45 protein-coding genes and 4 pseudogenes are annotated in these 46,444 nt (G+C 68.9%); 22 read left to right on the top strand and 27 right to left on the bottom strand.

The window, feature by feature from the left end:
• Nucleotides 1–183 precede the first annotated feature (183 nt).
• Nucleotides 184–408, top strand: a pseudogene (locus tag MYF83_RS37855) (hypothetical protein); the annotation flags it as partial.
• A 334-nt stretch (nt 409–742) separates the two neighbouring features.
• Here the strand turns inward: MYF83_RS37855 and MYF83_RS37850 are convergent.
• The gene (locus MYF83_RS37850) at nt 743–1,693 is read right to left on the bottom strand and encodes a M56 family metallopeptidase (RefSeq protein ID WP_248965630.1); all 951 of its coding nucleotides are present in this window, start codon (nt 1,691–1,693) and stop codon (nt 743–745) included.
• Nucleotides 1,690–2,064, bottom strand: a complete 375-nt coding sequence (locus tag MYF83_RS37845) for a BlaI/MecI/CopY family transcriptional regulator (protein ID WP_248965629.1) — start codon at nt 2,062–2,064, stop codon at nt 1,690–1,692. The genes MYF83_RS37850 and MYF83_RS37845 overlap by 4 nt, the downstream gene beginning before the upstream one ends.
• A gap of 263 nt (nt 2,065–2,327) precedes the next feature.
• Here MYF83_RS37845 and MYF83_RS37840 point away from each other — a divergent pair, with 263 nt between their 5' ends.
• Complete coding sequence (locus tag MYF83_RS37840) at nt 2,328–3,302, top strand: C40 family peptidase (RefSeq protein WP_248965628.1); 975 nt, start codon at nt 2,328–2,330, stop codon at nt 3,300–3,302.
• 28 nt (nt 3,303–3,330) lie between these two features.
• On the opposite strand, the gene MYF83_RS37835 is transcribed toward MYF83_RS37840, so the two are convergent.
• The gene (locus MYF83_RS37835) at nt 3,331–4,338 is read right to left on the bottom strand and encodes a M56 family metallopeptidase (protein WP_248965631.1); all 1,008 of its coding nucleotides are present in this window, start codon (nt 4,336–4,338) and stop codon (nt 3,331–3,333) included.
• A 1-nt stretch (nt 4,339) separates the two neighbouring features.
• Entirely contained in the window at nt 4,340–4,717 is a 378-nt protein-coding gene (locus MYF83_RS37830) for a BlaI/MecI/CopY family transcriptional regulator (RefSeq protein WP_248965627.1), read from the bottom strand.
• Nucleotides 4,718–4,816: 99 nt separating this feature from the next.
• On the opposite strand from MYF83_RS37830, the gene MYF83_RS37825 reads away from it, so the two are divergent.
• Entirely contained in the window at nt 4,817–5,266 is a 450-nt protein-coding gene (locus tag MYF83_RS37825) for a hypothetical protein (protein ID WP_248965626.1), read from the top strand.
• On the top strand, nt 5,263–6,432 hold the full coding sequence (locus tag MYF83_RS37820; protein ID WP_248965625.1) for a glycosyltransferase family 4 protein: 1,170 nt from the start codon (nt 5,263–5,265) through the stop codon (nt 6,430–6,432). Before MYF83_RS37825 ends, MYF83_RS37820 begins: the two co-directional genes overlap by 4 nt.
• Nucleotides 6,433–6,670: 238 nt before the next feature.
• Here MYF83_RS37820 and MYF83_RS37815 read toward each other — a convergent pair whose 3' ends face one another.
• The 3 genes from MYF83_RS37815 to MYF83_RS37810 all read right to left on the bottom strand — a co-directional run bounded on the left by MYF83_RS37815 (nt 6,671) and on the right by MYF83_RS37810 (nt 8,695).
• Nucleotides 6,671–7,312 carry a DUF305 domain-containing protein gene (locus MYF83_RS37815; RefSeq protein WP_248965624.1) on the bottom strand — a complete coding sequence of 214 codons (642 nt, stop codon included), beginning with the start codon at nt 7,310–7,312 and terminating at the stop codon, nt 6,671–6,673.
• Between the two features lie 66 nt (nt 7,313–7,378).
• Nucleotides 7,379–7,762 carry a DUF6153 family protein gene (locus MYF83_RS44630; RefSeq protein WP_372500360.1) on the bottom strand — a complete coding sequence of 128 codons (384 nt, stop codon included), beginning with the start codon at nt 7,760–7,762 and terminating at the stop codon, nt 7,379–7,381.
• 306 nt (nt 7,763–8,068) lie between these two features.
• A complete protein-coding gene (locus tag MYF83_RS37810) occupies nt 8,069–8,695 on the bottom strand; it encodes a TetR/AcrR family transcriptional regulator (protein ID WP_248965623.1) in 627 nt (208 codons plus the stop codon).
• 134 nt (nt 8,696–8,829) lie between these two features.
• On the opposite strand from MYF83_RS37810, the gene MYF83_RS37805 reads away from it, so the two are divergent.
• Nucleotides 8,830–9,504, top strand: a complete 675-nt coding sequence (locus MYF83_RS37805; protein ID WP_279340610.1) for a DUF2218 domain-containing protein — start codon at nt 8,830–8,832, stop codon at nt 9,502–9,504.
• A 157-nt stretch (nt 9,505–9,661) separates the two neighbouring features.
• On the opposite strand, the gene MYF83_RS37800 is transcribed toward MYF83_RS37805, so the two are convergent.
• Nucleotides 9,662–9,955, bottom strand: a complete 294-nt coding sequence (locus MYF83_RS37800; protein ID WP_248965621.1) for a CGNR zinc finger domain-containing protein — start codon at nt 9,953–9,955, stop codon at nt 9,662–9,664.
• Between the two features lie 229 nt (nt 9,956–10,184).
• Here MYF83_RS37800 and MYF83_RS37795 point away from each other — a divergent pair, with 229 nt between their 5' ends.
• Nucleotides 10,185–10,928 (top strand): phytanoyl-CoA dioxygenase family protein, encoded by a 744-nt coding sequence (locus MYF83_RS37795; RefSeq protein ID WP_248965620.1) that lies wholly within the window; start codon nt 10,185–10,187, stop codon nt 10,926–10,928.
• An 87-nt stretch (nt 10,929–11,015) separates the two neighbouring features.
• Here the strand turns inward: MYF83_RS37795 and MYF83_RS43380 are convergent, their stop codons facing one another.
• Together MYF83_RS43380 and MYF83_RS37790 are read right to left on the bottom strand one after the other, a co-directional pair.
• A complete protein-coding gene (locus tag MYF83_RS43380) occupies nt 11,016–11,201 on the bottom strand; it encodes a hypothetical protein (RefSeq protein WP_279340616.1) in 186 nt (61 codons plus the stop codon).
• A 207-nt stretch (nt 11,202–11,408) separates the two neighbouring features.
• Nucleotides 11,409–12,347, bottom strand: a pseudogene (locus MYF83_RS37790) (class II fumarate hydratase); the annotation flags it as partial.
• 304 nt (nt 12,348–12,651) lie between these two features.
• On the opposite strand from MYF83_RS37790, the gene MYF83_RS37785 reads away from it, so the two are divergent.
• Nucleotides 12,652–14,217: a phytoene desaturase family protein gene (locus MYF83_RS37785; RefSeq protein ID WP_248965618.1), complete on the top strand. Its 1,566-nt coding sequence runs from the start codon at nt 12,652–12,654 to the stop codon at nt 14,215–14,217.
• A gap of 241 nt (nt 14,218–14,458) precedes the next feature.
• Here the strand turns inward: MYF83_RS37785 and MYF83_RS37780 are convergent, their stop codons facing one another.
• The 3 genes from MYF83_RS37780 to MYF83_RS37770 form a co-directional block, all read right to left on the bottom strand.
• Nucleotides 14,459–14,809 (bottom strand): hypothetical protein, encoded by a 351-nt coding sequence (locus tag MYF83_RS37780; RefSeq protein WP_248965617.1) that lies wholly within the window; start codon nt 14,807–14,809, stop codon nt 14,459–14,461.
• A gap of 283 nt (nt 14,810–15,092) precedes the next feature.
• Nucleotides 15,093–16,028 carry an AraC family transcriptional regulator gene (locus MYF83_RS37775; RefSeq protein WP_248965616.1) on the bottom strand — a complete coding sequence of 312 codons (936 nt, stop codon included), beginning with the start codon at nt 16,026–16,028 and terminating at the stop codon, nt 15,093–15,095.
• 170 nt (nt 16,029–16,198) lie between these two features.
• Nucleotides 16,199–17,164: an aminoglycoside phosphotransferase family protein gene (locus tag MYF83_RS37770; protein WP_248965615.1), complete on the bottom strand. Its 966-nt coding sequence runs from the start codon at nt 17,162–17,164 to the stop codon at nt 16,199–16,201.
• 221 nt (nt 17,165–17,385) lie between these two features.
• Between MYF83_RS37770 and MYF83_RS37765 the strand changes: the two are divergent.
• Nucleotides 17,386–17,487, top strand: a pseudogene (locus tag MYF83_RS37765) (SDR family oxidoreductase); the annotation flags it as partial.
• A 45-nt stretch (nt 17,488–17,532) separates the two neighbouring features.
• Here the strand turns inward: MYF83_RS37765 and MYF83_RS37760 are convergent.
• Nucleotides 17,533–18,366, bottom strand: coding sequence for a helix-turn-helix transcriptional regulator (locus MYF83_RS37760; protein ID WP_248965614.1), 834 nt, complete (start codon nt 18,364–18,366; stop codon nt 17,533–17,535).
• 102 nt (nt 18,367–18,468) lie between these two features.
• On the opposite strand from MYF83_RS37760, the gene MYF83_RS37755 reads away from it, so the two are divergent.
• Nucleotides 18,469–19,179 (top strand): SDR family NAD(P)-dependent oxidoreductase, encoded by a 711-nt coding sequence (locus tag MYF83_RS37755; protein WP_248965613.1) that lies wholly within the window; start codon nt 18,469–18,471, stop codon nt 19,177–19,179.
• A 114-nt stretch (nt 19,180–19,293) separates the two neighbouring features.
• Here the strand turns inward: MYF83_RS37755 and MYF83_RS37750 are convergent, their stop codons facing one another.
• Complete coding sequence (locus tag MYF83_RS37750) at nt 19,294–20,442, bottom strand: FAD-dependent monooxygenase (RefSeq protein ID WP_248965612.1); 1,149 nt, start codon at nt 20,440–20,442, stop codon at nt 19,294–19,296.
• A 74-nt stretch (nt 20,443–20,516) separates the two neighbouring features.
• On the opposite strand from MYF83_RS37750, the gene MYF83_RS37745 reads away from it, so the two are divergent.
• Nucleotides 20,517–21,149 carry a TetR/AcrR family transcriptional regulator gene (locus MYF83_RS37745; protein WP_248965611.1) on the top strand — a complete coding sequence of 211 codons (633 nt, stop codon included), beginning with the start codon at nt 20,517–20,519 and terminating at the stop codon, nt 21,147–21,149.
• A 21-nt stretch (nt 21,150–21,170) separates the two neighbouring features.
• Here the strand turns inward: MYF83_RS37745 and yjfF are convergent, their stop codons facing one another.
• From yjfF to MYF83_RS37700, 9 genes are all read right to left on the bottom strand, one after another.
• Nucleotides 21,171–22,175 (bottom strand): galactofuranose ABC transporter, permease protein YjfF, encoded by a 1,005-nt coding sequence (gene yjfF, locus MYF83_RS37740; protein ID WP_248965610.1) that lies wholly within the window; start codon nt 22,173–22,175, stop codon nt 21,171–21,173.
• Complete coding sequence (locus tag MYF83_RS37735; protein ID WP_248965609.1) at nt 22,172–23,224, bottom strand: ABC transporter permease; 1,053 nt, start codon at nt 23,222–23,224, stop codon at nt 22,172–22,174. Before MYF83_RS37735 ends, yjfF begins: the two co-directional genes overlap by 4 nt.
• Nucleotides 23,221–24,729, bottom strand: a complete 1,509-nt coding sequence (locus tag MYF83_RS37730) for a sugar ABC transporter ATP-binding protein (protein WP_248965608.1) — start codon at nt 24,727–24,729, stop codon at nt 23,221–23,223. Before MYF83_RS37730 ends, MYF83_RS37735 begins: the two co-directional genes overlap by 4 nt.
• Nucleotides 24,730–24,772: 43 nt before the next feature.
• Nucleotides 24,773–25,759 carry an ABC transporter substrate-binding protein gene (locus MYF83_RS37725; protein WP_248965607.1) on the bottom strand — a complete coding sequence of 329 codons (987 nt, stop codon included), beginning with the start codon at nt 25,757–25,759 and terminating at the stop codon, nt 24,773–24,775.
• A 559-nt stretch (nt 25,760–26,318) separates the two neighbouring features.
• Complete coding sequence (locus MYF83_RS37720; protein ID WP_248965606.1) at nt 26,319–26,516, bottom strand: HAD family hydrolase; 198 nt, start codon at nt 26,514–26,516, stop codon at nt 26,319–26,321.
• Between the two features lie 232 nt (nt 26,517–26,748).
• On the bottom strand, nt 26,749–29,532 hold the full coding sequence (locus MYF83_RS37715) for a bifunctional YncE family protein/alkaline phosphatase family protein (protein ID WP_248965605.1): 2,784 nt from the start codon (nt 29,530–29,532) through the stop codon (nt 26,749–26,751).
• A 3-nt stretch (nt 29,533–29,535) separates the two neighbouring features.
• A complete protein-coding gene (locus tag MYF83_RS37710; protein ID WP_248965604.1) occupies nt 29,536–30,891 on the bottom strand; it encodes an ABC transporter permease in 1,356 nt (451 codons plus the stop codon).
• Nucleotides 30,892–30,910: 19 nt separating this feature from the next.
• Complete coding sequence (locus tag MYF83_RS37705) at nt 30,911–31,852, bottom strand: ABC transporter ATP-binding protein (protein ID WP_248965603.1); 942 nt, start codon at nt 31,850–31,852, stop codon at nt 30,911–30,913.
• Between the two features lie 270 nt (nt 31,853–32,122).
• Complete coding sequence (locus MYF83_RS37700) at nt 32,123–32,275, bottom strand: hypothetical protein (RefSeq protein WP_248965602.1); 153 nt, start codon at nt 32,273–32,275, stop codon at nt 32,123–32,125.
• A gap of 317 nt (nt 32,276–32,592) precedes the next feature.
• On the opposite strand from MYF83_RS37700, the gene MYF83_RS37695 reads away from it, so the two are divergent.
• From MYF83_RS37695 to MYF83_RS37670, 6 genes are all read left to right on the top strand, one after another.
• Complete coding sequence (locus tag MYF83_RS37695) at nt 32,593–34,041, top strand: alpha/beta fold hydrolase (protein WP_248965601.1); 1,449 nt, start codon at nt 32,593–32,595, stop codon at nt 34,039–34,041.
• A gap of 70 nt (nt 34,042–34,111) precedes the next feature.
• Complete coding sequence (locus tag MYF83_RS37690; RefSeq protein WP_248965600.1) at nt 34,112–35,368, top strand: sensor histidine kinase; 1,257 nt, start codon at nt 34,112–34,114, stop codon at nt 35,366–35,368.
• Nucleotides 35,365–36,006, top strand: coding sequence for a response regulator (locus tag MYF83_RS37685; protein WP_248965599.1), 642 nt, complete (start codon nt 35,365–35,367; stop codon nt 36,004–36,006). The genes MYF83_RS37690 and MYF83_RS37685 overlap by 4 nt, the downstream gene beginning before the upstream one ends.
• 98 nt (nt 36,007–36,104) lie before the next feature.
• On the top strand, nt 36,105–36,488 hold the full coding sequence (locus tag MYF83_RS37680; RefSeq protein WP_248965598.1) for a DUF4158 domain-containing protein: 384 nt from the start codon (nt 36,105–36,107) through the stop codon (nt 36,486–36,488).
• 31 nt (nt 36,489–36,519) lie between these two features.
• Nucleotides 36,520–36,738, top strand: a complete 219-nt coding sequence (locus MYF83_RS37675) for a hypothetical protein (protein WP_248965597.1) — start codon at nt 36,520–36,522, stop codon at nt 36,736–36,738.
• Nucleotides 36,739–36,742: 4 nt separating this feature from the next.
• Nucleotides 36,743–37,396 (top strand): hypothetical protein, encoded by a 654-nt coding sequence (locus MYF83_RS37670; protein WP_248965596.1) that lies wholly within the window; start codon nt 36,743–36,745, stop codon nt 37,394–37,396.
• Between the two features lie 254 nt (nt 37,397–37,650).
• Here the strand turns inward: MYF83_RS37670 and MYF83_RS37665 are convergent, their stop codons facing one another.
• On the bottom strand, nt 37,651–37,995 hold the full coding sequence (locus MYF83_RS37665; protein ID WP_248965595.1) for a YidH family protein: 345 nt from the start codon (nt 37,993–37,995) through the stop codon (nt 37,651–37,653).
• A 144-nt stretch (nt 37,996–38,139) separates the two neighbouring features.
• Here MYF83_RS37665 and MYF83_RS37660 point away from each other — a divergent pair, with 144 nt between their 5' ends.
• Nucleotides 38,140–39,261 carry a sulfite oxidase gene (locus MYF83_RS37660; protein WP_248965594.1) on the top strand — a complete coding sequence of 374 codons (1,122 nt, stop codon included), beginning with the start codon at nt 38,140–38,142 and terminating at the stop codon, nt 39,259–39,261.
• Nucleotides 39,262–39,709: 448 nt separating this feature from the next.
• Here the strand turns inward: MYF83_RS37660 and MYF83_RS37655 are convergent.
• Nucleotides 39,710–39,910 (bottom strand): annotated as a pseudogene (locus MYF83_RS37655) (ATP-binding cassette domain-containing protein); the annotation flags it as partial.
• Nucleotides 39,911–39,926: 16 nt separating this feature from the next.
• Between MYF83_RS37655 and MYF83_RS37650 the strand changes: the two are divergent.
• The gene (locus MYF83_RS37650; RefSeq protein WP_248965592.1) at nt 39,927–40,172 is read left to right on the top strand and encodes a VOC family protein; all 246 of its coding nucleotides are present in this window, start codon (nt 39,927–39,929) and stop codon (nt 40,170–40,172) included.
• A 49-nt stretch (nt 40,173–40,221) separates the two neighbouring features.
• Here MYF83_RS37650 and MYF83_RS37645 read toward each other — a convergent pair whose 3' ends face one another.
• Complete coding sequence (locus MYF83_RS37645; protein WP_248965591.1) at nt 40,222–41,262, bottom strand: NAD(P)-dependent alcohol dehydrogenase; 1,041 nt, start codon at nt 41,260–41,262, stop codon at nt 40,222–40,224.
• A 232-nt stretch (nt 41,263–41,494) separates the two neighbouring features.
• On the opposite strand from MYF83_RS37645, the gene MYF83_RS37640 reads away from it, so the two are divergent.
• The 4 genes from MYF83_RS37640 to MYF83_RS37625 form a co-directional block, all read left to right on the top strand.
• Nucleotides 41,495–42,364, top strand: coding sequence for a branched-chain amino acid ABC transporter permease (locus MYF83_RS37640; protein WP_248965590.1), 870 nt, complete (start codon nt 41,495–41,497; stop codon nt 42,362–42,364).
• A gap of 10 nt (nt 42,365–42,374) precedes the next feature.
• Complete coding sequence (locus MYF83_RS37635; protein ID WP_248965589.1) at nt 42,375–44,930, top strand: branched-chain amino acid ABC transporter ATP-binding protein/permease; 2,556 nt, start codon at nt 42,375–42,377, stop codon at nt 44,928–44,930.
• A complete protein-coding gene (locus MYF83_RS37630; protein WP_248965588.1) occupies nt 44,930–46,051 on the top strand; it encodes an acyl-CoA dehydrogenase family protein in 1,122 nt (373 codons plus the stop codon). Before MYF83_RS37635 ends, MYF83_RS37630 begins: the two co-directional genes overlap by 1 nt.
• 86 nt (nt 46,052–46,137) lie before the next feature.
• On the top strand, nt 46,138–46,444 hold a 307-nt coding region (locus tag MYF83_RS37625), incomplete at its 3' end, for an enoyl-CoA hydratase/isomerase family protein (RefSeq protein ID WP_248965587.1).

Raw genomic sequence — 46,444 nt, 5'->3', positions numbered from 1 at the left:
TGTTCTGGGCCTTCGCCTACAACGTGGCCGCCCTGCCACTGGCCGCCGCGGGCCTGCTCAACCCCATGATCGCCGGAGCCGCCATGGCGTTCTCCTCGGTCTTCGTCGTCACCAACAGCCTCCGCCTCCGCCGCTTCGCCTGAACACCGCATCGTAGAAAGGCAACGACTACGGCCCTCGGTCATGACCGAGGGCCGTTTCCGTTCACCGATGACGGGGTCGAAGCAGACTGGCCGGCGGAATGCGGTATCAACCATCGGCGTGCCGCTCGGCCCCGAGGCCCGCTACGAGCAGACCGAATCCATCTCCCTGGCCTTCGTGACCGCCCTTCAAGTCCTGCCGCCTCGCCAGCTCGCCGTCCTCATCTTGCGCGACGTCCTCGGATTCTACGCGAACGAGGTGGCCGACATGCTCGACTCGACCGTCGAATCGGTGAACAGCGCCCTCAAACGGGCCCGCGCCAGCCTGGAGCGCCGCCGGCCGCCGGCCGCCGACCGCGAACGGCCTCCCGGCTGCGACTCACCCTCTGAGAATGCGATCGTGGCGAAGTTCGTCAGCGCGTACGAGTCCGCCGATCTCGATGTGCTGGTGGCCCTTCTGACGGCGGAACCGTCGGCTCGAGGGCGTCGAGATCCAGCCCCTGACCCGGCACCTGGCCCGCGGCCGACCAGCGACCCGACCCAGGCGCCGACCCCCCACGAAGGTGATGAAGCGGAACTTCAGGCCCGGTGGCCGGGCACGGTCACCGGGGAAGGAGCTCGTGGCAGTGGTGCGCCAGGAACGCGCTCACACCGGGTGTCAGGGCCACGGCGGCCGGTCCGGCGAGCAGCAGGCCCACGGCGGCCACAGTGGCGAGGCGCTCATGGCGGTTGAGCGGAGTCTCCGGGCCCAGCATCCGGCGCACGCGAGTCAGGGCGTTTTCGCCCCCCATGCCCATGGAGAAGGCAGGCACCCTTCCCGTGGCGAGCCGTACGAGTGCGCTGGCGATGTGGATCCGCGCGTGACGGCGGGCCGCTACATCGTCCGCCTGGAGTTCGATGAGCCGGGCCGTCTCACTCCTGGCGCGCCGGAACAGCGGCACGTACGGGAAGGCCCGGGAGAGGATCTCCCCGGCCGCCACCACGAGGTGGTGCCGGCCCTGTAGATGGGCCTGCTCGTGTGCAAGGACGGCCGCCACTTCTTCCGGCGGCAGGGATCGCAACGCTCCTGTCGTTATGACCATCTTACCCTTCCCACCCGGCAGGCAGTAGGCGATCGGCTCGATGTGATCGAGCACGACCGCTCCCAGCGCGCTGTCGTGCTTGCCGAGCAGGCACAGCATCTCCGCGTGCTCTCGCCGCTCCCGCTTGGCCTTCAGCAGCACGACCGCAGCGCAGTACGCCAGACGGCCCCCGACCAGGCCGCCCGATGCGGCGGCGATCACCAGTCCGGTCGGCGTGACGGCGGCGCCGTCGGATAGGAGCGCGGCACAAGCCTCGAGGAGGTCGGCAATGCCGTGTCCGACCACGGAGGCCGGTATGGCGGCTGCGAGGACGGCGAGGACGGCGGAGGTGAGCACGGACGCGCATGCGGCATGCCACATCGCGATGGCGAGACGCGGGGCGCGCTCGGCCCAGTCGCCCCGGACGAGCAGCCGCGGCAAAGCTACCGCTCCGGATAGGGCGTACAGTCCCAGCACGACTGCGACGATCATGAGCGACGACCTCTGGGGGGATAAACCTGGAGCGCGGCCTCCAGCGCCTCCGCTTCCTCGGGTGACAGGCGCTCCAGGAAGTGCACCAGCGTGGCGGCTTGGTTGCCGCCGTTGGCGAGCGTGGTGCGCATCAGCTCGGCGGTGTAGGCCTCCTTGCTGGCGATCGCCTCGTAGACGTACGCGCGGCTGATCTGCTTGCGCCGTAGCAGCCCCTTCTTGTGAAGGTTGTCCATCACGGTCATCACGGTCGTGTAGGCGATCTGGCGTTCCTGCCTGAGGTCTTCGAGCACGTCCCTTACCGACGCCGGTCGGCGGTAGGACCACATGCGGTCCATCACCACCGACTCCAGGTCTCCGAGGCCCCGTACCATCCGCCAACCTCTCTGCGTGCCGTCCGGCCAATGCTATCGAGCTTCGTAGGCGGGTCACAGGCTCGGAGGACGCGATGGTGAGGTGTCTTGTACGAGCCACCGTAGTCGACTGCCTGAGACGTCCAGGCAAACCCATATGAACCCGCAACGCCTGGGGTCCGTACTTGCGGGTGCGATCCCCTACTTCACTTAGTAGTATCGCGCCGCAGGTTCAAGCAAACCGTAAGTAGATCAGGGATGGTACCGCTTTGGTCGTGCGCCTCATGAGACGGAGCGTCGTGCCGCTGGGCGCGGTCCTGGCAGCCGTCGCGGTCCTGCTCGCGCAGGGAAGTGCCGTTGCCGAGCCACGTCCGACAGTGGCCCAGGCCAAGGTGAGGCTGGCCAAGTTGGAGGACAAGGCCGACCAGATGGTCGAGCGCTACAACACGGCGGCCGAAAAGTACAAGGCGTCGAAGAAGAAGTACGAACAGCTCAACGACCGGCTGGAAAGCGAGTTGGCGAGGGTGGCCGTGCTTCGGGAGAACCTGGTGTCGACCGCGGTGGGCACCTACCAGTCCGGTGACGCCTTGTCCTGGCCTGGCTTCGTGAACCAGCCGGACCCTGCGGCCATGTTGTCCGGGTTGGCGGCGGGAAACCAGATCGCGGCCGGGCGCGAGCGCATCCTGCGGGAGTTCGACGTCGCGACCCAGGGGCTGCGTGACAGGCGCACCAAGGCCAAGGGGGCGTATGACGAGTCGCGCGACATCCTGGAGGAAGTCCGGGGGGAGAGGAAGAAGGTCGAGAAACTCGTCGGTGAGCAGGAGCGGCTGCTGCGCCGCCTCGACCAGTTCAACCCCGGCAATCCCAACAGCCCTGGCGTCAAGTACACCGGTCCGGCCTCCGGTAACGCCCGTGTGGCCCTGCAGTTCGCGTTCGCCCAGATCGGCAAGCCCTACCGGTGGGGCGCCACCGGACCGGGCTCCTACGACTGCTCCGGCTTCACCCAGGCGTCCTGGGCCAAGGCGGGGGTGAGCCTGCCGCGCACCACTTACACCCAGTGGGCCTGGGGCGCGAGTCGCCGCGTCCCGCTGGACGCGCTGCAGCCGGGCGACCTGCTGTTCAGCCGGGGGCTCGGCCACATGGGCATGTACGTCGGCGACGGCAAGATGATCCACGCGCCCCGCACAGGGGATGTGGTCAAGGTCGTCGCCCTGGATGACTATTGGCGTGGACGCCTGCTCGGCGCCATCCGCCCCTGACAGAGGTTGGACGCTGGCGGGGCTCTGGTCAACCTGCCCGGTGAACGGTCTCAGCCGCCTTCGCCGTTTGGGCCTGCGTGGCGTGCGCGAAGGCGACGGTGGCCGGGGTGGCGGGACGGGACGCGGCTTGCTCGAAGAGTGTTTCGGTGTCGGTACGGACCTCGTTCACGGCGGCCAGGCAAGTGGCCAGGGCCATGATGACCAGGGCTGTGACAAGAGGATGGCGCCGTGGCGGGGCGGCGAGCAGGCACGTGACCCGGCTTGGCACGTCGCCGTGGTGGAACCCGAGGACGGCGCTGCGCGCCTGGTGTGGATGATGGGTGGTGGCCAGCGCGGCCGTGGCGATGGCGCGGGCTGCCAGGCGCCGGTCACCGACTTCCCCTGCGGCCCTTTCGTCGGCCCAGCGTTCAGTGGTGTACTCCACGGTCCGCGGTAGAGCGGCGAGCAATGGGTTCAGTGCGGCGGCGACCGTGGCGATGGCCCGGTAGAGGTGATGGCGATCGCGCAAGTGCGCCCGCTCGTGAGCCAGCAGCACCCGCCGCTCGTCGGCGCTGAGAACCCGCAGGATTCCCGTTGAGACCACGACACGGCCGCGACCTCCGGGCAGGCCGGGTACGGCGTACGCCCCGGGAGCGGGATCGTCGACGATCACCAGACCGCCCGGGCCGCCACGCATGCGACGAAGGGCCCGGGCCGCCCGCAGGTAGTCGAGGCAGCGCCGGGCCACCGTCGCCGCCGCCGCGACGCTCACGATGCCCAGCGCCAGCAGGGCGATCATGGCGGTCACCGGTGACACCGGGTCATGTGCCTTCAGCAGCCTGATGGACCAGTCTCCCAGCGCCGCGATGAACGGCAACTGGCCCAGGTAGGTCCAGGCCAGGCATGCCAGGGCGAAAGCCGAACTCGCCGCGACCGCCGCGCCGACCCCTACCAGAAGCCGCGTCGCGGTGGCCGGTGGGAGCCGTCGCCCGAAGTGCGGGATGGCGAGTCCGAGGAGCATCGAGACCAGGAACGGCGTGTAGACGATGATCCGCATGTCAGTCACCGGCCTCCCCGAGCAGTCGCTGGAGGGTCTGTTCGTCGCCGGGCGACAGCCGCGACACGAACTGGGCCAGCACCGCGGCTCTGTCCTGCCGGCGGGCGAGCAGATCCTTCATCGCCTCGGCGGTGTGGGAGGCCTCGTCCACCGCCGGCGCGTATACAAATCCCCGGCCTGCGCGTTCCCGCGTCGCCAGGCCCTTGCGATGCAGGCGGGCCAGAGTCGTCATGACGGTCGTGTAGGCGAGGGATCCTCCAAGACCGGCTTGGACCTCGGCAGGACTCATGGGCGCCGATCCCGACCACAACACGGCCAGCACTTCGTCCTCCAGCATCCCCGGAGACCGTCTGTCCGCCCGCTCCTGATCATCGGTCATGTGGGCATCCCCTCGCGTGACCTACTATTGGAGTAGTAGAAACTATTTGGATAGTAGCTCGAGGCTACAACGCGAACGCACCACATGAGGAGGCCGCCCATGGCACATGGGCACGCGGAGATCCACCAGGTATGGCCCAAGGACGGCCGCGTCCGGGTCGTGGGCCGCATCGTCGACCTGGACCTCCCGACCGGCGTGGCGGCAGGCAGCCTGACCCTCACCAACCGTGACCGCCCACACCTGGTGGTCCGTTGCCCGGCCACGTTGACCGGCCGGCGATTCGAGGCATCCTTCGCCGTGGACCTGATCGCATCAGCCTCGGCGGCAGCGGTGGCCGGCGACCAGGAGGTCTGGGACCTCCACCTGGAGGTGCCCGGCGGCCACAGCGGGCTGCGCGTGGGCCGCCACCTCGACGACATCCCCAACAAGAAGAAGGTGATGACCTTTCCCGCTCAGGTCGGCGGCACTGCCCGCGGGTTCGTCAGTGTCAAGCCGTACTACACCGTCGAGCACAACCTGTCGCTGATCTGCCGACCGGCCCAGCCATGAAGATCCGCTACCTCCTCATGAACGCCTACGGCGTCGGCGGCACCATCCGCACCGTGATGAATCAGGCCGGAGCCATGGCGGGCGATCACGACGTCGAGCTGGTCAGCGTGTTCCGCACCCGCGATGAGCCGAAGTTCCCCCTCGATCCACGAATACGCCTGCACGCCCTTATCGATCTACGCGGACCGCGCTGGCGCCATCCGGCCCGCACCTGGTTCCACAACCGGCCCAGCCGCCTGGTGCCACCCAGCGAGGTCCGCTACGCCGCCTTCAGCCGGCTCAGCGATCGCAAGATCGTGCGCTACCTTCAATCGCTCCATGGTGGGGTGCTGGTCACCACCCGGCCCGCTCTCAACCTGCTCGCCGCGCGCTTCGCCCGGCCCGGAATCGTGCGGGTCGCCCAAGAGCACATGCACCTGCGATCCCACAAACCCGAACTAGCCGCCGAGATCGTGCGGTGGTACCCGAACATGGACGCGGTCGTAACCCTCACCTACACCGACGCGGCGGAGTACATGGCCGCGCTGGACGGTGGCGGCGCCAGGGTGGCGACCATCCCGAATGCGCTCTCGCCGGCCGAGCGGGCGCCGGCCACCCGGAACAGCAAGACCATCATCGCGGCCGGACGGCTCACACGGCAGAAGGGCTTCGACCTGCTGATCGAAGCCTTCGCCTCGGTCGCCGGCACCCATCCCGACTGGCAGTTGCGCATCTACGGCGACGGAAAGGAGCGCGGCGAGCTGCAGCGCCTCATCCATCGGCTGCACCTGTACAACCACGTCTATCTGATGGGGGGCACGACCACGCTGGAGAAGGAACTCCCCAAAGGCGCCATGTTCGTCCTCAGCTCCCGGGCAGAGGGGTTCGGCATGGTGCTCACCGAGGCCATGGCCCACGGGCTGCCCGTCGTCAGCTTCGACTGCCCGAACGGTCCAGCGGAGATCATCAGCCACGAACAGGACGGGCTGCTGGTTCCCCCAGGTGACCTCGCCGGCCTCGCCGCGGCCATCGAACGACTCATAATCGACACCGAACAGCGACACGCACTCGGCACCTCTGCCCTGGCCTCCGCACAACGCTACGACATGAGCTGGATCCGGCCGCAATGGGAACAGTTGTTCACTGAACTCCGCAACTCCCAGACCCGCGAACCCCACCTTGAGTGAGTGTCGATACGAATGCGTGCAACGATCACATCGACGCCTTGGCCGTGATTCCGCACTGAATTGTGTACGAAGCGTAATAGTAGGAGCGGGCGGGCATGGCTGAGGGCGTCAAGACCGTGGTGCTGGACGTGCGGGCCGCAGCGGCGGCGCCGCAGGCCCTTCTTCGACGGGACCTATGTGACCTGGGACGACCTGGCGTCTTGGGGCGCATCGTGGGATGCGCCCCAAGACGTGCGTGCTACTTGGACCGCAGCAGCTGCTTCATCGTGCCGATCTCCGCCGTCTGGCTCGTCACGATGGCGGCGGCCATCTCGTGGGCCGGCGGGAAGGCCCCGGAGCTCTGCTCCTTCTTGGCCATGGAGACCGCTCCCTCGTGATGCTTGATCATCATCGTGAGGAAGGCCTTGTCGAAGGCACTGCCCGACGAGTCATCGAGCTCCTTCATCTCGTCGGCCGACATCATGCCGTCCATGCCGTGTCCCATCGAGGACATGTCGTAGCCCGGGACTTGCATGCTCCAGGCGGTCAGCCAGCCGCTCATGGTGGTGATCTCGGGCTCCTGGGCGGCCTCGATCTGCTTGGCGAGCTGCTTGACCTCAGGGCTGGAGGCCCGTGAATCGGCGAGTTTGGCCATGTCGATCGCCTGTCGATGGTGGGGGATCATCATCTGGGCGAACATCACGTCCTGGTCGTTGTGGTCCGCCGACGGACTGCCGGCAGAGCTGCCGGCAGGAGTAGCGGTCGGCGACGCCATCGAAGACATGCCGTGGTCGCCGCCCGCTTGCTGTCCGTGGCCGCTGGCTGTTTCTTGCCCGCCGCAACCGGTGGCGAGCAGCCCGGCCGCTGCCAGAGCCGTGGAAGCGATGATGAGACGTTTCATGTGAACAACTCCGTGATTCGGCTTGGTGACTGATCCGTAGGCGGCCGAAGACCGCCGCGGAAGACGTCACCGCCGAAGCACGCAGAGCTGCGCGAGGGTCGGCCCGCGTGGCAGGACTCTCGGTCTGGCTCTGGGAACAAGCCCACCGAGGACGGGAGGATCGATGCCCGGGCTCGTGCCAAGTGCTCTGCCCGCGAGGAATGCCAACGCCGCTATGAGGAGCAGGGCAAGGCAGACCTCCCCGCCACCGTGTCCGTCGTGGGCGGGCATCTGCCGGTCGTGGTCGTCGCCGACAGGGACATCGGATGGCATGCCTTTCTGGGAGACATGCATAGTCAAGACGCCGGCCATCTCAGTCGGCCCGGGTGTGGGCTGGACACCGTGCATGGCGAACAACCCGGCGACTACCGCACATAGCAGGATCGGCCCGGCAATGGCCCGGCCGATCACCCCGAACGCGCTGCTCCCGACCACGGAGCCAGACTAGCGCTTGCGCCAGGTACTACTACGCATCACCGGAGAAGCCGGCTGGAACTGAGGGAACCTCGTGGCGGATCGCCCCCTGCACAAGTGCTCACTCAGTTGCGGCTGTGCCGGAGCTGTGGAGGTGACGCTCGTACCGGAGCGTTGCTCGATCTCGCCGCAAGGCCGGTGGTGGAGAGGTTGTATTTGATCACCATGTTGAGGAAGGCCGTGCCGAAAGCGGTGCCCGAAGGCTTTCCAGTTCCTTCATGTCCTCGGGGGACATCATGGCGATCAGCTGTGGTGATGTCTCGTCGGTTCTGGTCGCTGGGGACGTAGTCCGGTCAGTGTGATGGCGACCAGTCGGTGGACCGCGTCGGGGGTGGCAAGGGTGCCGGCCGCGGTGAGGGCGTGCAGGCAGTAGCAGGTCAACTCGTCGGCCGACACGTCAACGCGCAGGTCGCCGGCTTTCGCACCCTCGGTGATCAAGTCTTGGACGAAGCGGTGGAGTCGCTGGCGCGCGCGGTCGACGTGTTCGCCGCGGTGGAGGGGTGTGGACAGTTCACCGCCGTGGCGTCCTGAGTGGTGCTGGATGAACGCATACGCCTGGAGTACGGCTTCCAGGCGGACGCCGGCCGGGTCCGCGGGATCGGCGGCGGCGGCGAGTTGGTCGAGGTGCGTGGTGACCTGACGCTCGTGCCAGGCGACGAGGATGGTCTGCACGTCGGGGAAGTACTTGTACAGCGTCGCCCGTCCGATGCCCGCCTTCTCCGCGATCTGCGACATCGTCAGGGCTACGAGTCCATGCTCGGCTACCAGGGCCGCCGTGGCGTCCAAGGTCGCATCCCGGACCGCGGCGCGATGCGCGTCGATGGTCTCGTTCCACAGCTTCGGCACCAGGCCATAATACATCTCATCCATGACAGAGACACTATGACGTTGACAAAGACAATGTGTATCGATAAATCTGGTGTCCTGTTCCCCTGGCCCCGGCGCGCGCTACGACGGGTGGCCCGGTCGCCAGCTCTCACGACACATGAACCCAAAGGAGTGCGATGCCAAGCCTGGTAGCCCAGATCGAGACCGAGCGCCCGAGCCGGTATCTCGTGCAGTTCTGCAAGCATGCCGCCGCCATGGGCGGCGGCGGTCATGCGCCACGGATGCATTTGCACGGCATAATGGCCCGCCGTGAAGTGCGGGTCAGCGCCGAATGGTCTGACACCCACGGAATCGTCACCTTCACCCCGTGGGGGAAATGCACGCTCGCCGCCGAGGGGAACATCCTCGACGTGCGCATCGAAGCCGCCGATGAGGACGGTCTGGCGCAGATCCAGGACGTCATCACGCGCGACCTCGACAGGTTCAGTCGACGTGCCCCGTTGGTCGTGACCTGGCAAACGACAGAAGCGGCCAGCGTTATGCCGCCTCTGGAGGCGCGCGGAACGACACTCAGCAGGCAAGGCGCTCCCGGCTGGGTACGCGCGAACCTGCAGACGATCGTCTTGGTGGTGGCCGGGGCGCTGGTCCTAGCCGTGCACCTCGGACTGGCCGGCACCATCCTCGCAGACTCGCGGTGGACCGGCTTCGCCGGCAACGCTGTGCTGGCGATCGTCGTGCTGAAGGTCGCCCTCATCGCTGTGGGCCGTCTCCGTATTCACCGCCGCAGAGCCGCATCTCTATCACGAGACTCACGGCGGCGCGCTCCTCATGATCATGGCTCCCGGCGCTAGTCGAGAGAGTGCGTCGGTGAGCAGGAGCGGCTGCTGCGCCGCCTCAACCACTTCAACCCCGGCAATCCCAACAGCCCCGGCTCAAGTACATCGGTCCGGCATCTGGCAATGCGCGCATGGCGTTGCAGTTCGCCGGACGGCACTGAGCCCGAGGAGGTTAGGACCGCCTTCGGCTGCGGTAGGCGGCGGTCTTGGCGCGAGCGGTACAGGCTGCGCTGCAATAGCGGCGCGAACCGTTGCGGGTCAGGTCGATGTAGACGGCGTCGCAGTGGTGAGCCTCGCACTGCCCGAACCGGTCGGGCCCATGACCGTCGACGATCAGCCGCCAGTGCGGTGGCGAATTGCCGCCCATGGCCTTGACCTCGGTGCCGCCCGATCCGTGAAAATGCAGGTGGAACGGCTGGCCCACGTCCTCGGTCAGGTACGGTTGCGCGCCGTACTTGCGGATCATGGCCGCCACCTGCTCCGCGATGCTCTGGAGCGCCACGGCGACCCGCGGACGTTCTGGATCGGCCGCCTCTTCCGCCTCTACCCGCTCTACCTCGCGGTCATCGCCCCTGGTCCTGGCCCTGCCGGTCCCCGGCCACCTGATCAACTAGTACAGCCGGCGCCGGAATCCGGGAGCGGCAGGCCGTTTACGGGCATCAGAGAGGTGGACGACACTGGTGGGGGAGGGCGGCATGATCGATTCAGCTTTGGTCGGCTTCTGCAGGGACAACGGCTATCTCCTGGTCAAGGGCCTGCTCAGCGGATCGGAGGCGCAGGAGTACCGGGAAGAGTGCCACGCCGTCCTCGCGCGGTTGCGCAGGACGGACCCGACCTGGGGGAGCGCCCGTGAACTGGCAGGGGGTGCGACCGAGCTGAGGCATTGCCATGACGCGCAGTTCTATTCGGCCGCGTTCGCGAGGCTCGTGGTGGACCCGCGCTTCACCGACGTGGCGGCGGCGCTGATGGGCACGGAGAACGTCCAGCTTCACCACACCAAGATCTTCGTGAAGCCGGCGGAGAAGGGATCGCCGTTCCCCCTTCACCAGGACGCCCCGCACCTTCCGCATACCAGGCACACGGTCGGCGCGGCGGTCTTCCATTTCGACGACGCACCGGAGGAGAAGGGGTGCGTCCGCGTGGTGCCGAGCAGCCACAAGAACGGGGTGCTGCCACACATCGAGGAAGGCGGTTGGCACCTGCCGCTGTCGGAATGGCCGTTGGAGGCCGCCATCCCGATCGAGGCCGAGGCGGGCGACGTCCTGTTCTTCACCTACCTCACCGTGCACGGGTCCGGCATCAACACGGCGGCAGAGGCGCGCACGACCTTGCTGGTCCAGTTCCGTGATCCTGAAGATCTGCCCGTCGATGACGTCCACCGCTCCAGAGGCCAGGGGATGATGCTCCGCGGCATCGATCCGACCATGCGAGCCACCTGACCGGAAGACAGATGGCAGCCCACCTTCGAGAAGCGCCGCGTCAGTTACGTACCGCTGGAGCCGATGGACGACCTCCTGCCCCCCGATTCAAGTTGACTCCCCGGCGACGCCGGGGTGGGTAAGCCGCTCGGGGGCGACGACCTTGTCGTACAGGGTCTCGCTGATGCCGGACCGCAGCGCCGCCTCCTTGAGGGTGAGGTGCTCGTCGAGCGCCCGGTGGGCGATGCGAGCGGCGTTGTCGTAGCCGATGACCGGGCTGAGCGCGGTGACCATCATGATGGACCGCTCGACGTCCTCGGTCAGCTTCTCCATGTTCAGCCTCGCACCCTCGACCAGGTACGTACGGAAGTGGTCGATCATGTCGGCCAGGATCCTCACCGAGTGCAGGACGTTGGCGATGATGACCGGCCGGAAGGCGTTGAGCTCGAAGTTACGCTCGGCGCCGGCGATGGAGACGGCCGTGTCATTGCCGATGACCTGGACGGCGACCATCAGCATGGCCTCGGCCTGGGTGGGGTTCACCTTGACCGGCATGATCGACGATCCGGGCTCGTTGGCCGGCAGGGTCAGTTCGTGCAGACCGGCACGCGGTCCCGACCCGAGCCAGCGCATGTCGTTGGCGAACTTGAACAGTGGCGCTGCGAGGGCCCGGATCGAGGCCGAGGCACGCACCAGGGCGTCGCAGGAGGCCTGCGCGGCGAACGGGTTGGGCGCGATCGTGAACGGGTGCCCGGAGAGCTGGGCGATCCGGGAGGCGACCTGCTCCCCGAAGCCGGGTGGCGCGTTAAGCCCGGTGCCGACCGCCGTGCCGCCGATGGCCAGGCGGTGCAGCCCCGGCAGCGTGGTCTCGAGGTGGTCGATGCCGTCGGCGATCTGGGCGGCGTAGCCCGACCACTCCTGGCCGACCGTGAGCGGGGTGGCGTCCTCCAGATGGGTACGGCCGATCTTGACGACGTGCTCCCACTCGTGGCTCTTGCTCTCGGCGGCGCCGCGCAGGCGCTTGAGCGCCGGGAGCAGGCGGCTGCTGATCGCCTGTACGGCGGCGATGTGCATGGCGGTGACGAAGGTGTCGTTGGATGACTGCCCCATGTTCACGTGGTCGTTCGGGTGGATGGGCTCCTTGCTGCCGAGGCGGCCGCCGAGTAGCTGGATCGCCCGGTTGGAGATCACCTCGTTGACGTTCATGTTCGACTGGGTGCCCGAGCCGGTCTGCCAGACGTACAGCGGGAACTCGTCGTCCAGGTCGCCACGGATCACCTCGTCGGCCACGCGGGCGATGAGGTCCGCCTTCCGCCGCGGCAGCCGGCCGGCCTCGGCGTTGACCAGGGCGGCGGCCTTCTTGATGTATCCGTACGCGTGGTAGACGGCCTTCGGCATGCGGTCCTCGCCGATAGAGAAGTGGATCAGGGACCGCTGGGTCTGCGCGCCACAGGACGTTGCTTCCGCGGTCGCCTACCTCGGCTCGGCCGCGAACGGGCACGTCAACGGCGAAGTCCTCGCCGTGACCCGCGGGCGGCACCTGACACGCCAACGATCCCGGGGGTTTGGGGTCCGACCGGCTCGCCGACGAGGTCGCGAAATTGTGTCGCACTCGTTTGCAGATGGCCAGCCACAGTGGGTTACGCATCGCGACAGCTACCTATTGCAAACGAGTGCAGCGTGGGCTCATCATGAGTGGGCTGTGAAGGAAGTGCCACTCGGACGACGTTGAGACGGAGAGGCGATGGCCGACGACCAGCGACTCGAGGACCTGCCCGAGGCGGCGGATGTGATCGTCCTTGGGGCCGGCCACAATGGGCTGGTGTGCGCGGGGTACCTGGCCGCCGCCGGGCTCGAGGTGCTCGTCCTCGAGGCGAGGACCGTTCCTGGTGGCAACACGGTGACCGAGCAGTTGACACTGCCGGGCTTCGAGCACGACTCGTGCTCGAGCGCGCACGTGCTCATCCAGTCGAATCCGCTGCTCAGGGATGACGAACTTGGCCTGCTGGCGACGTACGGGCTGGAGTACGCGATGACAGACCCCGCTGTCGTGCTGCCCCAGGCCGACGGTGACGCTCTGGCCATGCACCGCGACCTCGGCGGGACGGCGGACGAGATCGCCCGCTGGTCCACCGAGGACTCGGCGGCATTCCGGACCTTGATGGCCGAGTGGTCCGACGGACTGGCGGCCGAGCATGCTAGATGGAACTCCGCGACGCCTGCAGGTGAGGCCGCGAAGCGGTACCAGGCCCTCAGGCGAAGGAGCGCCTGGGACGTCGTGCACGAGCGCTTCAGGAACCCGGTGATCCGCTCGTTCATGCTGTGGCTGTCGATGGCGACGATTCAGGATCCCCGCCGGCCGGGCACCGGGGTCCTGCCCTCCTCGATCGCAGCGGGTCGGCTGGCCTTCGGCTGGACGACCCCGATCGGCGGCTCGGGCGCGCTGCCGGGCGCGCTGATCCGGCAGATCGAGGCCCACGGGAGCGGCGTCGTGTGTTCGGCGCCGGTCTCCGCCATCGAGGTCAACGGGGGCAGGGCCGTCGCGGTCCGGACAGGGGACGGCCGGAGGGCGCGGGCGCGCAGGGCGGTGGTGTCCAGCGCGCACCTGGCACGGCTCGCCGGCATGCTCGACGGTGCCGAGGTGCCCGCCGATCTCGCCGAGGCGCGTGACACGTGGCGGCCGGGTCTCAGCGTCTTCGCCGTCCACGCCGCGCTCCGGCACGACCTCGGCTTCCATACGCGAAAAGGGCCGATCCTCAGCACCGCCGCCGGGTTCGGCACTGCTGAGGGCATCGCCCGCCAGATGGAGGCCTTCCACCGCGGGGATGTCCACGCGACCGACCCCTGGCTGCTCGTGGTCGATCAGACGGTGGTCGACCCCGGCCGGGCGCCCGGCGGCGCGGCCACATTCAAGATCCTCACTGTCGCGCCGTACGAACGAGCGGACGGCCGCTCCTGGGCGGACGCCAAGCATGAATACGCGGAAGCGGTGGTGGACCTGGTTCGCTCGCGAGCCGTAGGACTGGAGCCGGAGAACATCCTCGCGCTTCGGGCGGAGTCCCCGGTCGACGTGGCCGCCCACAACCCGCACAACCTCGGCGGATCCTGCCACGGCGGCGAGTTCCACACGCCCGCCGGCGACGTGATCCCCGGCTGGCCTTCGTACCGAACCTCCATTCCCGGCCTGTTCCTGACCGGCTCGACCACACATCCCGGCGGCTCGGTGTCCGGCCGCCCGGGACGCAACGCCGCCCGTACGGTGCTCACCGCCCTCGGGATCGACCCGTCGACGGTCATGGGACCCATCTGACAGTTCAGCGACTTAGCTACGTCGCGCTCGGGCGCGAGGGCCGGGCACGGTTACAGCGGAAGACGGAAATGGCCGGGGAAGGGAAAGATCCCGGAGCGGAATCGCCCCCGGGATCTCCCGTGATCTCCTAAGTGGTCTTCTCCGGCGGACCGGTCATCGCCCCGAAAACCACCTGAACTCGGGTCGCTTCTTCTAGTGGTGCTCGAACACGGTCGTCACACTACGGCGGCCCGAAGATCGATCACCACCAGAAGTCTGTGAGCTCCCAAAGCGGAAAGCCGAAGCCGCCCTCGCTGCCGTGGCCGCCGCCCCAGCCGCCCTCGCTGCCGTGGCCGCCGCCCCAGCCGCCCTCGCTGCCGTGGCCGCCGCCCCGGCCGTTCCACTTGTCGTGGCCGCCGCCCCAGCTGTTCCACTTGCCGTGGCCGCGACCCCAGTCGTCCCACTTGTCGTGGCCGCCGGCCCCCCAGCCACCGGCGGTGACGGCGGTGGACGCGGTGGCGCTGGTAGCCGTTGCGGCGCTCAGGCCGACAAGACCACCGGTGAGCACGGCGGTGGCAGCGAGCGTTGCGGCGTATCTCTTGATGCCGGGCATTGCGTTCTCCTTGACGTCGGGTCGCCCTATTGATGCATTTATCGCGCTGGTTCGAGATAAGTGCCTGGGTGACTTGTTAAGAGCCTGCCCGGTTAGGGTCTTTCCGGACGTCAGATACGACAAACGAGGATAACGACGTCTTGGTGGCTATTTAACATCTCATTATATGTTTCAGTCTGATATTCCCTATTTGTCCGAATCGTTCGGACGAACGCCTGACCGGCTCGCGGGCCCGTCACACGCCGCCCAGCGGGTGTCCCGCGGCTCGCACCCCGGCGTGGCGTCAGGCGGTGCCCCGGGCGCGGTGCTCCCGGGGGCTGATGCCGCGGACACGCTTGAAGGCCGTGCTCAGGGCGAAGGAGCTGCCGTAGCCGACCTGCCGGGCCACCGCGCCGACGGTGGCGTCCGGCTCGCGGAGCAGGTCGGCGGCCAGGGCCAGCCGCCACTCGGCGAGATACGACATGGGCGGTTCGCCGACCAACTCGGTGAAGCGGCGAGCCAGCGCCGCCCTGGAGACCCCGGTCCTGGCGGCCAACGACGCCACGGTCCACGGCTCGGCCGGGCTGTTGTGCAGCATCCGCAGGGCCCGGCCCACGACGGGATCGCTGTGCGCCTTGTACCAGGCGGGGGCTTCGGCCTCCGGCCGGGCGAACCACTCGCGTAGCGCGGCGATGAGCAGCAGGTCGAGCAGCCGGTCCAGGACCGCCTCCTGGCCGGGATCGTTCTTGACCATCTCGGCGGCCAGCAGCGGGACCAGCGGGGAGTCCCAGGAGTCACCCGGGACGACCAGCAGCGGCGGCAGCGCGTTCAGGAGCCGCCCGCTGACCTCGCCCCGCATCGTGTAGGTGCCGGTGAGCAGCATCGTCGGGCCGTCCGGGCTGTTGCCCCACGTGCGTACGCCGAGCTCCATCATCTCCAGCTCCTGCCCGTCCGGGGTGGTGCAGAGCTGGCCTGGATGGATGATGACCTGCGGCGCCGTGGCCGGGTCGTCGGCGACGGTGTACGGGGCGGGGCCGCGGATGATCGCCACATCGCCCGGACCGAGCCGTACGACCGCACCCTCGTCGGGAACGACCCTGGCGTCGCCCCGGACCATGGCCACCAGGGTGAGCGGCGCCTCGTCCTTGATCCGCATCGACCAGGGCGGGGCCAGGACCGAGCGAAGCAGGAACGCTCCCTGCGCCCGGGGTCCGTCGAGAAGCCCGACGACTGCATCCATGTAGACGATTAAACACAAAGCCGAGCTTTATAACCATGTGAAGTCTCACGACAACGCCGCCGCCACCGGCGTCTGGGGCAAGAGGTAGCACCCGCGGATCCTCCAGGACGCTCCCCGGTCAGCGAAGACGAGCCGATGATCCTTCCACCGCTCCCTCCCGGGGACGCTGGTCAGTTGGCGCGATAGTGGTCAGTGAGGACTTCATCGATGACGCGACGGTTGCCCGCAGCTCGCTTCTCGTCCCTGTCGATGGTTTCGGCCAGGCTGATCAAAGCCTTCCACAGGGCCCAGCCGCGAGCCCGCGCCCACATGGCGGGATCCTGGCCGACAGCGCTGCGGAAGGTCTCCCGGCTGTCGCCTGAGAACATCGTCCATGCGATCACCAGATCGCAGGCGGGATCACCGACACCTGATGTCCCGAAGTCGATGACGGCAGCCAGCCTTCCGTTCCTGACCAGCAGGTTGCCGCTCGCAACGTCGCCGTGGAACCACACCGGTGGCCCGGAACAGGCCGCCTCGAGGGCGGCGTCCCACACAGCCGATGCCCGGGTGGTGTCGATACAGCCTTCCAACACGGCGAGGGTGCGGCATGTTTCGTCGTCGTAGTAAGCCGGCGACGCACCCCGATAGAAGCTGTGCGCGCCCGCCGGCGGGCCGCCCGTCGCGTCGATGCGCTGCAGGGCAAGAATGAAGTCGGCGACCGAGGTCGCGAACTCGGACAGGTCGTCGATGCGGTCAAGGCTCGCGGTCTCGCCGTCCAGCCAGCTGCGGATCGACCAGCTGAACGGATATCCCTCGCCCGGAGCCCCCTTCGCCATGGGCGTGGGAATGGCAACCGGCAACGTCGGTGCGAGAATCGGCAGCCATCGATGTTCCTTGTCGACCGCCGGGGCATAGGCGGCGGCGGTGGGAAGACGCGCCGTCATCTCGTCACCGAGCCGGTAGGTGCGGTTGTCCCACCCGTCGACCTCGACCGGTGCCACGGGAAGGGCGCTCCACTGCGGGAACTGGGTCGCGACCAGTCGCTTCACCAGCCCCGCATCGATGCCGGCGCGCCCATCGATGTACAGGCTCTCGACCACCTCGAGAGTCTGACGGCCGTTCCCCCTGCCGCGCAAAGGGTTATTGACCTCCATCGAATGTGGGCGTCGTCACGTGACGCCGGATTCATGCGTCACCGTTCCGCACGCCGGCAGGTGCTCCACCTGGCGCGGGTTCATGCGGCAGATCTAGGTTGCGCTGTAGCGGCCGCGCCTGGCCGCAGCGGTGAGCGCGGCGGCTCTGGCCGCCTCGGTGGGGGTGAACGGCAGGTCCGGGCGCCGGAGTAGCAGGGTTCGCTCGGGATGCACTCGCCCAACCAGAGCAGATGGCCGACGCCGCCCTCTTCCTCGCCTCCGACGCCGCCTCGTTCGTCAATGGCGCCATTCTGCCGGTGGACGGCGGCTGGTCGGCGGCCTGAAACCCATCCGAACCCTGCGAGTGGCCATCCATCGCTGTGAGGCCGCTATCCGACGAGTGTCTGGGTGCCGAGGACGGCGAGGAGCGCAAGTCGTTCGGCGTCCTGCGTGCCGGGCTCGGCCGTGTAGATCATGATGCGCAGGTCGCTGCCCGCGACGCTGAGCACGTCGCAATCCAGCGTCAAGGGGCCCACCTGCGGGTGATCGATGGTCTTGCGCGACGCCCCCTCGTGCCGGCCCACGGCTCCGGAATCCCACAGCTTGGCGAACCGGTCACTGTTCGCGCGCAGCTCCGCGACCAGGCGCCGCAGCCGCTGGTCCGCCGGATACCGGCTCGCCGTCGCACGCAACGCGGAGACCTGCGCGTCCTCGAGCGCGCGCTGGGACTGCGGTGTGTGGCGGACGCGGCTGCCCGAGCCGAGGAAGTTGCGCCACACCGCGTTGCGCTCCTTGCCGCGCCGCTCACCCATCAATGCCGTGTACGGCGGGTTGGCCAGCAGCAGCGTCCACGTCGCGTCGGAGACCGCGACGGGTGTCGCGGTCAGCCTGTCCAGCATCCGCTGAATGCTCGGCGTGATGTAGGCGGGCACCGTGCCCTGCCCCGGCGGTACGAGCCCGGCGACGTGGAACAGATGCTCGCGCTCGGCTCCGGACAAGCGCAGAGCCCGGCCCAGGGCCTCGACGACTTGCTCCGATGGGTTGGTCGCCCGGCCCTGTTCGAGGCGGGTGACGTAGTCGACGGAGATCCCGGCCAGCAGGGCCAGTTCCTCGCGGCGCAGCCCGGCCGCGCGCCGATGGCCGCCGACGGGTAGCCCGGCCGCTTCCGGGGAGACCCGGTCGCGCCAGCGCCGCACCGTGTGCCCGAACTCTGTGGTCGCCATGGCACCACTGTGCACCCTCCCCGCCCGGATCTTCCTGGTACTGACAGTCCCAGGAAGACGGGACGCCTGGCTGACCGCGCAGTTCCGCCGCATCGTGAAGGCATGACAGCAACACTGATCACTGGAGCGAACAAGGGTCTTGGCTTCGAGACCGCCCGCCGGCTCATTGCCGCGGGCCACACCGTCTACATCGGAAGCCGGGACGTCGAACGCGGGCGCCGGGCCGCCGAGCAACTGGGCGCGCGGGTAGTCCAGCTCGACGTCACCGACGACGCGTCCGTGGAAGCCGCAGCGAAGGCCATCGAGGCCGACGGAGGGCTGGACGTACTGGTCAACAACGCCGGCATCGCAGTAGAGATGAGTGACAACAACGTCGTGATCGGCGCCGCGGACCTGACCGCCGACGTGATGCGGCACGCGTTCGAGACGAACGTCTTCGGCGTGGTGCGCGTCACCCACGCCTTTCTTCCGCTGCTGCAGCGTTCCGCCGCCCCGGTCGTGGTCAACGTCAGCAGCGGCCTGGCCTCGATGGCCCGGGTCACCGCCCCGGGCACACCGGTGCACGCCTACCCGGGGGTCGCCTATCCGGCGTCGAAGACCGCGGTCAACATGATCACCGTGCAGTACGCGAAGGCGTTCCCGAACATGCGGATCAACGCGGTGGAGCCTGGCTTCACCAAGACCGACCTGAACAGGAACACCGGCATCCAGACCGTCGAGCAGGGCGCCGAGATCATCGTGCGCATGGCCCAGGTGGGCCCCGACGGCCCCACCGGAGGCTACTTCGACGCCGAAGGCACCCTTCCGTGGTAATCCGAACCGCTGCCCCCAGCTGCTGCACGGTGACCTGAGACGGCAACGGCGGACGCCCCGCATCATCGACCAGCCGCAAGACCCCGCCTGGAGCCGGCCGGTCGCGCAGGGTTGCTAGACGTGCCAGATGGCGGCGAGCTGTCGAGTGGCGAGCCGGCGGGGTATCGCGCGTAGCAGGGCGTCGCGTAGCCACGCGGTGGCGCCGGTCTGCGACGTCAGCCGCGATTGCCGGGACGATGCCCGCATCAGGCGGTTGGCGCGGGGCCGGCGCTCCGCGTCGTAGCGGAGGAGCCGCTGGACGACATCGGCCGGCTCGGCGTCGCCCAGGTGACGGGTCACCGCGGCCGCGTCCTCGAAGGCCTGGCTGGCGCCCTGGCCGAGATCGGGGGTCATGGCGTGCGCGGCGTCGCCGAGGAGTGCGATCCGGCCGATCGCGAACGAAGGCAGCGGTTCGGCCAGGCAGGCGATCGGATCGACGTAGATGTCGGAGGGCGGGGTGGCCTCGATCAGCGCCGGGACCGCTGGGTGCCAGTCGGCCATCAGGGACAGCAGTTGCCGGCGTGCCTCATCCGCGCCGGGCGGCGTTCCGCGTAGCGCGGAGTCGGTGAACCAGTACAGATCGCTCTCGCCGACCGGGAACAGGCCGAACATCGACCCGGTGCGCCGGTCGATCAGGATGCCGGCCAGCAGGTCGGTCACGTCCAGGCCGGGGGGATTGGGCAGCATGCCGCGCAGGTCCAACCGGCCGGCCTGCCGCAGCCCCGGGTGGCCGGGGAACAGCCGGCCGCGCAGCCTGCTACCGATGCCGTCGGCCACGATCACGGCATCGGCGCTGGTGGTGGGCCGGCCGTCGCTGATCACCGTTACCCCGGTGGGGTCGGGCTCCAGGCGCTGAACGGGCGTCGCGGTACACACCAGCTCGGCGGGCAGCGGGGCACGCAGTGCCTGGTGCAGTCGCGCTCGGCCCACGACCACCGTCGGCCCGAAGGTCTGCTGCGCCTGGGCTGTGTCGGTGACCAGCAGTGGCCGTCCGCGCCAGTCCCGCAGTCCGCCACTGACGGCGGGCATGGCCTGGCCGCGAACGTAGTCACCCAACCCCAGCGCATCCAGCGCCTGGACGCCGTTGGGCATGATCACAATGGCGGTGCCCGCCTCCCGAAGCTCGGCGCCGCGTTCGTACAGCGTCACCTCGTGACCCGCCCGATGCAGCCCCACCGCGGCCGACACCCCACCCAAGCCGGCGCCTACCACCACGATCCTCATGACGCTCCTTCACCCGGTCGGCAGCCCATACCACTACGATCGTTCTAGTACGGATACTGCTATATCATGGCCGGGTGCCGCCGACCAACCCAGGCCGTCGCCGAGCCTTGGCCGATGCCGCGATAGATCTACTGGCGGCGTCCGGAGTACATGGCGTGACCCACCGCGCGGTCGAGAAGACCGCCGGACTCCCGCCGGGAACGGCCTCGAACTACTTCCGCAGCCGGGAAGCGCTGCTGGTGGCCGCCGCAGAGCGCATCGTCGAGTTGCACCATGCCGACATGGACCGGGCCGCTCAGCAACACAAGACCGCCGCGGTGCCTGCCGCGAGCATCACCGAACTGGTCGTTGATCTGCTGACCGAATCATTGCTCGGAGCGGCTACCACTCTGCGTAGCCGCTATCTGGCGATCTTCGAACTCCAGCTGGAGGCGGTACGACGACCCGCGCTGGCCTCGGCTCTCGCGGGTCTGCAGGACAGCTCGACGCGGTTCACCGCCGGTCACCACGCCGAGCTTGGCCTGCCCATCCCCCGCGAGAGGATTCCCACCCTGATCACGCTCTACGGTGGTGCGCTGTTCAGCCTGGTGACCGCACCGCCCGGGAGCATCAGCAAGGATGTTGTCCAAGGTGTCGTCCGCGCCATCGTGCACGGCGCGCTACCGGACTCGAATGACGCACTCCTCGGGGAGCCGGACGGCCCGTAACCGGTATCGCCTGTCGTCGTGTCAGCTTCCGGAGGGGCGGAGTGATCGGCGGACGCCGATCAGGCGTTGCAACAGGATGAAGGCGAGCAGGAGCAGGCCGATGAAGATCCGGGTCCACCAGGAGCTCAGCGTCCCCTCGAAGCTCAGGATCGTCTGGGTCAGGCCGAGCACCAGGACGCCGAGGACGGTGCCCAGCAGGTAGCCGGAGCCGCCGGTGAGCAGGGCGCCGCCGATGACGACGGCCGCGATGGCGTCCAGTTCCATGCCGACAGCGTGCAGGCCGTAGCCCGACAGCATGTAGAAGGACAGCAGGATGCCGCCGAGGGCCGAGCAGAAGCCACTGATCGTGTAAACGGCGATCTTGGTGCGGGCCACCGGAAGGCCCATCAGCAGCGCGGAGTTCTCGTTGCCTCCCACGGCGTACACCGATCGTCCGAGTCGCGTGTAGTGCAGGACGTACCCGGCGACGAGGACCACGACGGCGGCGATCAGCACGCTCGGCGAGATGCCGAGATCGGGGCCCAGGTTGATGCGCGTCTGGGCGAACGCGGTGAAGACCGGGTCGGTGATGGAGATCGACTCGGTGCCGATCGTGTAGCACAGGCCACGAGCCAGGAACATGCCGGCAAGCGTCACGATGAACGGCTGGATCTCGAAGTAGTGGATGATCGCACCCATCGCGAAGCCGAGGACCGACCCCATGACCAGAACGAGGAGGATGACCGGCCAGGCGGGCCATCCGTGACCGGTCATGAGCGTCGCGGAGACCATCGTCGTCAGCGCCACCACCGAACCCACCGACAGATCGATTCCGCCGGAGAGGATGACGAACGTCATGCCGACCGCGACCACGAGCAGGAACGCGTTGTCGATGAAGACGTTGAGCACGACCTGCCCGGTGGCGAAGCTCTCGTAGCGAAACCCGCCGATGACGAACATCGCGACGAACAGGCAACCGGTCACGGCGACCGGGACGTACTTGCGCGGAACACCGAAGCGCCGTGCCGGAAGGGTCGTGGCCGTCATCGGTTCGTCACCGGCTCTCGCTCGCTCATGGGCGCGGGCGCCGGCGCGACCGGCCGGGCCCGGCGTTTGACCACTTTCTGCCGGAAGGCGGGCGACTGCAGCAGGCACACGATGGTGACCACCAGCGCCTTGAACAGCAATGTCGTCTCCGGCGGCACGCCGATCGAGTAGACGGTGGTGGTCAGCGTCTGGATGATCAGCGCGCCCAGGATGGTGCCACTGATCGAGAACCGGCCGCCGGCCAGCGACGTACCGCCGATCACGACCGCCAGGATCGCGTCGAGCTCGATCCAGAGCCCGGCGTAGTTGCCATCGGCGCTGGACACGTTCGAGCTGATCATCAGACCGGCGATGCCGGCGCACAGCGCGCAGAACGTGTAGACGACGACCAGCACGCCGCGCGACCGGATGCCCGACAGCCGGCTCGCCTCGGCGTTGCCGCCCACCGCCTCGATGAACATGCCCAGCGCCAGCCGCCGGGTGAGGAAGGCGGTCAGCGCGACGAGCGCCACGACGATGAGGATCGAGAACGGCAGCGTGAGCCAGTAGCCGCCGCCGATCAGCTTGTACGGCGAGCTGTTGATCGTGACGATCTGCCCGTCGGTGATGAGCTGGGCCAAGCCGCGTCCGGCGACCATGAGGATCAGCGTCGCGATGATCGGCTGGATGCCCACCGCGGCGACGAGGAACCCGTTCCACGCTCCGAGCACCAGGGTGAGGGCCAGCGTGACGCCCACCGCGGCCAGCACGCCGGTGACGGAGTTCTGGTCGCCCAGGTCGCTGATCCGCAGGCACGCCAGGGCTCCGGCGATCGCGACCACCGAGCCGACCGACAGGTCGATGCCCCTGGTGGCGATGACCAGTGTCATGCCGAGCGCCACCAGGATCAGGGGCGCTCCGAACCGGAGGATGTCGATGAGGCTGCCGTACAGGTGACCGTCCTTCACCTGTATGTTCAGGAAGTTGTCGGTGAAGGCGACGTTGAGCGCCATCAGTCCGACAAGGATCAGGACCGGCCAGAACAACCGGTTCCGGATAAGCTCGCTCATGACGGTGCTCCGCTTGCGATCTTCCCCATGAGGGTGTCGGTGGTCAGCGCGTCGTCGTTGTCGAGCTGGGCGACCAGGGTCCGGTCGCGCAGCACGCCCACCTTGTGACTGAGGCGCAGCACCTCATCCAGCTCGGCGGAGATGAACAGCACGGCCATGCCGCCGTCGGACAGCTCGACGACCAGCCGCTGGATCTCGGCCTTGGCGCCGACGTCGATGCCGCGGGTCGGCTCATCGAGGATGAGCAGCCGAGGCTCCATGATCAGCCAGCGGGCCAGCAGGACTTTCTGCTGGTTGCCGCCGCTGAGGGTCCGTACGGGCTCGTCGGGGTCGCCCTTGATGTTGAGAGCCGCGACGTACTTGCGCACCAGCTCGTCCGCTTTGCGAGCAGACACCGGCCTGCTCCAGCCGCGGTCCGCCTGCAGCGCCAACACGATGTTCTCGCGGACGGTCAGCTCGTCCACCAGGCCCTCCTCCCGGCGGTTCTCCGAGCAGAAGGCGATCTTGTGGTTCATCGCGGCGCGCGGGCTGCGCAACGTGACCTTCTTCCCGCCCATGTGGACCGAGCCGCCGCCCGCGTGGTCCGCGCCGAACAGCAGCCGGGCGATCTCGGTGCGGCCCGAGCCGAGCAGCCCCGCCAAGCCGACGACCTCGCCTTCCCGGATGGTGAGCGTGAACGGGTTGACGGCTCCCGCCCGCCCGAGATCACGAGCCTCGATGAGCGGCTCGGTGGTCCGGGCGAGCGGTTTGCCCTCCAGCTTCTCCAGCTCGGCCAGCTCGCGGCCGATCATCTTGGCGACCAGGTAGACCTGCGGGAGCTCGCGGGTGAGGTACTCGCCCACGAGCCTGCCGTTGCGCAGGACGGTGATCCTGTCGGCGACCTCGTAGATCTGGTCGAGGAAGTGGGAGACGAACAGGATCGCGATCCCCTGCTCCTTCAGCCGGCGCATCACCCGGAAGAGCTGGGCCACCTCGTCGGCGTCCAGGCTCGAGGTCGGCTCGTCGAGGATGAGCACCTTGGCCTCGACGTCCACCGCCCGGGCGATGGCGACCATCTGCTGGACGGCCAGCGAGCACGAACTCAGCGGAGCGGAGACATCGACGTCCAGGTCGAACCGGTCGAGCAGCTCGTCGGCTCTGCGGTACACCTCCCGCCACCGGATCCGGCCGAATTTTCGGGGTTCGCGCCCGACGAAGATGTTCTCCGCCACCGAGAGGTTCCCGCACAGGTTCACCTCTTGGTAGACCGTGCTGATGCCGGCCTGCTGAGCGGCGAGCGGGCCCGAGAAGGCCACGGGACGGCCGGCGAGCTCGATCTCGCCCTCGTCGACCGGGTGCACCCCCGTCAAAACCTTGATCAACGTGGACTTGCCGGCGCCGTTCTCTCCCATCAAGGCGTGCACCTCCCCGGGCAGCAGCCGGAAGTCGACGCCGTCCAGGGCTCTGGCTCCGGGGAACTGCTTGACGATCCCGCTCATCCGCACGATCGGCGCGGACTCGGCCATGCGGCATTCCTTTCTCCGTCGGGGCGCGAACCTCGCTGCCGACTCAGTACTGACGCGAGGAGAGGACTTCCTTCGCCTTCTCCTGGGTGAAGGTGGTCTCTTCGGTGACCACGCGCTGCGGCACCGCCTCACCGGCGACGACCTTCTTGGCCAGGTCCATCAGTTGGGGGCCGAGCAGCGGGGAGCACTCGACGATGTAGTTGATCTTGCCGTCGGCCAGAGCCTGCATGCCGTCCTTGACCGCGTCGATCGTGATGATCTTGATGTCCTTGCCGGGCACCTTGCCCGCGCCCTCGATGGCCTCGATCGCGCCCAGGCCCATGTCGTCGTTGTGCGCGAACAGCACGTCGATGTCGGAATTGGACTTCAGGAAGGCCTCCATGACCTCCTTGCCCTTGGCGCGGGTGAAGTCGCCGGTCTGCGAAGCGATGATCTTGAACTTGGGGTCGGCCGCGATGACCTCACCGAAGCCGGCCTTGCGGTCGTTGGCCGGCGCCGAACCGGTCGTGCCCTGCAGTTCGACGATGTTGACGTCTCCGGTCTCGTCCTTGTACTGGTCGACCAACCACTGACCGGCCTTCTTGCCCTCTTCGATGAAGTCGGAGCCGAGGAAGGTCTTGTAGAGGCTGGTGTCCTTCGAGTCGACGGCGCGGTCGGTGAGGACCACCGGGATCTTCGCGTTCTGCGCCTCTTTCAGCACGGTGTCCCAGCCCGACTCGACGACGGGCGAGAAGGCGATCACGTCCACCTTCTGCTGAATGAAGGAGCGAATGGCCTTGATCTGGTTCTCCTGCTTCTGCTGGGCGTCGGAGAACTTCAGTTCGATACCGGCGGTCTTCGCCGAGTCCTGGACGGACTTGGTGTTGGCCGTACGCCAACCACTCTCGGCGCCTACCTGGGAGAAGCCCATGACGAGCTTGTCGCCGCCGCCGGAGCCTCCGGCGTCGGCCCCGGTCGAGCCTCCTCCGCACGCGGACAGCGTCATCGCGATCACGCCCGCGAGGGCGATGGCGGAGATCCTTCTTGGCATGGGGGGTGTCCTTCCTGTTAGCGTTAACAAGCAGGTGTAAGGCTTCAGCCCCGAGCTGCGGCTTTCTAGCGCACGCCCGGCTGGTGACTCAAGAACACGCGAGGCCGTCCCGCGACCCTGACGAGATCCGCCGTGACCGGCTCTCGATCCGCTCGCGCCGTTCCTCCTCGGCATCGCTGGATAGAACTGTGAACGCTAACAACAAGATGGTCAAGCGGATTCGCATTACAGAAGAGTTACAGGGAGCCGCCCTGTCCTGTGTCGAGAGTATTTCGAGAACAGCGCTTGACTTCGCGGTTGTGAGCGATAACAGCCTGCCGTGCTGTCGCGCGGCACAAGCTCTGTTTCCGCCAGGCGCCGGACACCTGTGATCGCGTCGTCGCGAACTTTCCGCCCCGCCTCGCGTAACGCTCTGAGCAGGCCGATTGATATCGCGAACCTGTGCTCATTCATTACATGAATTGGAAACGGGACGAGGTGGGGTGGCCCCGCCGGTGACCGGGCAAGCCGGTGCCGGACCGGTGGGCGATGCCGGATGTAAAAGAGGCCGCACCGGAAGTCACGGACGCCGGGCAGGGGGAGCGGTGCTGGCCCGGACGACGAGCTCGGTCCGATAGACCTCATCGGGGTCCAGCGCGTACCGCTCCGCCCAGACTCTCCAGACCCGGCGTTGGTTACCCACGGCGTCGATCAACGTGCCGTCGACATCAAACAGGACGTACCTCTTACGGCCGGTCGGAGCAGGTTCGCTGGTCACACCCTGATCCTGCCATCAGGCCCGAGCAAGCAATTACGGGACAGCCCTTACGCACCACCTGGCTGACAACCCCAGCACGTCATCCGATGGCGACTAGACCGGTACGTCGACCTCCTACACCAGGCTGAGGTTCGCTGCCGCCTGCCCAGTAACCAACCGATTTTCGGATCAGTTCTTATAGGCAGACGGCCCGCCGGGATCCCGGCGAGCCGTCGTGTGAGTTGTGCGGAGGTCAGCCGTCGGACTCCGGCGACGGCAGATAGCCGCCGGGCACCTCGGCCGGGGTGAAGATCTTGTCCTCACCCGGGTAGGGCGTGGTCCAGTTGTGCGCCTGGTACCAGGTGAAGTGGTTCATGAGCGCGGGGTTGGCGTAGTCCGGAGTCGCGTTCGCCCCGCTCAGGTGCTGCTGCTTCTGCCAGGCGGTCCAGGCGTCGACGATCTGCTGCTTGTCGGCGGACACGGCCGACGCCGCGGCCTGCGCGGGAGCCGCCGAGGCGCCCGCCGCGGCCGGGGTGTCGTTGCCGCAGGCCGGCGGGGTGGCCAGGCCGTCGGTGAGCGGGACCTGGTTGGGCATCACGTTGAACGGCGTGTAGTCGGGCTTGTTGGTGAAGGCCCGGCTCATCGGGGTGGCGGCGCTGTCCTTCTGGTTCATCGGCTGGATCCCGAGGATCTGCTCGATGGTGCGGATCATGGTGATCTGCGTGTAGTAGCGGCTGTCCACGGTGCCGTGCTGGGCCCAGGGGCTGATGACCTGCACGGGGCCGCGCGCGCCGTCGACGTGGTCAACGCCGTTCTGGGTGTCGTCCTCGATCACGAAGATCGCGGAGTCCTTCCAGTACTTGCTGTGCGAGATGGTGTCGACGATCTTGCCGACGGCCAGGTCGTTGTCGGCGACCTGGGCGACCGAGTTCGGCGCTCCACCGGTGTGGTCGCTGGAGAGCCAGAACATGTTGAGGTTGGCCGGGCCGTTGGCCTGGAAGTCACGCTTCCAGATCTCGTACCGGTAGATGTCCGGGATGTTGGTGTCGTACTTCGGGTAGTTGTGCACCGTGATCTCGTTGAGCGACGGGATCGGCGACTGGGTGTCCGTCTTGATGGTGGTGTCCTGACCGGTCGCCGCCATGTTCTTGGTGTCGCAGTAGAACTTCTGCCACGAGGAGCCGGGGGGGACGGTCAGGAACTGGGTGAACTCGCCGAAGTTGCGCGCGGTCTTGCCCGCGGCCTTGGCACCGGTCCACAGGAAGCCGGAGCGCTGGTGGCCCAGCGCGTCGTCCTCCGTGTCATAGCTGCGCTCGTACTCGCCGGCGGTGGACTCGGTGTACTCCGGGTTGTCGGCCTGCACCAGCCAGTTGTGGCCCTCGGCGGAGTTGGTGCCGATGGAGTAGGTGTTGTCGTAGAGACCGAACTGACGCGCGAGAGCGTGCTGGTTCGGGGTGACCTTCTCACCGAACTGCGCCAGCGACGGGTCGCCGTTGCCGCGCGGGTCGTCGCCGAACACCTGGTCGTAGGAGCGGTTCTCCTTGACCAGCAGGAAAACGTGCTTGATGGTCGACGGGTCACCGAGGCGCTTCGGGACCGGCACGGCGTGCTCGGACTTGCCCTCGGCCTGCTTGACGTCGTTGTTGCCCCAGCCGTTCTGCGCGAACACCGTGCCCGTGGACTTGGCGATCTCCCGGTCGGACGGCAGCTGGAACCGAAGCAGCGAGCCGGTCGAGTCGTGGGTGTTGTGGCCCGTGGCCGGCGTGGTGCCGGGCCCCTTGTCGATCGTGCGCGTCGGGCCGCGCTCGCCGATGCCGCGGGTGTTGGTGACGACCACGTCGTCGCCGACGGTGGTCACCTCCTCCGGGTAGTAGTCCGTCGGGAGCAGGCCGACGTAGCTGACCGGCTCCTGCGGCTTGGTGTAGCGGTAGACGGCGACCGCGTTCGCCCGGCCGAGGGTGACCAGCAGGTGGCCGTCCTTGGTCAGGGTCACACCGTTCGGGGCGTAGCCGACCGTGGCCTGCGGCCACGGCTGAGTGGCGATCGTCTGGACGACCTTGTCCTTGGACGTGTCGATGACCGAGACCTGGTCGTCGAACGTGTTGGTGACGAAGAGCACGCCGGGGGCGGCGTGCATCGCGGTCGGGTGCAGACCGACCTCGATGGAGCCGACCGAAGCGGCCGGGTTGGCGACGTCGATCACGCTCACGGTGCCCGTGGTCGTCGCACCCGTGTCCGGGTTGGCCGGCACCTGGGTGCCGTAGGAGTTCATCGTCGTCTCGCCGGGCTCGGCCGGGCGGCCGCCCTCGTTGCTGACGTAGAGCTTGTTGCCGACCAGCGCCAGACCACGCGGCGCGGTGCCCACGGTCCAGCTCTGCTGGATCGCGCCGGTCGCGGCGTCCATCGCCACCACGCGGTTCTGGCCGTTGACGGCGGCGTACACCGTCTTGCCGTCAGCGGAGAAGACCGCCTGGGCCGGCAGCGCCTTCTTCGAGCCCTGCGCGGCGATGGTGACGAAGGTCGGGGTGCCGAGGGTGCCGTCGGCGTTCACCGGGAAGCGGTTGAAGCCGTCGAGCTGCGGCAGCCACAGGGTCTTGCCGTCCGGAGAGTAGGCCGGCCCCTCCTGCCCGACGCTGTTGTTGGAGATGCGCACACCGGCGGTCGAGGCGGTCCCGGCCTGCTGCAGCACCTTGTAGTTCTTCAGGTCGACGATGGTGAGAGCGATCGACCGGTCGTTGGTGAGGGCTGCGAGGAAGCGGCCGTCCGGGCTGACCGTCGAGGCGAGCAGCTTGCCGTTGTCGACGAGCAGGCGGTCACCGATCGGCTTGATGACCTGGTCGCTGGCGAGCTGCAGGCCGGCCTTGGTGGTGGAGCCGACCTGGTTGCTGCCGAACACCTCGGTGGAGGCGTAGGCGATGCCCCCGCCGGCGATGGCGAGAGCTACGGTGCCGGCCGCCACCAGGCGGATCCGGCGGCCGGTGCGTCCATCGAAGAGCCCGAGACGGGGCTTCGCGACGCGCTGGCGCGTGACATGCATGAATCATTCCTTCGGGGTGCTTGTGAGCAGGTCGACGTTCCCGTCGAACTGCCACAGGGGGTTGGGAGCGTCCCCGGTCGGGGTGCGCACCTGGAAGTAGCCGTTGACCTCCTTCGGTCCGTCTCCGTCGGCGACGTACCGCCCGTCTGCGGTGACGTCGAGCTGGTAGATGGCGGTGCCCACGGCGGTCGCGCCGGGGAGGTGCCAGGACACGACACACCGCCAGTCGTTGCCCGGTCCCTGGTCCAGGACCCGGGAGCCGCCCTTGTCGCAGGACGCGGTGGCCTGCAGCTGGGCCTCGGTGACGTCGGGGCGGTGGAGCTCCCGCGTCTGCAGCCGGTAGAGGTGGGCGTACGCCGTGGCGAGCGAGTCCTGCAGCTTCCCCTTCTCGATCCCCGAGCCCGTGGCCGGGGTCGCGACGGCGATCACGCCGACGGTGAGGGCGACCAGGCCGGCCAGCGGCACCGCCCCCGCCACGAGGACGCGCCGGCCCGACCCGTCGTATGCCAGGTCGGTGAAGTCGCGGCGCAGGAACAGGCGGTAGGCCAACGCGGTGGCGGTGACCGCCCACGCCAGGCTCACCGCGAGGCCGATGAGGAGGGGGCCCGCCTGTGCCGGGCTGGTGAAAAGCCCGCGCCAGGCGAGGAAGGCGTGGCTCGGCAGGGCCAGCTGCACGGCCACCGGCAGCGGGAGCAGCTGCGCGAGCTGCAGCGCGAAGGCGAGGAGCGCGGGCATCAGCAGCCCCATCGGGGAGCGGCCCAGGGCCACCGAGCCGAGGAGGCCGACCGCGGCGAACGCCAGCGTCGGCGCCAGCACGCAGGCCCACGCGAGCAGGACCGTGCCGGCCGCGTCCGCCGGGGCGAGGAGATGGCCGTCCAGGCCGGCGAGCGGCTGGTTGCCGACCGCGGCCAGGCCGCCGGCGATGCCCGATGCGGTCAGTCCGGCCACGAGCAGCAGGATCACGGTGAGGCTGGCAAGGGTCTTCGCCACGAAGATCCGTCGCGGGGAGCGCACCGCCACGAGGAGATGGCGCCAGGTGCCCAGCCGGTCCTCGGCCGCGAAGACGTCGCCGGCGACCAGCGCCGTCAGCAGCGGGAGTGCCCAGCTGCACGAGAAGTCCAGCACGACCAGCGACCCCGCCCAGCCGGTCGCGTTCATCCAGCGGCCGAAGACCGTGTCGGTGGGTAGCGAGCTCTGCAGGCTCACCACGGCCACGAAGGCCGCCGGGGCGATCCAGCAGGCCACGAGCAGCAGGCGGATCCGCCACTGGGAGAGCAGCTTGGCCAACTCGAACCGGTAGCCGTGCAGCACGGGCGCCGGCCGGGCGCCGGCCCGGGGTTGGGTGACGGTCGCGGTCATCGCAGGTCCTCCTGGTCGGTCATCGCTGGTCCTCCTGGTCGGCCTGCGCGGGCACGGTGCCGGTCCCGGTCAGGGCCAAGAACGCGGCCTCGAGCGGCGCCACCACGGGCCCCAGCTCTCGGAGCGCTACGCCGTCTCGCACGAGCCGCACGACCAGCTCGTCGAGGGCCGGCACCGGCCCGCGGACGACGACGTCGGCGTCCGGCCGTTGACCGGGGTCGCGGCCGGGCACGACGCGGAGCCCGGGAGTCTCTGACGCCAGCCGGTGGGCGGCCGCCGGGTCGGAGGTGAGCAGCCGATAGTCGAGCTCGCCGCTCTCGGCGGCGAGCTTGCTCACCGGCCCGGAGAAGACGACCCGTCCGGTGGCGAGGATGGTGACCTCGGAGCACAGCGCGGCGAGGTCGTCCATCCGGTGGCTGGAGAGGACCACCGCGGTCCCGTCCGCGGCGAGTCCGGTGATGACGCGGTGCACGTGGTGCTTGCCGGCGGGGTCCAGGCCGTTGGCCGGCTCGTCGAGGACGAGCAGTCGCGGCTCGTCGAGGACGAGCAGTCGCGGCTTGGTGAGCAGCGCGGCGGCCAGCCCGAGCCGCTGGCGCATCCCCAGCGAGAAACCCCGGACACGGTCGTCGGCGACGTCGGTGAGCCCGACCTGCTCCAGCACGTCGTCGACGTCGGCGGTGCGCCCGGCGTCGTATCGGCGCAGTGAGGCCAGGGCCGAGAGGTTCTGCCGAGCGGTGAGCGAGGGATAGAGCCCGGGTCCGTCCACGAAGCCCGCGACGCCGTCGGGTACGGCGAGCGTCCGCCCGACCGGCGTATCCAGGATCTCGAGGCGGCCGCTGTCCGCGACCGCCAGGCCCAACAGCAGACCAAGGAGCGTCGTCTTGCCCGCGCCGTTCGGGCCGACCAGGCCGTGGACCTGCCCGCTCGCCACGTCGAGGTCGACGCCGTCAAGTGCGACCACATCACCGAAGGACTTCGTGATCCCGCGACCCCGGACTGCCGGGCTCCTGTGCATATCGGTCTCCCTTAGCTTGATCGGCAGCAAGAGGAACCTAGAGATCGCGGTTTGCCTTGGGAGGGCGCGGAGTCGAACATTGGGCACCACTAAGCCGTCGATCTGGCACGCAACCTGTCGATGTGCCACTCGACCCGGCGATCGCTCGGTCACACTGGTCGACGCGCTCGCGCCCTGGATCTCACCCGGTGCCGGGGCGAGGTGGCTCAGCGCGCACTACGAGCAGCCGCGATGGCGCTCGTCGTGTGACAGGTCGAGCGGCTGGAGCTCGCGGCTGCGACCCCGGGCGTCGTACAGGTCCGTGACGAGGTCCAGCAGGGGGAGCAGCGTTGTCGGCCTGTCGGTAAGGATGGCCCCACCAGCCGCCATCTGAGATGTCGCCGCAGACGGACAGTGGCCGGACTGCGCGGGAGGCGATGATCGTGTCGGCGAGGCATTGGCCGGGTGAGGCTGAGTTTCAGGATAGGAAGGTGCCCACCCGCTTGACCGTGCGGATCACGGGTGCGGTCTCCAGTTCGCGGCGTAGCACTCCATCTTGATCTCGCTCGCGCCAGGATGGCGGCGAAGCTGTCGGCGTCGGCGTGGCGGGTCGCATGTATGTCTTGTGGCAGATGTGGCGGGAGATTCGCGTACCTAGTCTGTGAGGTCGTCTGCGGCGCTCGCCGCCCATCTTGTCGGAGGATTCGATGACCTGGCCCCGATCGGTCTTGCTTGCCTTGCCCCTGGTGGTGGCGCTGGGAGCGTATGCTCCAGCCGCCGCCGCCGCCTCCGCCTCCGCCAGCGGGGCACCGGCGCCGCCCCTGACATGGTCGGCATGCGAGGGGAAGATCTCGGCCGAGCTGCAGTGCGCCAAGCTGGCCGTTCCCATCGACTGGTCGAAGCCCGACGGGAAGACGATCACCCTCACCGTGGGCAGGGCGCCGGCGGCCGGCGCGGCGGCCGGCGCCGTCCTGTTCAGCCCTGGAGGTCCCGGTGGTGCCGGCGTTCAGGAGTTGTCGCGGGCGCTGCCCCACTTCGCCGGTCTGCGTACCCGGATGAACGTCGTCACGTGGAACCCGCGCGGCGGGGTGAGCGGTGAGCACATCCCGCTGGCGTCCTGCGCGGCCGGTCCCGCGTTCGCCACGCCGGACAACAGACGTGAGTACGACCAGGCACTCGAGGCGAACGCCGCCGGGATCGCTCCCTGCCGGGACGCCGTGCCCGAGTTGTTCGCCCACTTGGACTCGGCCACACAGGCGCGTGACATGGACGCCATCCGCGCCGCCCTGGGTGAGGAGAAGATCTCCTTCTTCGGTAACTCCTACGGCGGCGTGCTTGGGGCCTCCTACGCGCGGCTGTTCCCGCAGCGGCTGCGCGCGATGGCCGTAGACAGCGTGCCCGACCACGTGGACCCGCTCGCGGAGTCGGAGCGACTGCAATATGAGGGTCTGGAGGCGGGGTTTAAGCGGTTCGTCCGTTGGTGCGCCGGCTCCTCCGACTGCGCGCTGCGCGGGATCGGCGTGGAGAAGACCTGGCAGGCCGTCGTGCGGCGGGCCGAGCGTCGCCCCCTGCCCGGTGCCGCGGCCGCCGGTGAGCGCCGCTACGACGGTGACGATCTGAAGTCCTTGGCCTACGGCCTGATCGACAGCACGGCGGACTGGCCCGCGTTGGCCAAGGCCATCGCGAGCGCCGCCAAGGGCGACGCGTCCGGTTTCGACCCGCAGGGCCGCGGCCTGCCGCCGAGGGTGACCGCCATGCTCGCGGTGAACTGCGCCGACGGGTTCCGCTACGACGGCTACCGTGCCTACCGTGCGGCGGTGCGGCGCTCGGTCAAGGTATCGCCGAACTTCTCCGGCATGCGGGAGAACGCCTGGCTCGCCTGCTCGCCGTGGGCGGCCAAGGCCCCCAACCCGCCGGCACCACTGCCGGCCCGCAAGCTTCCGCCGCTGCTCGGCGTCGGCCCGGTCTACGAGTACCCCTCTGTCCGCGCCATCACCGACCAGGTTCCCGGCTCGGTCACGGTCAAGTACGACGACATCGGCCACGGCCGGTACCTGAACGCCGGAGACCCCTGCGTGATCGGCTACGTGGACCGGTACCTGATCGACGGCAAGGTGCCCGCACCCGGCACCACGTGCCCCGCCTGGCCGGCGTGATACTGGTCGCGTGAGACGACCAGCGACTTTCCGCCCCTTTCTGACCGGCGTCTGGCGACGTATGCCGCTCATGGGCCGCGACGCCCTGTTAGCCTGCGCCGTGGCGATCATCGCGCTGACAGTCTCGGCACTGGACGGATGGTGGCGCGGTCAGCCTGCCGAAATCACCGATGTGGGCGCGGCGGCGGCGTGGGCGGCGCCGATCCTGGCCGCCTGCGCGCCGCTGGCGCTGCGCAGGCGGCTGCCGCTGACGGCAGTGGTCGCGTCCGCGATGGTGATGCTGGCGCTCGGCCTCGCGCTGGAGCGCGACGCCGGGATCTGGGTACTGGGCCTGATCGTTGCCTCAGCGGCCTACCACCGCCACCGGCTGCGCTCGGTGCTCCTGGTCGGCTCGGTCGTCTGGGCGGTGGCGGCAGGCCTCGGGGGCATGTCCGTGCCGGACCTCGCCACCGTATCCGTCTACGCGGCGGCCGGCGCGGCGCCGGTCGCCGTCGGGTACGCGCTGCGACTGCGGGCCGACCGCGCCGTGCAGGCCGCGCGGCTGCGGCGTGCACGGGAGGAGCAGGCACGCTCGCAGGAGGCTGCGCGAATCGCCCGGGAGGTTCATGACGTCGTCGGGCATCACCTCAGCGCGATCAGGCTCCAGGCGGTCGGCGCCCGCCGGGCGCTGGCCGGTCACGCCTGCGAGGCCGACCACGCGCTGGCCGGGATCGCCGGGCTGTCGGCCGAGGCGCTGGCCGAGATCCGGGCACTGCTCGCTACCTTGGTGCGATCGGACCGCGAGGACCACGCTCACAGCAGAGGCCTCGCCGACCTGCCCGCACTGGTGGAACGCAGCGGCGGGCCGGAACTGGCCGTCGCCCTGGAGGTCGCCCCCCGCCTTGAAAGCACCGTGCACCCCGAGACAGCGGCCTGCGCTTACCGGATCGTGCAGGAGGCGCTGACCAATGTGGCGCGGCACTCCACGGCCGCGGTGGCCTCGGTAACGGTTCGTGCGGTGAGCAGCCGGGTCGTCGTCACCATCGACGACCCGGGCCCGCCCCGGTCGGCGGCCCGCCGCGAACCAGGGGACGACCGCGTCCTGAACGGTGGGCCCAGCGGTGGGCGGGGCCTGGCGGGCATATGCGAGCGTGTGGCGGCGCTCGGGGGGCACTGCCACATCGGCCCGCGCGGCAGGAACGGTTGGCAGGTGCGCGCCAGCCTGCCCGGGCTCCCCCCGCATGCGCGTGATGAGCACAGATCGGCGGTGACGGCCGGCGGTGCAGAGCCAGGCCCTTCCACGATGTCCTACGCGTACAGTCATCCGGTCCGGCAGGTGGTGCCGTGATCCGGCTGCTGATCGCCGACGACCAGCATCTCGCCCGCGAGGGCCTGCGGCAGTTGTTGAGCCATGAGCCCGACATCGCTTTTCTCGGCGCCGCGCGCGACGGGGCCGAGCTGATCAGCATGGCGCGCGAGCACCAGCCGGACGTGATCCTCACCGACCTGCGGATGCCGGGCACGGACGGGATCACGGCGATCCAGCGGCTGACGGCTCGGGCGCCGGATAGGGCGATCATCGCGCTGACCACGTTCGACACCGACGAATACCTCTTCGGGGCACTCGAAGCGGGCGCCGTGGGCTTCCTGCTCAAGGACGGCGACCCTGACCTCTATCTGGCAGCGATACGCGCGGCTCACCGAGGTCAGGGACTGATCGACCCGCAGGTCACCCGCAGGCTCGTACGCCGCTTTGCCACCCCACCGGTGCGGGGCCGTGCTCTGGAACTGACGGTCCGGGAAACGGAGGTCCTCCGCCTGGTCGCGTTGGGCCGGTCCAACGCCGAGATCGCCGGGGAGTTGCGCATCGCCGCAGGCACGGTCAAGATCCACGTGTCCCGTGTCCTGTCTAAGATCGGCGTGCGCACTCGTGTCCAAGCCGCGATCCATGCCTACCGCTCAGGATTGGTGTCCTCGGATGAGTAGAAGTGAGAAGCCCCATCGGCACCGCCGCCGCCGGGCCCCTGCTGCCGCCCCGCCGATGGACCGGGCGCGGGAGATGACCGACAGCGATGTTGTCGCTGGTGGTGTGGCTTGTACGGAACGAACTGGGCCTGCCCGAGCAGGTCGGCATGGCGGGGGTGGCTGAGCGGACGGGACGCAATCACAAGGCGCTGGTGCGGTCCCGGCTGGAGCTGGACGGCGATCAGGCCGCTGCGCGCAAGCTGGCCGAGCAGGCGATCCGGCAGGCGGCCAAGACCAAGGACCACCCGGCCGATCTGATCAACGTGGCGCTGGAGGATCTGGCCAAGAACAGCTGTGAGTTCCCGGCGTTCTCCACGCTGGATGACCTGGCCTCTCAGGTGCGTGCGGAGGTCAACGGCGCCATCTTCACCCTGGCCTCGATGACCACGCGCGCCTGCTGGCGATGCTGGAGGTGGTCCGGCTACCGGCCGCAGCGGGCATGACCGGGCCAAGAAGAGCGCGCCGCGGGCCACGGTGACCAAGCTGCGCCTGCAGTTGGACCATCTGGCCTGGCTGGATGGCGTGGCCGGGGCCAGCGACGCCTGGCTCAAGGGGGTGCCCGCTTCCAAGATTGCCCATTTCGCGGCCGAGGCGCGGGCGCTGGACGCCGCCGAGATGCGCGACTACGGCGAGGCCAAGCGGATCGTGCTGGAGGCGTGCCTGCTGCACCAGGCGCGTGCGGGCCCGCGATGACCTGGTGACGATGCTGTGCAAGCGGATGAACGTCATGCACAACAAGGCCCGCGAGCTGCTGGAGACCATCCGAGAGCAGCGTCAGCGCAATGAGCGCATGCTGGCGGTGCTCGGCGACCTGCTGAGCACGGCCAAGGAGGCCGACCTGGCCGCCCGGAATGCGCCGAACCCCTGGACGGCGGTGCGGCGCCGGCATGAGACCGGCCGGGCGGTGCTGGAGACGATCGAGACCAACGGCGGCCTGGCCGGCTGGGCATCACGGCTCCTACGACCCGGCCGCGAGGCCGTCCGCCCAAGCACAGCGAGCAGGCCTCAGCCGGCCACGGCTCATCGACGACGGCGTCGCAGACCGACCCTCTGGCCGACGACGACGGCTTCGGCGACAGCCCGGACAGCATGCCTGCAGGATCTGCGTATGCCGGCCACTAGTGGTCCGCGCTGTAAATCCTTCGGGGGGTTATGCGGCGGTGTCGAGTACGGCAGGCTGATGGTCGCAGTCATCGTGCTGCTGGAGGTTGAACTCTTTCTGTTCGTGTCGCTCGATCCGGGCCATCAGGTCCTCGAGGTCGGAAACGTACGGGGCATGGCCTTGACACGTTTCGTGGAGATTTCCACACTGAGTCCCCAGACGGCTTCCTCCTGCCGGGGTCGGTGGTGAGCGGCAGGGGCCGTAGTCCGCGACGCCTGTCTGCCGCGCGTCTGGTTGACGGGCCGTGGCGTCGATTCCGCGGATGTCTTCCGCGTTCCCCCGCATGACTCGGCAGTGGAGGCACAGGCATGAGCGTGCACACGATGCGCGTGGCCGGACGAGCGGGCGGCGGCACAGGCCATTGCCGTGGATTCAGGCGCTTCTGATCTCTGGTCCGGGGTGTCAGGACGACACCGGAGTCTCCTGGTCCTTGGAATGACGTGTCAGCGGATGAGCAGCACCAGTGCGACCAAGGCCGCGAGAACGAGGACCATGGCCGCGGCGATCACCCTACGAGTGCCGGCCACCATGGTGACGCGGCCCTGCGTGATCTCCCGGTTCAATGCGCGGTAGCGGACGGTGGCGTAGCCGAAGACGGCGACCGCCGCGCACACGAGCACGCCGCCCGCGGCCAGCGCGTAGGCCTCGTTCTCTGAGCCGAACTTCGCCGCTCCCAGACCGAAGGCGATCATGGCCAGGCACGTCCGCAGCCAGGCGAGGTAGGTACGCTCGTTGGCCAGGTGCTCGCGGACCCGGAGCTCGCCGGCTGCGAGGGGCGACTCGTCCACCGATCTGGTACTCCGTCCGGATGATTCGGCCCTACGAGGGAGCCGTTCAGGCACGTCCGTATTCCGCTGTGACACGATGGTAGACACGTTATGCCAGTTGAGGGCCTCCTGGAAGGCTCAAGCCGGCCGCAGGAGGCGACACACATGAGTGGTCCTCTAGGCGGAAGCGACTCCGAGCACCCCTCACTTGAGGAGGTCCGGAAACGCGAAGTCGTCAAACCAACGCCCTCCGAACTCATGGAGGACGTCGGGACCGGACTGGACTATGGGGTCCGCCCGGACCGCATGCCTGGCTACCTCACCCCGATCGACCGTTTCTTCCTCCGCAGCCACGCGCCCACTCCCCATCTGGACGCGGCGAGATGGTCGCTCCGGATCGAAGGAAGCGGGGTACGCGAGCCGATCGCCTACACCTACGCCGATCTGTGGGATCGCTTTCCTTGGGTATCGGTGATCCGCACGATCGAGTGCGCCGGTAACCGCCGTAGCCTGTTCGGCGAGGAGTGCGGACGCACGTTCGCGGGCACCCAGTGGGGGCGCGGCGCGATCGGCACCGCCGAATGGACCGGCGTCCGCTTGCGGGACCTGCTCGAACCGGCCGGGATCACCCCGGGGGCGTGCGAGGTCATGCCCGAAGCACTCGACGAGATCCACGCTCGCCGCCCCATGCCGCTGGCCAAGGCGCTCGCCGACGACACCATACTCGCGCTGGTCATGAACGGTGAGACGCTGCCACCCGATCACGGGTACCCGGCTCGGATCGTCGTGTCCGGATGGCTCGGTGCGGCCAGCATCAAGTGGGTGGGGCGGATCGAAGTCTCCGACCAGCCACTGCACGTTCCATGGAACACCGAAGACTACGTGCTGATCGGCCCGGACTACCCTCCGCAGGCACCCTCACCCGGTATGCCGATCAGCGGTATACCGGTCGCGAGCCTGGTGGAGCTGTCCTGGCCGGCACGGCTCCGGCCGGTACCGCAAGTCATCCGGGGGCGTGCGTTCGCGGGAGAGAGCCGGGTCACGGCGGTCGAATACCGCATCGACGAGGGCTCCTGGCAGGAGGCTTCCCTGGCTCCGCCGCGGATACCAGGAGCGTGGGTACGCTGGCAGTTCAGCTGGGATCCCGAGCCCGGCGATCACATCCTCCAGGTACGCGCCACCGATGACCAAGGCCGTACGCAGCCGGACACCGTTCCATGGAACGACCTCGGCTACCTCTACCACCCGGTGCTGTCCCACCCCATCCGAGTCGAATCCACACCCTGAGGCCGTAGCGCGCCCCAGGGCCCTACCGTTCCTGAACAGTGTCCAGGAGTGAGCCTGGAGGCCACCTCCGGCGCCCCTTACCCTGCCACTGACCTCGGGCGGGGCAGGTCGGTGTACGTGATCGTCATCGGGTGTGGTCGGCCACGTGCGCGATGGGGGGTTCGGCTGGAATTCCGCAGCAAGGAGATCAGCGACCTGCTCCCCACGCACACCCGTCAGCCTCGGCGTAGTGACCTGGTCGAAGGCGAGAAGTTGCTCGCCGACCTCGTACAGCGGCTCTTCACCCACCGGCGTGAGCTGGGCCGAGACGCCCCGTTCACCCGGACGTGCACGCCGAACGTCGAGCCGGCCTCGGGGTTGTACGGGGACGTCGTGGTCAGGTTGACCATGACCAGGTTCCCGGCGTCCTGGCTGGGCAGGGTCCACCTACCGGCCAGCGCGTCGACGGTCAGGTCGCGGCCATCGCCGAAAGGAGCGCGTGCTGGCTGACCGCGTCGACGCCGTTGAACGGTTCGTCCAGCAGAAGCAGCCGAGGCTGGGCGGCGATGGCGCGGGCCAGCAGTACACGCTGGCGCCGGCCGCCGGACAGGGTGCCGAACCGCTCCCTGGCCCGTGCGGCCAGCCCCACGCGATCGAGCGCCTCGCGGACCTGCGCCCTGTCTGCCTTGGACGCCTACCTCGGCGACGGCCCGATCCAGCTCGCCTCCCAACGGGTCAACGGCTACCAGGGGCCGGGATGGCCCGACACGGCCAAGCATGCCCACCTCGACTTCAAGGTCGCCGACCTGGATGTCGTGACCAAGGAACTGCTGGCACTCGGCGCGACCAGGCCCGAGTTCCAGCCCGGCGAGGACCAGTGGACGGTCTTCGCCGACCCCGAAGGCCACTTCTTCTGCATCGCCGCAGGCTGACCGGAAGGATCAATGGCATCCTCGCGCTGGGTCGGCGCAGGCGACAGAATCAATCGGGCGTCAGCACAGCGCGTCCCTTGAGATCTCCGGCGCGCAGCCGGGTCATCGCTTCATGGGCGGCGGACAGCGGGAACCGCTCGACCTCGACGCGGAGCGCGCCGGAACGGGCGAGCGAGATCACCTCGGCGAGTTCGGGGCGGGTGCCCCAGAAGGGCAGCGAGATCCTGCCGCCCTGGGGGAGCGGGCCTGGTTTGCGGACGGTCAGCTGCCCGCCTCCGCTGCCGATGACCACGAGCTCACCGTTGGCACGGAGGCACCTGGCGGCCAGGTCGAGCGTTGAGCTGGTTCCCGCGAAGTCGAGTACGACATCAACGCCGTACCCACCGCTCGCCGTTCGCAGGATGCGGCCCGTATCCGCCGAAGCGCGGGTGCTCAGGTGGGCTCCGCATCTGTCGGCGACGGCGAGAGCCTCCTCGCGCACGTCGACGGCGAACACCCGGCTCGGCGTCAACGCGCGCAGGATCTGGATGGCCAGGTGCCCGAGGCCGCCGACCCCGATGACGGCGACCGTCGATCCGTCGCCCAAGGCCGCCCGGCACTGCTGGATGGCGTGGTAGGGCGTCAGACCGGCGTCCGACAGCGGCGCGGCCTGCACGGGATCCAACTCGCCGATCGGCTCGAGGTAGCGGGTCGACGGTACGAGGACGTAGTCGGCCATCCCGCCGTCGCGGCCCAGTCCCATCCCGGCCCACGACAGCTCGGCTCTGCGGTCGCAGTAGTTCTCCCGGCCCGCCGAGCAGCGTCGGCATTCACCGCAGCCCCAGGGGCCGTACACCACGACCCGGTCGCCGGCCGCGATCTCGGTGACGGCCGGGCCCACGGCCGCGACCCGGCCGGCGACCTCGTGGCCGAGGGTGAACGGCGCCGGGAAGGGCATGTCGCCCGGACCGGCGTCGAGGACGTGCAGGTCGGAGTGGCACAGCCCGGCGGCTTCCACCCGCAGGAGGACCTCGTAGCCTCGCGGGGTCGGCTGGTCGATGTCGGTGAGGACGGGTGGGCGGCCCCAACTCGGCAGCCGGAGCGCTCTCACTGCGCCATCCGGTTGGTCATGAGGCGGATCGCGGCTTCTGCCCGATCTGTGATGGTCGACACCGGCATGGCGACAGGATAGCAAACTGAAATCAGTTCAAGAACCGGCGGCTGGAGCCCGGCCGGCGACCTCTTGCTGGTGGCGGGTCCGTCATCTAGAGTCTTCGAACTGAGTTCAATTAAAGGGCTGGGCGCGTTGGCGCGTGAGCGGCCCGCGAGGGGTGACAGTCGAAGTGGATCAGTTACTGCTCGTCCTGGTGAGCGGCGTCGCCAGCGGCGCGATCTACGGCCTGATGGGCCTCGGCCTCGTGATCATCTATCGCGCGACGGACGTGGTGAATTTCGCCATCACCAGCCTGGCCACGCTGGGTTTGTACGTCGCGATCACTTTCCGCGACGACGGTGTCGCGATGGTGGTCAGCGTGATCGCCGCGATCGCCGTGACCGCGCTGGCAGGAGTGATCGTCCGGGAGGCGGTGATCCGGCCGCTCGGCCAGGGCCAATTGTTCTCCGCGCTGGTGGTGACCATGGGCGTCTCGCTCATCGCCGAGAGCGTGGTCAACTCGGTGTGGGGCACCCAGCCCCGGACCTTTCCCAGCCTGGTGAACGGGACCGTCCGGTGGGGTGACGCGGCGCTGCCGGCACAGAGCCTGCTGACCATCGGCATCGCCGCGGTGGCGATGGCGGCGGTCGCCTTCCTGTTCAGCCGGACCACGCTGGGATCGGCGATGCGGGCCGTCGCAGAGTCCGCCGACACCGCCAAGATCATCGGCATCAACGCGCAACGCGTCGCACGGATCGCGTGGGCGCTCGGCCTCGCCCTGGCCGCCCTCGCCGCCTGCCTCTACGCGCCCAGGTCAGGGCTGGCTCCCACGGTGCTGGCCGCACCGCTGTTCCGCGCCTTCGCAGGCATCTTCCTCGGCGGCCTCACGAGCATGTACGGCGCCGTCATCGGGGGGCTGACCGTGGGGGTGCTGGAGAACATCGCGGCCAGCTATGTCTCGGCCAGTTTCCGCGACACCTTCGTGTTCTCTTTCACCGTCCTCGTGTTGCTGATCCGCCCGCAGGGCCTGTTCGGCACGCGCACATTCCAGCGGGTCTGAGGAGCAGCACATGGTATTCACCCGCTCGAATCTGGCGAAGGCCTCGCTGGGCCCTGTCGTCGGGCTCGTGCTCATCGCGCTGATGCACTCCGCGGCGATCCCGGCCTACCAGGCGTATTCGGTCGCGCTCGCCGCGGTCTACGCGATCGTGGTCCTGTCTGTCGGCCTGCTCGCCGGCTGGTCGGGAGTGTGGTCGGTCGGCCACCCCGCCTTCTTCGCCGTGGGTGCCTACTTCGCGGCGTACGGCAGCGGGCACCAGTGGCCGCTGGAGTTGGCGATCCTCGGGGCGGTGGCGTCGAGCGGCCTGCTGGGCGCGTTCCTCGGCTACGCCGGCGCCAGGTTCTCGGTGCTCTACATCGCCCTGCTGACCTTGGCGTTCAGCCTGGTGTCGCTGGAGGTGATCAACCGGTGGACCAGTGTCACCGGCGGCGACCAGGGTGTGGTGGTGTCCCAATTGGACAGCGCGCTCGGCCTGGGCTCGATCCCCAGCGGCGGCAGCGAGGCCCAGTATCTAGCAGTCCTGGCGGCCGGGGTCGTGTTCGCGATCGCGGTGTTCGCGAAGTCGACCGCTCTGCGCATGCGCCTGGTCGCCGCCAAGGCACACCCGCTGGTCGCCCGTTCCGTGGGAATCGCGCCCGAGGCGCAGACCGCTCTGTCGTTCGCGGTCAGCGCGGCGTTCACCGGCTTCGCCGGCGTGTTGCTCGGCCTGATCACCGGCTTCGTCAGCCCTGACACGTTCTCGCTGAACCTCGGTGTCACCATCATCGCGGCCTGCGTGTTCGGCGGCGTCGGCTCGGTCGTCGGCGCCGTGGTCGGAGGTGTCTACCTGGCGTGGGCCCCGACGGTGGCCGACGCCGTGTCGGTACCGCAGCCGGTGGTGCAGGGCGTCCTGCTGATCACCGTGCTGATCTTCCTGCCCGGTGGGGTGGTGCCGTTCGTGGGCGCGCTGTCGCGAAGGTCGCTGCGAATGCGAGGACCCCGCGTCGTCGATGGCGAGCATCACGTCAGCGCGGCGCCGGCCGACAGTGGGGACGGCGCTTCCGCCGCCCCGGCGACAGACCGGCCTGCCACTGCTGATCGGGCGCCGTTGCTGGTCGTCGATGGCCTGTCCGTGCGGTTCGGAGGTCTGAACGCCCTTGAGGGCGCGTCGCTCGCCGTACGGCCCGGCGAGGTGCTCGCCATCATCGGGCCGAACGGCGCCGGCAAGACCACGCTGGTCAACGTCGTCTCCGGCCTCATCGGCGGCGCACGGATCAGCGGCGCGGTGGACTACGCGGGCGCGAAGCTGACGGGGACAAGGGCCACCGCACGGCGCAGGCTGGGAATCGGCCGCACCTTCCAGCACGCGGAGATTTTCTCGGAGCTCACGGTCGTGGAGAACGTGCTGTGTACGAGACGCCGGGTCAGCGTGGCAGACCGCACCCAGGCCGATGAGCTGCTCGCTCGGACCGGCCTGGCCGACGTGGCCGACCGCTACCCGGCCGAACTGCCGTTCGGGCTGCAGAAGCGCCTGGATCTCGCCCGGGCGATGGCCGAGGAACCGAAGCTGCTCATCATGGACGAGCCGTTCGGCGGCCTGGACGCCACAGAGCGGCGGCTGACGGCCCAGCAGATCGTCCGCCTGCGTGCCCAGGGCACCGCCGTCGTGATCATCGATCACGTTCTGGACGACCTCTTCGCGGTCGCCGACCGGGTGGTCGCCTTCGACTTCGGCAAGCCGATCGGTTCCGGCGACCCGGGCGCCATTCTGCAGGACCCGCAGGTGCGGTCGTCGTACCTCGGCTCGATCGCCACGCGGGCCGAGCTGCCGGCACGCGGCGACGATACCGTCGCCATCGCCGTCCGCGACGTCGGTCACCACTACGGTGGTGTCGCCGCCCTGCACGGCGTCGACCTGGACATTGGCAAGGGCGCGGTCATCGGTGTCGTCGGAGCGAACGGCGCCGGCAAGAGCACGCTCGGCAGGATCATCCACGGCTCGCTGCGCCCGTCGTCAGGGCAGGTGCGGGTCGGTGAGCATTACGGGCGCCCATTCCGCGGCAGCCTCGTCCCCGAGGGCCGTGCCCTGTTCAAGACCCTGTCGTTGCGGGAGAACCTCGAAGTGGCCGGATACGCCGCCGGCATCCGGGGGTCGGACCTGCGCGCCCGCCTCGACGAGACCGCCGAATGGCTGCCGGAGCGGCTGCGCGGCCGCCTCTCGGTCGCTGCGGCCGGGCTTAGCGGAGGAGAGCAGCAGATCCTGGCTGTCGCACGGGCTCTCATGGCCCGGCCGGACGTGCTGATCCTCGACGAGCCCGCGCTCGGGCTGGCGCCGGCCCTGGTCGACGAGGTCTACGCCCGGATCAACCAGCTCGCCCGCGACGGGATGACCATCGTGCTCCTGGAGCAACTGCTCAGCCGGGCGCTCACCTCCTGTCACCAAGTCGTGGTGCTGCACGAGGGCCGGGTGGCCGCCCGTGGAGAGGCGTCGGACCCGTCGTTCGCCGAGAGCGCGGAGCTGGCGTACTTCGGCGGGGAGGCCGCGTCTCTGCTCAACACTCGCGACGTAAGCGAACTGGAGGCCTGATGCTCGACGTCGATCCGGCGCTCTTCGGCGAGACCGAGGAGCGCAAGGAGCTACGGGAGGTCCTGCGTGACTTCCTTGCCGAGACCTCCTCACCGGAGGACGTGCGAAAGCACATGGCCGGGGGCCGGGGATACGACGAGGCACTGTGGTCGCGCATGGCCACGGAGCTCGGCGTTCAGGGCCTGGCGATACCGGAGGAGTATGGCGGGTCGGGTTACTCGTTCGCCGAGCTCGCGGTGGTCGTCGAGGAGGCCGGGCGGGCGCTGTTGTGCGCGCCGCTGCTGTCCACCGTCGTACTCGCGACCTCCACGTTGTTGCTCAGCGGGGACCGCGAAGCCTGCGCTCGCTATCTCCCCCGCATCGCCGCGGGCACCCTCACCGCGACGGTCGCGGGCTTCGAGGGCCACGGCGGGGTGCGAGCCGAGCCTGGGCCGGGCGGGTGGGTGGGCAGCGGCACGGCGGACTTCGTGCTCGACGGGTGCGGAGCCGACGTGATCCTCGTCGCGGCGCGGACCGCTGAGGGGGCCGCCCTCTTCGCGTGCGAGCGCGAGGCGGAGGGCCTCAGCCGAACGGCGAGGCCGGTTCTGGACGGCACCCGTCCGCAGGCGCTGGTGGCGTTCGCGGACACCCCGCTCCTGCCGATCGGGGAGCCGGGGAGCGCCGCCGCGGTCGCCGAGCGCGCGCTTGACATCGGGCGTGCGGCGCTGGCGGCCGAGCAGGTAGGCGGGAGCGCGCACGCGCTGGAGGCGACCGTGTCATTTGTGCGGCAGCGCCGTCAGTTCGGCCGGCAGATCGGCTCGTTTCAGGCGATCAAGCACCGGCTGGCCGACCTGCTGGTCGAGATCGAGGCGGCGCGTTCGGCCGCGGCGTACGCGGCGGCATGCGTCACCGCCTCGTCCGAGGAGTCGCCTGTGGCGGCGAGCGCGGCGAAGGTGGTCTGTTCGGGCGCGTACAGCCGGGCGACCGCCGAGTACGTGCAGATGCACGGCGGCATCGGCTTCACCTGGGAGCACCCCGCGCACCTTTACGTGCGCCGCGCTCGTTCGGCGGAGGTGCTGTTCGGCACGGCCGACGACCACCGGGCCCGCCTGGCCCGGCTGCTGGGCCTCGACGCGGCCTGACGTCCGAGGTCACGACGAACTCGGCGGCTTGACAAGGGCGATACACGCCCCATAAAACTGTACTGAATTCAGTTCAAGGAGGAATCGTGTCGGTTGAGGATGAGATCCAGTTCGAGCGTGATGGGAATGTGGCGCGGGTGTGGCTCAACCGCCCGTGGAAGAAGAACTGCGTGACGCTGCCGATTCTCAGGCGTCTCGACGAGATCATCACCGAGGTCGACGCCGACCCCGAGCTGCGCGTCCTGGTGCTGCGTGGCCGGGGTGGGACGTTCTGTTCGGGGTTCGATCTGGATGAGTTGCAGGCGGACTACATCGGCAGCAGCACGGCCATGGATGTGGCGGTGGTCTCGGCGAAGGTCTGCGATCGGTTGTACTCGATGAGCACTCCGTCGG

Origin of the sequence: Sphaerisporangium perillae (genome assembly GCF_023276435.1) — a bacterium.
GTDB lineage: Bacteria > Actinomycetota > Actinomycetes > Streptosporangiales > Streptosporangiaceae > Sphaerisporangium > Sphaerisporangium perillae.
Note: the sequence above shows the minus strand (reverse complement) of the source record. Positions and strands in the feature narration are given on the sequence as shown.

Bases quoted from the DNA above. Each gene is read 5' to 3' on its own strand.
- yjfF (WP_248965610.1), bottom strand. From the start codon at position 22,175: ATGACGGCCACGACCCTTCCGGCACGGCGCTTCGGTGTTCCGCGCAAG.
- MYF83_RS37785 (WP_248965618.1), top strand. From the start codon at position 12,652: ATGGCCGACGACCAGCGACTCGAGGACCTGCCCGAGGCGGCGGATGTG.
- MYF83_RS37760 (WP_248965614.1), bottom strand. From the start codon at position 18,366: ATGGCGACCACAGAGTTCGGGCACACGGTGCGGCGCTGGCGCGACCGG.
- MYF83_RS37660 (WP_248965594.1), top strand. From the start codon at position 38,140: ATGAGTGGTCCTCTAGGCGGAAGCGACTCCGAGCACCCCTCACTTGAG.
- MYF83_RS37795 (WP_248965620.1), top strand. From the start codon at position 10,185: ATGATCGATTCAGCTTTGGTCGGCTTCTGCAGGGACAACGGCTATCTC.
- MYF83_RS37695 (WP_248965601.1), top strand. From the start codon at position 32,593: ATGACCTGGCCCCGATCGGTCTTGCTTGCCTTGCCCCTGGTGGTGGCG.
- MYF83_RS37850 (WP_248965630.1), bottom strand. From the start codon at position 1,693: ATGATCGTCGCAGTCGTGCTGGGACTGTACGCCCTATCCGGAGCGGTA.
- MYF83_RS37770 (WP_248965615.1), bottom strand. From the start codon at position 17,164: ATGGAGGTCAATAACCCTTTGCGCGGCAGGGGGAACGGCCGTCAGACT.
- MYF83_RS37700 (WP_248965602.1), bottom strand. From the start codon at position 32,275: ATGGCGGCTGGTGGGGCCATCCTTACCGACAGGCCGACAACGCTGCTC.
- MYF83_RS37800 (WP_248965621.1), bottom strand. From the start codon at position 9,955: ATGATCCGCAAGTACGGCGCGCAACCGTACCTGACCGAGGACGTGGGC.
- MYF83_RS37780 (WP_248965617.1), bottom strand. From the start codon at position 14,809: ATGCCCGGCATCAAGAGATACGCCGCAACGCTCGCTGCCACCGCCGTG.
- MYF83_RS37715 (WP_248965605.1), bottom strand. From the start codon at position 29,532: ATGCATGTCACGCGCCAGCGCGTCGCGAAGCCCCGTCTCGGGCTCTTC.
- MYF83_RS37840 (WP_248965628.1), top strand. From the start codon at position 2,328: ATGAGACGGAGCGTCGTGCCGCTGGGCGCGGTCCTGGCAGCCGTCGCG.
- MYF83_RS37635 (WP_248965589.1), top strand. From the start codon at position 42,375: ATGGTATTCACCCGCTCGAATCTGGCGAAGGCCTCGCTGGGCCCTGTC.
- MYF83_RS37815 (WP_248965624.1), bottom strand. From the start codon at position 7,312: ATGAAACGTCTCATCATCGCTTCCACGGCTCTGGCAGCGGCCGGGCTG.
- MYF83_RS37830 (WP_248965627.1), bottom strand. From the start codon at position 4,717: ATGACCGATGATCAGGAGCGGGCGGACAGACGGTCTCCGGGGATGCTG.
- MYF83_RS37755 (WP_248965613.1), top strand. From the start codon at position 18,469: ATGACAGCAACACTGATCACTGGAGCGAACAAGGGTCTTGGCTTCGAG.
- MYF83_RS37845 (WP_248965629.1), bottom strand. From the start codon at position 2,064: ATGGTACGGGGCCTCGGAGACCTGGAGTCGGTGGTGATGGACCGCATG.
- MYF83_RS43380 (WP_279340616.1), bottom strand. From the start codon at position 11,201: ATGGTCACCGCGCTCAGCCCGGTCATCGGCTACGACAACGCCGCTCGC.
- MYF83_RS37690 (WP_248965600.1), top strand. From the start codon at position 34,112: ATGGGCCGCGACGCCCTGTTAGCCTGCGCCGTGGCGATCATCGCGCTG.
- MYF83_RS37730 (WP_248965608.1), bottom strand. From the start codon at position 24,729: ATGGCCGAGTCCGCGCCGATCGTGCGGATGAGCGGGATCGTCAAGCAG.
- MYF83_RS37630 (WP_248965588.1), top strand. From the start codon at position 44,930: ATGCTCGACGTCGATCCGGCGCTCTTCGGCGAGACCGAGGAGCGCAAG.
- MYF83_RS37725 (WP_248965607.1), bottom strand. From the start codon at position 25,759: ATGCCAAGAAGGATCTCCGCCATCGCCCTCGCGGGCGTGATCGCGATG.
- MYF83_RS37750 (WP_248965612.1), bottom strand. From the start codon at position 20,442: ATGAGGATCGTGGTGGTAGGCGCCGGCTTGGGTGGGGTGTCGGCCGCG.
- MYF83_RS37825 (WP_248965626.1), top strand. From the start codon at position 4,817: ATGGCACATGGGCACGCGGAGATCCACCAGGTATGGCCCAAGGACGGC.
- MYF83_RS37710 (WP_248965604.1), bottom strand. From the start codon at position 30,891: ATGACCGCGACCGTCACCCAACCCCGGGCCGGCGCCCGGCCGGCGCCC.
- MYF83_RS37835 (WP_248965631.1), bottom strand. From the start codon at position 4,338: ATGCGGATCATCGTCTACACGCCGTTCCTGGTCTCGATGCTCCTCGGA.
- MYF83_RS37735 (WP_248965609.1), bottom strand. From the start codon at position 23,224: ATGAGCGAGCTTATCCGGAACCGGTTGTTCTGGCCGGTCCTGATCCTT.
- MYF83_RS37810 (WP_248965623.1), bottom strand. From the start codon at position 8,695: ATGGATGAGATGTATTATGGCCTGGTGCCGAAGCTGTGGAACGAGACC.
- MYF83_RS37775 (WP_248965616.1), bottom strand. From the start codon at position 16,028: ATGGATGCAGTCGTCGGGCTTCTCGACGGACCCCGGGCGCAGGGAGCG.
- MYF83_RS37820 (WP_248965625.1), top strand. From the start codon at position 5,263: ATGAAGATCCGCTACCTCCTCATGAACGCCTACGGCGTCGGCGGCACC.
- MYF83_RS37805 (WP_279340610.1), top strand. From the start codon at position 8,830: ATGCCAAGCCTGGTAGCCCAGATCGAGACCGAGCGCCCGAGCCGGTAT.